This window comes from Aeromonas sp. 603757 (assembly GCF_049171255.1).
In the GTDB taxonomy this organism is placed as follows: domain Bacteria; phylum Pseudomonadota; class Gammaproteobacteria; order Enterobacterales; family Aeromonadaceae; genus Aeromonas; species Aeromonas veronii_A.
Genome location: NZ_JAAKOE010000017.1, coordinates 1 through 57,671, shown reverse-complemented (window position 1 = coordinate 57,671; position 57,671 = coordinate 1). Strand labels below are relative to the sequence as shown.

Annotated in this window: 40 protein-coding genes, 3 tRNA genes and 1 pseudogene (1 of these 44 running past the window's edge); 27 read left to right on the top strand and 17 right to left on the bottom strand. The window is 53.8% G+C overall.

What is annotated here, in order from left to right; translation table 11 throughout:
- The 4 genes from G5332_RS15785 to G5332_RS15770 all read left to right on the top strand — a co-directional run.
- Positions 1-591: the final stretch of a RecQ family ATP-dependent DNA helicase gene (locus G5332_RS15785; RefSeq protein ID WP_421259501.1), read on the top strand. It extends 1,326 nt beyond the left edge of the window; only the last 591 of its 1,917 coding nucleotides appear in the window; the start codon falls outside the window, past its left edge; the stop codon is at positions 589-591.
- 587 nt (positions 592-1,178) lie between these two features.
- On the top strand, positions 1,179-3,101 hold the full coding sequence (locus tag G5332_RS15780) for a PrkA family serine protein kinase (protein WP_005333223.1): 1,923 nt from the start codon (positions 1,179-1,181) through the stop codon (positions 3,099-3,101).
- A gap of 23 nt (positions 3,102-3,124) precedes the next feature.
- Positions 3,125-4,396, top strand: a complete 1,272-nt coding sequence (locus G5332_RS15775) for a YeaH/YhbH family protein (RefSeq protein ID WP_421249828.1) — start codon at positions 3,125-3,127, stop codon at positions 4,394-4,396.
- A gap of 9 nt (positions 4,397-4,405) precedes the next feature.
- On the top strand, positions 4,406-5,926 hold the full coding sequence (locus G5332_RS15770) for a SpoVR family protein (protein ID WP_040065652.1): 1,521 nt from the start codon (positions 4,406-4,408) through the stop codon (positions 5,924-5,926).
- A gap of 165 nt (positions 5,927-6,091) precedes the next feature.
- Here G5332_RS15770 and fadJ read toward each other — a convergent pair whose 3' ends face one another.
- Both fadJ and fadI read right to left on the bottom strand, forming a co-directional pair.
- Complete coding sequence (gene fadJ / locus G5332_RS15765; RefSeq protein ID WP_421249839.1) at positions 6,092-8,239, bottom strand: fatty acid oxidation complex subunit alpha FadJ; 2,148 nt, start codon at positions 8,237-8,239, stop codon at positions 6,092-6,094.
- Positions 8,239-9,549, bottom strand: a complete 1,311-nt coding sequence (gene fadI / locus G5332_RS15760) for an acetyl-CoA C-acyltransferase FadI (RefSeq protein WP_069526868.1) — start codon at positions 9,547-9,549, stop codon at positions 8,239-8,241. The genes fadJ and fadI overlap by 1 nt, the downstream gene beginning before the upstream one ends.
- A 182-nt stretch (positions 9,550-9,731) precedes the next feature.
- Between fadI and G5332_RS15755 the strand changes: the two genes are divergently transcribed.
- From G5332_RS15755 to G5332_RS15705, 11 genes are all read left to right on the top strand, one after another.
- Positions 9,732-10,682 carry an AAA family ATPase gene (locus G5332_RS15755; RefSeq protein ID WP_421311360.1) on the top strand — a complete coding sequence of 317 codons (951 nt, stop codon included), beginning with the start codon at positions 9,732-9,734 and terminating at the stop codon, positions 10,680-10,682.
- Positions 10,673-11,575, top strand: a complete 903-nt coding sequence (locus tag G5332_RS15750; RefSeq protein WP_257123071.1) for a DUF58 domain-containing protein — start codon at positions 10,673-10,675, stop codon at positions 11,573-11,575. Before G5332_RS15755 ends, G5332_RS15750 begins: the two co-directional genes overlap by 10 nt.
- Positions 11,560-12,099 carry a DUF4381 domain-containing protein gene (locus G5332_RS15745; protein WP_227342814.1) on the top strand — a complete coding sequence of 180 codons (540 nt, stop codon included), beginning with the start codon at positions 11,560-11,562 and terminating at the stop codon, positions 12,097-12,099. The genes G5332_RS15750 and G5332_RS15745 overlap by 16 nt, the downstream gene beginning before the upstream one ends.
- The gene (locus G5332_RS15740) at positions 12,096-13,088 is read left to right on the top strand and encodes a VWA domain-containing protein (protein ID WP_204479202.1); all 993 of its coding nucleotides are present in this window, start codon (positions 12,096-12,098) and stop codon (positions 13,086-13,088) included. The genes G5332_RS15745 and G5332_RS15740 overlap by 4 nt, the downstream gene beginning before the upstream one ends.
- The gene (locus G5332_RS15735; protein ID WP_227342812.1) at positions 13,079-14,530 is read left to right on the top strand and encodes a VWA domain-containing protein; all 1,452 of its coding nucleotides are present in this window, start codon (positions 13,079-13,081) and stop codon (positions 14,528-14,530) included. The genes G5332_RS15740 and G5332_RS15735 overlap by 10 nt, the downstream gene beginning before the upstream one ends.
- A gap of 20 nt (positions 14,531-14,550) precedes the next feature.
- A complete protein-coding gene (locus G5332_RS15730) occupies positions 14,551-16,062 on the top strand; it encodes a BatD family protein (RefSeq protein WP_204481353.1) in 1,512 nt (503 codons plus the stop codon).
- A gap of 13 nt (positions 16,063-16,075) precedes the next feature.
- Positions 16,076-16,675 carry a sigma-70 family RNA polymerase sigma factor gene (locus G5332_RS15725; RefSeq protein WP_204479196.1) on the top strand — a complete coding sequence of 200 codons (600 nt, stop codon included), beginning with the start codon at positions 16,076-16,078 and terminating at the stop codon, positions 16,673-16,675.
- The gene (locus G5332_RS15720) at positions 16,668-17,447 is read left to right on the top strand and encodes a DUF3379 domain-containing protein (protein WP_421249827.1); all 780 of its coding nucleotides are present in this window, start codon (positions 16,668-16,670) and stop codon (positions 17,445-17,447) included. Before G5332_RS15725 ends, G5332_RS15720 begins: the two co-directional genes overlap by 8 nt.
- A 402-nt stretch (positions 17,448-17,849) precedes the next feature.
- Complete coding sequence (locus tag G5332_RS15715; protein ID WP_227342806.1) at positions 17,850-19,133, top strand: outer membrane protein transport protein; 1,284 nt, start codon at positions 17,850-17,852, stop codon at positions 19,131-19,133.
- 252 nt (positions 19,134-19,385) lie between these two features.
- A complete protein-coding gene (locus G5332_RS15710; protein ID WP_227342804.1) occupies positions 19,386-20,642 on the top strand; it encodes an OmpP1/FadL family transporter in 1,257 nt (418 codons plus the stop codon).
- Between the two features lie 116 nt (positions 20,643-20,758).
- On the top strand, positions 20,759-21,982 hold the full coding sequence (locus G5332_RS15705) for an EAL and HDOD domain-containing protein (RefSeq protein WP_216953530.1): 1,224 nt from the start codon (positions 20,759-20,761) through the stop codon (positions 21,980-21,982).
- Here G5332_RS15705 and G5332_RS15700 read toward each other — a convergent pair.
- A complete protein-coding gene (locus tag G5332_RS15700) occupies positions 21,979-23,142 on the bottom strand; it encodes an acetyl-CoA C-acyltransferase (protein ID WP_227342802.1) in 1,164 nt (387 codons plus the stop codon). The two genes, G5332_RS15705 and G5332_RS15700, sit on opposite strands and share 4 nt — an antisense overlap.
- 122 nt (positions 23,143-23,264) lie before the next feature.
- Here G5332_RS15700 and G5332_RS15695 point away from each other — a divergent pair, with 122 nt between their 5' ends.
- Complete coding sequence (locus G5332_RS15695; RefSeq protein WP_216953528.1) at positions 23,265-23,663, top strand: MerR family transcriptional regulator; 399 nt, start codon at positions 23,265-23,267, stop codon at positions 23,661-23,663.
- 89 nt (positions 23,664-23,752) lie between these two features.
- Here G5332_RS15695 and rplY read toward each other — a convergent pair whose 3' ends face one another.
- From rplY to G5332_RS15670, 5 genes are all read right to left on the bottom strand, one after another.
- The gene (gene rplY, locus G5332_RS15690; protein WP_005345280.1) at positions 23,753-24,040 is read right to left on the bottom strand and encodes a 50S ribosomal protein L25; all 288 of its coding nucleotides are present in this window, start codon (positions 24,038-24,040) and stop codon (positions 23,753-23,755) included.
- 115 nt (positions 24,041-24,155) lie between these two features.
- Positions 24,156-24,989, bottom strand: coding sequence for a hypothetical protein (locus G5332_RS15685; RefSeq protein ID WP_216953527.1), 834 nt, complete (start codon positions 24,987-24,989; stop codon positions 24,156-24,158).
- Between the two features lie 95 nt (positions 24,990-25,084).
- Positions 25,085-28,984 (bottom strand): ATP-dependent RNA helicase HrpA, encoded by a 3,900-nt coding sequence (gene hrpA / locus G5332_RS15680; protein ID WP_421249826.1) that lies wholly within the window; start codon positions 28,982-28,984, stop codon positions 25,085-25,087.
- A gap of 217 nt (positions 28,985-29,201) precedes the next feature.
- Positions 29,202-29,621 carry a CBS domain-containing protein gene (locus G5332_RS15675; RefSeq protein WP_227342797.1) on the bottom strand — a complete coding sequence of 140 codons (420 nt, stop codon included), beginning with the start codon at positions 29,619-29,621 and terminating at the stop codon, positions 29,202-29,204.
- 121 nt (positions 29,622-29,742) lie between these two features.
- Entirely contained in the window at positions 29,743-31,020 is a 1,278-nt protein-coding gene (locus G5332_RS15670; protein WP_421230898.1) for an HD domain-containing phosphohydrolase, read from the bottom strand.
- A 220-nt stretch (positions 31,021-31,240) separates the two neighbouring features.
- Here G5332_RS15670 and G5332_RS15665 point away from each other — a divergent pair.
- A pseudogene (locus G5332_RS15665) lies at positions 31,241-31,512 on the top strand (hypothetical protein); the annotation flags it as partial.
- Positions 31,513-31,771: 259 nt separating this feature from the next.
- On the opposite strand, the gene G5332_RS15660 reads toward G5332_RS15665, so the two are convergent.
- Positions 31,772-32,149, bottom strand: a complete 378-nt coding sequence (locus G5332_RS15660) for a winged helix-turn-helix domain-containing protein (protein ID WP_216953524.1) — start codon at positions 32,147-32,149, stop codon at positions 31,772-31,774.
- 1,064 nt (positions 32,150-33,213) lie between these two features.
- Here G5332_RS15660 and G5332_RS15655 point away from each other — a divergent pair.
- Both G5332_RS15655 and G5332_RS15650 read left to right on the top strand, forming a co-directional pair.
- The gene (locus G5332_RS15655) at positions 33,214-33,930 is read left to right on the top strand and encodes a winged helix-turn-helix domain-containing protein (RefSeq protein WP_227342793.1); all 717 of its coding nucleotides are present in this window, start codon (positions 33,214-33,216) and stop codon (positions 33,928-33,930) included.
- A gap of 85 nt (positions 33,931-34,015) precedes the next feature.
- Positions 34,016-34,327 carry a hypothetical protein gene (locus tag G5332_RS15650; protein WP_216953522.1) on the top strand — a complete coding sequence of 104 codons (312 nt, stop codon included), beginning with the start codon at positions 34,016-34,018 and terminating at the stop codon, positions 34,325-34,327.
- A 75-nt stretch (positions 34,328-34,402) separates the two neighbouring features.
- Here the strand turns inward: G5332_RS15650 and G5332_RS15645 are convergent, their stop codons facing one another.
- The 5 genes from G5332_RS15645 to G5332_RS15625 all read right to left on the bottom strand — a co-directional run bounded on the left by G5332_RS15645 (position 34,403) and on the right by G5332_RS15625 (position 42,821).
- Complete coding sequence (locus G5332_RS15645) at positions 34,403-36,568, bottom strand: putative bifunctional diguanylate cyclase/phosphodiesterase (RefSeq protein WP_421259503.1); 2,166 nt, start codon at positions 36,566-36,568, stop codon at positions 34,403-34,405.
- A complete protein-coding gene (locus tag G5332_RS15640; protein ID WP_216953520.1) occupies positions 36,565-37,311 on the bottom strand; it encodes a hypothetical protein in 747 nt (248 codons plus the stop codon). The genes G5332_RS15645 and G5332_RS15640 overlap by 4 nt, the downstream gene beginning before the upstream one ends.
- Before the next feature lie 477 nt (positions 37,312-37,788).
- A complete protein-coding gene (locus tag G5332_RS15635) occupies positions 37,789-39,465 on the bottom strand; it encodes an Ig-like domain-containing protein (RefSeq protein WP_421249824.1) in 1,677 nt (558 codons plus the stop codon).
- Between the two features lie 243 nt (positions 39,466-39,708).
- Entirely contained in the window at positions 39,709-40,413 is a 705-nt protein-coding gene (locus G5332_RS15630) for a ZirU family protein (protein WP_421173065.1), read from the bottom strand.
- 68 nt (positions 40,414-40,481) lie between these two features.
- Positions 40,482-42,821, bottom strand: coding sequence for an inverse autotransporter beta domain-containing protein (locus tag G5332_RS15625; RefSeq protein ID WP_421311366.1), 2,340 nt, complete (start codon positions 42,819-42,821; stop codon positions 40,482-40,484).
- A 1,284-nt stretch (positions 42,822-44,105) separates the two neighbouring features.
- Between G5332_RS15625 and G5332_RS15620 the strand changes: the two genes are divergently transcribed.
- The 3 genes from G5332_RS15620 to G5332_RS15610 all read left to right on the top strand — a co-directional run bounded on the left by G5332_RS15620 (position 44,106) and on the right by G5332_RS15610 (position 49,266).
- The gene (locus G5332_RS15620) at positions 44,106-46,232 is read left to right on the top strand and encodes an alpha-galactosidase (protein WP_421173067.1); all 2,127 of its coding nucleotides are present in this window, start codon (positions 44,106-44,108) and stop codon (positions 46,230-46,232) included.
- A gap of 208 nt (positions 46,233-46,440) precedes the next feature.
- Positions 46,441-47,784 carry a melibiose:sodium transporter MelB gene (gene melB / locus G5332_RS15615; protein ID WP_421173068.1) on the top strand — a complete coding sequence of 448 codons (1,344 nt, stop codon included), beginning with the start codon at positions 46,441-46,443 and terminating at the stop codon, positions 47,782-47,784.
- A gap of 174 nt (positions 47,785-47,958) precedes the next feature.
- Complete coding sequence (locus G5332_RS15610) at positions 47,959-49,266, top strand: carbohydrate porin (protein ID WP_421173069.1); 1,308 nt, start codon at positions 47,959-47,961, stop codon at positions 49,264-49,266.
- Positions 49,267-49,845: 579 nt separating this feature from the next.
- On the opposite strand, the gene G5332_RS15605 is transcribed toward G5332_RS15610, so the two are convergent.
- The 3 genes from G5332_RS15605 to G5332_RS15595 form a co-directional block, all read right to left on the bottom strand.
- Positions 49,846-52,908, bottom strand: a complete 3,063-nt coding sequence (locus tag G5332_RS15605; RefSeq protein ID WP_421311357.1) for a beta-galactosidase — start codon at positions 52,906-52,908, stop codon at positions 49,846-49,848.
- Between the two features lie 54 nt (positions 52,909-52,962).
- Positions 52,963-54,237 carry an MFS transporter gene (locus G5332_RS15600; protein WP_421173077.1) on the bottom strand — a complete coding sequence of 425 codons (1,275 nt, stop codon included), beginning with the start codon at positions 54,235-54,237 and terminating at the stop codon, positions 52,963-52,965.
- Positions 54,238-54,765: 528 nt separating this feature from the next.
- Positions 54,766-55,383: a riboflavin synthase subunit alpha gene (locus G5332_RS15595; protein ID WP_421173071.1), complete on the bottom strand. Its 618-nt coding sequence runs from the start codon at positions 55,381-55,383 to the stop codon at positions 54,766-54,768.
- Between the two features lie 133 nt (positions 55,384-55,516).
- On the opposite strand from G5332_RS15595, the gene G5332_RS15590 reads away from it, so the two are divergent.
- From G5332_RS15590 to G5332_RS15570, 5 genes are all read left to right on the top strand, one after another.
- Complete coding sequence (locus G5332_RS15590) at positions 55,517-55,723, top strand: YaeP family protein (protein WP_113739999.1); 207 nt, start codon at positions 55,517-55,519, stop codon at positions 55,721-55,723.
- 149 nt (positions 55,724-55,872) lie between these two features.
- Positions 55,873-57,252 (top strand): MATE family efflux transporter, encoded by a 1,380-nt coding sequence (locus tag G5332_RS15585; protein ID WP_266135060.1) that lies wholly within the window; start codon positions 55,873-55,875, stop codon positions 57,250-57,252.
- A gap of 159 nt (positions 57,253-57,411) precedes the next feature.
- Positions 57,412-57,488, top strand: a tRNA-Val gene (locus G5332_RS15580).
- Between the two features lie 13 nt (positions 57,489-57,501).
- Positions 57,502-57,578 (top strand) — tRNA-Val (locus G5332_RS15575).
- Positions 57,579-57,595: 17 nt separating this feature from the next.
- Positions 57,596-57,669 (top strand) — tRNA-Val (locus G5332_RS15570).
- Positions 57,670-57,671: the final 2 nt, after the last annotated feature.

Sequence of the window (57,671 nt, the reverse complement as noted above, 5' to 3'; positions counted from 1 at the left end):
AGTTGGTGCACCATGGACTTTGACGCCCTATGGCAGGGCTATCAGGGGGAGCGGCAGCGGGCCGTTGCGGCGCTCGACTACCTGCAGCAGCAAGGCTGGATCGAGCTTGAAAGCAAACAGATGACTGAGGTCTACCGGATCACCCGTCAGGGGTGGGACAACGAGCAGGAAGCAAATGCCCTGCACGCCCTGTTCCTGCAAAAAGAGCAGAGCGAGCTGGCAAGACTGCAAGCCATGCTCGACTTTTTCACTTCGAATGAGTGCCTGAGCCACCGCCTCGCCCGCTATTTCGCCGATGAGGTGGCGCCGGTTCATTGTGGCCACTGTTCGGTTTGTCGCGGCGAGGTGGCACATCTTCCTCCCCTATCCTCACTGACCATGCCAAACGAGGCGGGGATCCGCGCCTGGTGCGATCCGCTGATTGCCAAAACCGGTTCGGTGGATGCTCGTGTTCTGGCCCGTTTCCTGTGCGGCATCACCACACCGCTGACCAGCCGGGTCAAGGCCAAATCGCTGGCGGGCGCAGGCCAGTTGGCCGCCCACCCGTTTGCCCGCGTCCTGGCGGCAGTGCAACAAGCCTACCCTTCCTAGGTGAGTGCTGGCGGCTTCAATAGCCACCAGCAGAAGCGTTTATAGACACAGAAAAAGAAGACCCTCGCGGTTGCGAGGGTCAAGCCAACGGAAACGTGCTTAAACAGAGCTTGGTGAGGCAACAGTCAACTCTCTTGCTAAAGCGTCTTGCTGCTCACACATCGCCAATCTAGGGCACTCAAAATGTAGCGTCAATGTAAAAATTAGAGTCTAAACTCCAAACAAAGCAATTTACGTTGACGTTCACGTAATGATATTTTCATTCATAACCCCGCCAACCCGCAGCCCCATTGCCTTTCGTCAAACCCCTTAATCTTTTCGCAATAAGTTCCCTGTTTCCCATAAACATTTATTTTTTATGTCTTTGACATTTACCTCACTATCGTGGCAAAAATAATTTAACAGTCAGTAACATAGCGGTGTTGTTGACTGACCCTCCCCGCACAAGGATCGGGCAGGTTTCTTCAGAATTTAACCTATCAACCGTGATGGATTACTGGAGTCTGTTGACTAGGCTTTAAAAGCGCACAACACAAAAGCAGTCATCCACATTTTTCAGGGTAAGCGACTATAACGAGGGCAAAGTTATGGGCATATTCGAGCATTACCAACAGCGATATGAAAAAGCGAGAGAAGAGGAATATACCATCCAGGAGTTCCTGGATATGTGTAAGCAGGACAAAGCCTGCTACGCCTCCGCAGCCGAACGTCTGCTGACCGCCATTGGTGAGCCGGAGATGGTAGACACCTCAGCCAACCCCAGACTGAGCCGACTCTTCTCCAACCGCGTCGTGGCACGCTATCCCGCCTTCAAGGATTTCTACGGGATGGAAGAGGCCATCGAACAGATCGTCTCCTACCTCAAACACTCCGCCCAGGGGTTGGAAGAGAAGAAACAGATCCTCTATCTGCTGGGCCCCGTTGGCGGCGGTAAATCCTCGCTGGCAGAGAAACTCAAATCCCTGATGCAGAAGGTGCCCATCTATCGCATCAAGGGCTCACCGGTCAACGATCACCCCTTCTGCCTGTTCGACATCGAAGAGGATGGGGAGATCCTGGAAAAAGAGTACGGTATCCCGCGCCGTTACCTGCGTCCCATCATGTCCCCCTGGGTGGCCAAACGCCTGCACGAGTTTGGCGGCGACATCACCAAGTTCAAGGTGGAGAAGGTCAACCCCTCCATTCTCGATCAAATTGCCATCGCCAAAACGGAACCCGGTGATGACAACAACCAGGACATCTCCTCACTGGTCGGCAAGGTCGACATCCGCATGCTGGAGCACTTCGCCCAGGATGACGCCGATGCCTACTCCTACTCAGGTGCGCTGTGTAAAGCGAACCAGGGGGTGATGGAGTTTGTGGAGATGTTCAAGGCCCCCATCAAGGTGCTGCACCCGCTGCTGACAGCAACCCAGGAGGGTAACTACAACGGCACCGAGGGGCTCTCCGCCCTCCCCTTTGACGGCATTCTGCTGGCCCACTCCAACGAATCCGAGTGGCAGCAGTTCCGCAACAACAAGAACAACGAGGCCTTCCTCGACCGCGTTTACATCGTCAAGGTCCCTTACTGCCTGCGCGTCTCCGAAGAGGTGAAGATCTACGAGAAACTGCTGATCAACAGCGAGCTGACCGAGGCCAAATGCGCTCCGGGCACCCTCGAGCTGCTGGGCCAGTTCTCGGTACTGTCACGGCTGAAAGAGCCGGAAAACTCCAGCATCTACTCCAAGATGCGGGTCTATGATGGCGAGAGCCTCAAAGACACCGATCCCAAGGCGAAGAGCTATCAGGAGTATCGCGACTACGCCGGTGTGGACGAGGGGATGAATGGTCTCTCTACTCGCTTTGCGTTCAAGATCCTCTCCCGCGTCTTCAACTTCGACCACGCGGAAGTGGCCGCCAACCCGGTGCACCTCTTCTATGTGCTGGAGCAACAGATCGAGCGCGAACAGTTCCCGCAAGAGCTGCACGATCGCTACCTTGAGTTCATCAAGGGCTATCTGACCCCGCGCTATGTGGAGTTCATCGGCAAGGAGATCCAGACCGCCTATCTCGAGTCCTACTCCGAGTACGGTCAGAACATCTTCGATCGCTACGTCACCTACGCCGACTTCTGGATCCAGGATCAGGAGTACCGTGACCCCGAAACCGGCCAGCTGTTTGACAGAGCGTCTCTCAACAGCGAGCTGGAGAAAATTGAAAAACCCGCCGGGATCAGCAACCCGAAGGATTTCCGCAACGAAATCGTCAACTTCGTGCTGCGTGCCCGGGCCAACAATGCAGGCCGTAACCCCAACTGGACCAGTTACGAGAAGTTGCGCACCGTGATCGAGAAGAAGATGTTCTCCAACACGGAAGAGCTGCTGCCGGTTATCTCCTTCAACAGCAAAACCTCGGCCGAGGAGCAGAAGAAGCACGATAACTTTGTCGAACGGATGATGGAGAAAGGCTACACCCGCAAACAGGTGCGACTGCTCTCCGAATGGTATCTCAGGGTACGCAAGTCATCCTGACCCTGACTGTTCAAGGGGGAGTTATGGCGCATTTTATCGACCGCAGGCTCAACGGCAAAAACAAAAGCGCTGTCAATCGGCAGCGCTTCATCCGCCGCTACAAGAAGCAGATAAAACAAGCGGTCTCGGATGCTGTCTCCAAGCGCAGCATTCAGGACGTAGACAAGGGCGAGAGCATCAGCATCCCGACCAAGGATATCGGCGAGCCCCATTTTCATCAGGGGCACGGCGGTAAACGGGAGATGGTGCATCCCGGCAATGATCAGTTCGTCTCCGGCGACAAGATTGACCGCCCCAAAGGAGGGGGCGGTGGACAGGGTTCCGGCGAGGGACAGGCATCCAATCAGGGAGAAGGGGCCGATGATTTCGTGTTCCAGATCTCCAAGGATGAGTATCTCGATCTGCTGTTTGAAGATCTGGAGCTGCCTAGGCTGCAGAAAACCCAGCTCAATCAGCTGATGGAGGTCAAAACCTATCGGGCGGGCTACACCTCAAACGGGGTGCCCGCCAACATCAACGTGGTGCGTTCCCTGCAAAATTCGCTGGCGCGGCGCATGGCGCTGCAAGCGGGCAAGAAACGCCAACTGCACCAACTGGAAGAGCGACTGGCTCTGCTGGCCACCGATCCCAACGAGCACTTTGCCGAAATAGCCCTGCTCGAGAAGGAGATCAGGGAGCTGAAACGACGGATAGACGCGGTGCCGTTTATTGACACCTTCGACCTCAAATTCAACAACTTCGTCAAACGGCCCGTCCCTTCCAGTCAGGCGGTGATGTTCTGTCTGATGGACGTATCGGGCTCCATGGATCAGGCCACCAAGGAGATGGCCAAGCGTTTCTATATCCTGCTCTATCTGTTCCTGAGCCGGACCTATAAGAATGTCGAGGTGGTCTATATCCGCCACCATACCCAGGCCAAGGAGGTGGACGAGCACGAGTTCTTCTACTCCCAGGAGACCGGCGGCACTATTGTCTCCAGTGCGCTCAAGATGATGAATGACATCATCAACGAGCGTTACCCCGCCAACCAGTGGAACATCTATGCGGCGCAGGCGTCGGATGGTGACAACTGGGCTGATGACTCACCGCAGTGCAGGGAGATCCTGGCGCGGGACATCATGCCAAGGGTGAGGTACTACTCCTACATCGAGATCACCACCCGTGCCCACCAGACCCTGTGGCACGAATATGAGTCGGTAGCCAGCCAGTTCCCCCACTTTGCGATGGAGCACATTCGCAAGGTCGAGGATATCTATCCGGTGTTCCGCGAGCTGTTCAAGAAACAAGCGGCGTGAGGAGGTCACATGATCGAAACAGAAAAACGTGTAGCGCCACTGGATGACGGACCAGACTGGAACTTCGATCTGCTGGAGACCTATCACCAGGAGATCGCCCGGGTCGCCCGTTTCTACAAGCTGGATACCTACCCCAACCAGATCGAGGTGATCACCGCCGAGCAGATGATGGATGCCTACTCCAGCGTCGGCATGCCCATCGGCTATCAGCACTGGTCGTTCGGCAAGCGCTTTATCCATACCGAGCGAAACTACAAGCGCGGCCAGATGGGGCTGGCCTACGAGATCGTCATCAACTCCGATCCCTGCATCGCCTACCTGATGGAGGAGAACACCATGCCGATGCAGGCGCTGGTGATGGCACACGCCTGCTACGGCCACAACTCCTTCTTCAAGAACAACTACCTGTTCAAGGCCTGGACCGATGCCTCCTCCATCATCGACTACCTGCTGTTCGCCAAGAACTACATCACCCAGTGCGAAGAGAAGCATGGCATCGAGGCGGTGGAACAGCTGCTCGACTCCTGCCATGCCCTGATGAACTTCGGGGTGGATCGCTACAAGCGTCCACAGAAGATCTCGATGGCTGAGGAGAAGCGGCGTCAGAAGGCGCGGGAAGATTATCTGCAGACTCAGGTCAACGAGCTGTGGCGAACCCTGCCCAAGCAGCATAAAGCCGCTGGTGTGGAGGACAGGCGCTACCCCGCCGAACCCCAGGAGAACATTCTCTACTTTATCGAGAAGAATGCCCCCTTGCTGGAGCCCTGGCAGCGGGAAGTGGTGCGCATCGTGCGCAAGATAAGCCAGTATTTCTATCCGCAAAAGCAGACTCAGGTGATGAATGAGGGGTGGGCAACCTTCTGGCACTACACCATCCTCAATCACCTCTATGACGAGGGCAAGCTGAGCGATCGCTTCATGATGGAGGTGCTGCATAGCCACACCAACGTGGTTTATCAACCTGCTTACAACAGCCGCTACTACTCGGGGATCAACCCTTATGCGCTGGGGTTTGCCATGTTTACCGACCTGCGCCGCATCTGCGAGAACCCGACCGAGGAAGATAGATACTGGTTCCCCGACTATGCCGGCAGCAACTGGGTCGACACCCTCCACTTTGCCATGCAGAACTTCAAGGACGAGAGCTTTATCAGCCAGTTCTTAAGCCCGAAAGTGATGCGGGATATGAAGCTGTTCGCTATTGATGACGACGATCTGAAGAACTATCTGAAGGTCTCCGCCATCCACAATGACGAGGGGTACCGTCAGGTGCGCAATACTCTGTCGGCCCAGTACAACCTCAGCAATCTGGAACCCAATATTCAGGTGTACAACGTCGCCGTGAAGGGGGATCGCTCCCTCACCCTGCGCTATGTGCCCCACAACCGCATCCCCCTTGGCGACTCTCGCCATGAGGTGCTCAAGCACCTCCATCAACTGTGGGGATTCGACGTGGTGCTGGAGCAGGACAACGGTGAACTGCCACCCGATATTATCGGCCGCTGCCCGGAGCGTAAGCCGGGTATCTGAACCATGCTACCTCGCAAATTGCCCACTTCGGTGGGCCATTTTTTCGGCCTTCGCCTCTGCCTGCATCATCGCAGCACTACCTGAATAACCCGAACAAACCACAACATAGAAAGAGGCCCGCATGGGTGCGGGCCTCGTTGTCTTGCGGTCACTCTGCAGCGATTATCAGTAGAAGGTCTGCTGCTCTGCGGCCATCGCCTTGAGACGGGCACAGGGGGCGAACCGGTCGCCGTGGCGCTTCTGGTAATACTCCAGACGGCCAACCAGATGATCGATCCCGAGCGTGTCCATATAACGGAACGGGCCGCCAAGGAAAGGCGGGAAACCGATGCCGAAGATGGCGCCGATATCGCCATCACGGGCCGAAGCCACCACACCGCTATCCAACGCCATGGCCGCTTCGTTGAGCATCAGCAACACGCAGCGCTCGGCGATTTCCTGGCGAGCCAGCTTGGCAGACGGCTTGATGCCGAGCACGCCATAGACGCTCTCGTCCACCGTCTTCTTGCCCTCTTTGCCTGTCAGCTTGTTGCGCGGTGCCGCCTTGCCATAGAGATAGAAGCCCTTGCCGTTCTTGCGCCCCTTGCGATCATTTTGCAGCAGCTTGTCGAACGCCTTGGGTGCTTGGAACTGCTCGCCGCCCAGCTCTTTTTCGAGAATAGGGGAGATCTTGGCGCCCACATCGATCCCCACCTCGTCCAGCAAGGTGATGGGGCCAACCGGGAAGCCAAAATCCAGCAGCGCGCTATCCAGCACCTCCACCGGCTCCCCTTCCAGCACCAGTCTTGCCGCCTCATTCATGTAGGGCGCCAGGATGCGGTTGACGTAGAAACCGGCTTCGTCCTTCACCACGATGGGCGTTTTGCCTTGGGCGCGGGCAAAAGCCAGGGTGGTGGCGACCGTCTCGGCACTGGTGCCAGCGTGGGGGATGATCTCCGCCAGCGGCATCTTGTCCACCGGGCTGAAGTAGTGCAGCCCCACGACCCGCTCCGGATGTGCCGCCTCTGCCGCAATCTGATTGATGGGCAGGGAGGAGGTGTTAGAGGCAAACACTGTATGCTCACCACACTCGCGCTCCACGTCTTTCACCATCTGGTGTTTGAGATTGAGATCTTCAAACACCGCCTCCACCACCATGTCGACCCGGTGAAAACCGGAGTAGTCCAGAGTACCGGTCAGCAGGCTCATCTGCTTTTCCAATTCGCTGCGCAAGATGTGACGACGCTTGAGCTTCTTGGCCAGAATGTCATAGCTGTAGCGCATGGCATTGCCGATCCCGGCGCTTGCCACATCCTTGATCCGCACCGGCACGCCCGCCTTGGTAGCGGTGACGAACGCAATGCCGCCCCCCATCAGACCACCGCCCAGCACGGCGGCATGGGCCACCTTGCGCGGCTCGGCCCCCTGATAGGTGACCTCTTTCTTCATCTCGGTGGTGGCAAAGAAGATGGAACGCAGGGCGGCAGACTCTGCAGTCATCACCAGCTCACCAAAGTGGCGGGATTCAGCAGCCAGACCAGCCTTCATCCCCTCCTCCACGCCGATGCGCACAACATCCAGGATCCGCTCCGGCGCCGGGTAGTTGCCGCGGGTCTTGGCTTTCACCCCCTTGCTGGCCTGATCGAACAGCACCTTGCGGCCCAGCTTGTTGGTCTCCAGCACCTTGCCCTGCAGATCCCGTTTCAACTGATGGCGCGGTTTACCCTTCTTGGCCAGCTTGATGGCAACATCCAGCAAGATTGACGGCGGCACCATATCGTCCACCAGCCCCAATTTCTTGGCTTGTTTGGCCCGCACCTGCTTGCCGGTCAGCATCAGATCCAGCGCCTTGGCCACCCCGATTAGGCGCGGCAGACGCTGGGTACCGCCAGAGCCGGGCAGCAGGCCCAGCTGCACTTCCGGCAATCCCAGCACAGTTTTACCGTGGTCGGTCACCACCCGACCATGGCAGGCCAGCGCCAGCTCCAGCCCGCCACCAAGGCAGGGGCCATGAATGGCGGCGATCACCGGAATGGTTAGCCCCTCGATCTCGGCAAAGATCTCCTGCCCTTCCCGTGACAGGGTCTCGGCATCCTTGGCACTGGTGCAGGCGGCCAGCATGGTGATGTCAGCGCCAGCGATGAAGGAGTCCTTTTTGCCGGAGGTGATCACCAGACCGATCAAATCCTTGTTGCGTTTCACCTCGGCCAGTACGGAGCGGATCTCCTCCACAAAAGCAGCCTTGAGGGTATTCATGCTCTCGCCCGGCACATCCATGGTGAGGATACCGATGCCATCTTTGCGAACATCCAGGGAAAAAGTCTTAGCGCTCATCATTCAACCTCCAACACCATAGCCACGCCCAATCCACCCGCCGCGCAGGCGGTGTTGAGCCCCAATCCCCCGCCGCGACGACGCAGCTCGTGCAGGGTCTGGGTGATCATCCGCGCACCGGTCGCGGCAAAGGGGTGGCCATAGGCCAGCGAACCGCCGAGGACGTTGAACTTCTCCATGTCCACCTCGCCGATGGCCTGATCGCGGCCCAGCTTGTCACGGGCAAACTCGTGGCTGGCAAACATCTTGAGGTTGGCCAGCGTCTGGGCGGCAAAGGCTTCGTGCATGTCGATCAGGGTCAGATCACTGAGCGTGATACCAGCTCTGTCCAGCGCCAGCGGCGTGGCGTAGGAGGGCCCCATCAGCATGTCTTGCCACACATCGATGGCCGAGAAGGCGAAGCTGCGGATATAACCAAGCGGCTCGAGGCCCAGCTCTTTCGCGCGACCTTCGCGCATCAGCAACACGGCAGCGGCGCCATCGGTCAGCGGCGTGGCGTTGGCAGCAGTGACTGTGCCATGAACCCGGTCAAACACCGGTTTGAGCTTGGCGTAGCTCGCGAGATCCGAGCTTTCACGGATATTGTTGTCCCGCTCCAGCGGTGACTTGTAGGGCGGTACATGGGCGGTAAACACCTCACCGCTGAGCTTGCCATCAGCCCAAGCCTGCGCGGCCAGAGTGTGGGAGCGGTGAGCCAGCGCATCTTGCGCCTCGCGGCTGATCTGGTGGCTCTTGGCCATCTGCTCAGCGGTCTGCCCCATGGAGAGGCCAGTAGAGTATTCCGCCACAGCGGGCGGCACCGGCAGCAGATCCTTGACTCGCAGCTGACGCAGAATATTGAAGCGCTGCTGCAGATTGCGCGCCTTGTTGAGATCCACCAGGGCACGGGCCAGCTTCTTGCTCACTCCGATGGGCAGCACGGAAGAGGAGTCGGCGCCGCCGGCGATGGCGATGTCTACGGTACCGGCCATTATGGATTCGGTGACGTTGGCTACCGCCTGGAAACTGGTGGCACAGGCGCGAGAGACGCTATAGGCATCGGTGTTGACGCTCATGCCGGTGCCAAGCACGATTTCACGGGCAATGTTGGGGGCTTCCGGCATCTGAACCACCTGACCAAACACCAGCTGGTCGATAAGCTTGGGATCGAGATCGGTACGGGCGAGCATCTCGCTCACCACCAGTTTGCCGAGATCGACTGCAGGCACGCCATGAAAGGCGGTGGCCTGCTTGGCAAAGGGGGTACGCAGCCCCGCCACGACGGCAATCCGTTCGCCCTGGCGAGTCGTCAGTTTCAATGGCTGTTTCATCCTGGCTCCTTGGTTTAAAAGGCAGAGGTCTGACCTCATTGCGCCACATCTTAACAATCCAATCACAAGTTTCATACAGCTGATTGAAACTAAATTAAGCACGGCAAGGCCCCTTTGCTCGCCCTTGGGGAGCAACTGGAGTATAAAAAGATCAACTTCCATAAAAACAACGGGTTTATCGCATGGCAGCGGCCGAGTTCAGAGCACTTAGGGACTATCTTGGCAGTCAGATCCTGGGGCAGGAGGAGCTAATAGAAGGGCTCCTGATTGCCCTGTTATGTGAAGGACATGTGTTAATCGAAGGGGCCCCCGGCCTTGCCAAAACCCGCGCCGTCAAGGCGCTCGCTGGCGCCGTCGAAGGGCGCTTTGCCCGTATCCAGTTTACCCCCGACCTGCTTCCTGCCGATCTCACCGGCAGCGAGGTGTTTCACCCGCAGGATGCCAGTTTTGTTTTCCAGCCAGGCCCCCTCTTCAACCATCTGGTGCTGGCAGACGAGATCAACCGGGCGCCAGCCAAGGTACAATCAGCGCTGCTGGAAGCCATGGCCGAACACCAGATCACCGTGGGCAAAAAGAGCTGGCGGCTGCCACCTCTCTTTATGGTCGCCGCCACCCAGAATCCTATCGAGCAGGAGGGAACCTATCCCCTGCCGGAGGCGCAGCTCGACCGCTTTCTGCTCAAGTTGATGGTGGATTACCCGAGCCCCACCATGGAGCTCGCCATCTTGCAGCTCAACGCCAGCGGCGAACAGCTTGGCGCGGCACCAGTGACCCTGAGTCAGACCAGCTTGCAGCGTGCCCGCAGCGAAGTGCTGGCGGTAACCATGCAAAGCCGACTGGAGCACTATCTGGTGGAGCTGGTCTGCGCCACTCGCCCGGGCAGCGGCCTTTGCCCTGCCCTTGAGCCATTGATTGCCGTGGGGGCCAGCCCTCGGGCTACGCTGGGGCTGGCTCGCTCCGCCCGCGCCCGAGCCTGGCTTTCCGGACGAGATTATGTGCTACCGGAAGATATCCAGCTGCAAGCCTATCCGGTGATGCGCCACCGCCTTATTCCCAGCTATCAGGCACTGGCCGACAATCTGGATAACGATATCCTGATCGCTCAACTGCTGGATCAGGTGCCATGCCCCTAGAACCCGGTCTGCATCCCGATATCGCCCTGTCGCTGCCACGGCTGCTCAATATCCGGCTATGGGCCAAGGCCAGGAAGCCACCTCACGCAGGCAGAAGCAGCAGCGAACGCGGCAAACCGGGCCGCTCTCCCGGACTCACGTTTCGGGAGCTGCGCGCCTATCAGGCTGGTGACGAGGTACGCCATATCGACTGGCGAGTGACCGCACGCCTCGGTCGTCCCTATACCCGCCTCTATAGCGAGGAGCTGGATCAGGCGCACTGGCTGCTGCTCGATCTCTCTCCCGCCATGTATTTCGGCTCCACACTGCAGCTCAAGGCGCGACTGGGGTGCGAGCTGGCTGCAGCCCTGATCTGGCAAGGGGAGAAGCTGCACAACACCCTGATTTGCCACGGGCTTATCCCAAATCACCAGAGCCAGCGCGGCAGCGTGCTGCCCCTGCTCGAATCCCTCTGCCATCACTATCAGCAAGGGCTGGCCCGCCGGGCGCTTTCTCACTCGCTGGGCGACACCTTGTCCGGCGTGAAGCTGCCTCACGGTGCCAAGCTGACGATCATCACCGATCACAGACCCTGCGAGTCGGCGCTCTGTCAGCAATTGCAACTGCTCTCCCGCCGCCACGATATTCACTATTGGCAGATCCGTGACCCCCTCGAGGCAGCCCTTCCCCCTGACGGCCAGCTGCCAGTGGCTATCGATCGGCCAGGGCAGCACTATCAGGGCTGGCTGGATGGGAGCCATGCCGGTTTCTCCCAGCGCTACCGGCATGCCGCCGAGCAGCAGCTGGCCCACGGCAAGCAGTTGCTGTTGCCATTGGTGCAGCGCCTCTATCTGCTCGATAACAGCCAGACGCTGCAACAGCAGTGGCAGGAGGGGCTATGTCATCAGGGATGATCTCGCCCGCCGAACTCGACAGCGCCAGTCCAGCCTCCGACGCCATCACTCCGCCGCTGGCCGCCCTGATGCGCGACATCCACCCGGGACCTGATCTGATTGAACAGAGTCTTGATCCCAGAGTGCAGGCGCTACTGTGGCTATTGATCACAGCGTTATTGCTGCTGCTGATCGTCTTGATTGCCCGGAGAGTGATACGTTACCGCCGCTGGTGTCATCAGCTGGAGGGAGATCCGGCGCTGCTGGTGGCACGCATACAGGAGGCCCTGCGTCATGAAGCACTGCAACGCTGGCCCGAGGCGCGCCAATTGCAGGGAGAGGCGTGGCTCGCCTTCGTCGATCGTCACGGCGGCAGCAATTTTAGCCAGTTTTCGTCTCACTGGAGCAGTTGGCTCTATGGCAGCCAGAACCCGACTCGCGAGCAGAGCGAACAACTGCGGCAACATTATCGCCGCTGGGGTCAGACCCTCTTCTTGCAACGCTCTCCCCGCTCGGGGCGTAAAACCGCACGGAGGCATTCATGATCCTGGCCTGGCCCTGGTTTGCGCTGGCGCTGGTACTGCCCTTGCTGGTGCGCTTCGGCTTGCCGCCCCTGCGCCGCGGCTATCTGGCTCACCCCGGGTTTGCGCTGCTGCGTCCTCAGGCCGGATTACCGCTCTGGCGCGCCATGCTGCTCTGGTGCGCCCTTATCCTCGCCCTCTGCCGCCCCCAGTGGTGGGGAGAACCGGTTATTCAATATGAAGGGAGTCGGGATCTGCTGCTGGCGGTGGATCTGTCAGACAGCATGCGCACCCCTGATATGCTCGATAACGGCGAGCAGCAAGCACGGCTAACGGCGGTGCGCCAGCAGATCAAGACGCTGATCGCCAAACGGGCCGGAGACAGGGTGGGCCTCATTGTCTTTGCCGATCACGCCTACCTGCTCTCTCCCCTCACTCAGGAGATCCCGGCGCTGTTGACCTTGAGCGACGAGCTCGATTTTGATCTTGTCGGCCGAACCACCGCCCTTGGCGAAGCCATCCAGCTGGCACGTCAGCATGGAGATCCGGGTCGCCCCACCGCCCTGCTGCTGGTCACTGATGGCCGCAATACCGCAGGCAATGCCGACCCGCTGCAGGAGGCAAAACTCGCCGCAGCGCAGGGAATACGGATCTACACGCTGGGGGTCGGGGCCGATCCCGATACCTTTATTCAACCCTACGATGAGGCGGGCAGTGGTCAGGCCGATCCCAGCAGCGAACTGGACGAGCCGCTCCTGAAAGAGCTGGCACAGACAGGCCAAGGGCGTTACTTTCGGGCACGCACCCAGAGCGATCTCGATGCCATCAACGTGACCATCAATGCCCTTGAACCTGCCCCCATGCCGATTGCCCAGTACCAGCCGGTGATCGAGCTCTACCCCTGGCCGTTGGCACTGCTTTGTGGCTTGTTGCTTCTGCCGTCAGGGCACGGCAGGCTGGAGTTTCGCATGGTGCGTAGCTGGCTGACACGAGGCGCACGCAGATGGAGTTGATCTTGCTCCGCCCCCTGTGGCTGATCGCACTCATCCCCTGGCTCTGGCAAGGGTGGCGCCGTCGTCGCAAGCCCACGCTGCTCGCACCTGCGATGCAGGCTTATCTGCTGCCAGCATCCCACCCTCAACGCCCCTGGCTTTGGTTGGCGACACTGCCCGTCATTTTGGCTCTGAGCGGACCGGCACTGCGCGGCGAGCTGCAACAGCAGCCTGCAGCGCCGCTCGATATCTGGCTGCTGGACTTGTCACGCTCGATGACCGCCACCGACCTCAAACCGGATCGGGCGACCCGGGTCAGGTGGCAGTTGCAGCAACTGCTGAGCCGTGCTCAGGGCGAGCGCATCGCGCTGATCCTCTACGCAGGCGATGCCTACCTCGCCATGCCGCCCACCCGGGATCATCAAGCCCTTTCGCTGCTGCTGCCCGACTTGCGCCCCGATATCATGCCGCTGCAGGGCAGCAACCCGGCACGGGCGGTGGAACTTGCCATGAAGCAGCTGGCCCCTGGAGAACAAGCGCGTCTGCTGCTGATCACCGACGACCTCACCCGGAATCAGATGACCCAAATCGCCGCCCTGTGGCCCTGCCAGCAACGCCTTCTTTGCCGCGACACCCAGTCGGCACGCCTCGATATTCTGCTTGCCAGCAGTGGTCAACCGGCCCCCATGCCCGCCATTCCGGCCAATGAGTTGGGGTTTGCCGCCCGCATGCCCGCGCAGTTGCCCGCCCCCGATAGTCAGGCCATTGCCGCACTGGCCAATCGCCTCGGCGGTGAGCTGCAGTGGCTTGGCAGCAACACACCCCGCTTTGCTTCCCTCCCCACCACGACCTCGGCCCTCACCCCGGCACCACTGGATCTTGGCCCCTGGCTGCTGATCCCCTTGTTACCACTGGCCTTGCTGGCCAGAGTCGGCGCCCGGTTGATGATGGCGCTGATGGTGGGTGCTCAGCTGCTTGCGCCACAAGACCTGCAAGCGGCAGAGAGGGGAGACCTGCAAGCGATGCAGGCTTATCAAGAGGGGGATTTTCAGCGGGCAGCCCGCACCTTCAACGATCCAGTCTGGCGCGGCAACGCCTGGTATCGAGCTGGTGCCTACCGGCAAGCCATCTCAGCCTATCAGGAAGCGGCGAGTGCCACCGCCCACTACAACCGCGGCAATGCCCTGCTGCAGCTGGGGGAGTTTGCCGCGGCCAAGGAGGCCTATCTGGCGGCCCTGGCACTGGAACCCGGCCATGAAGATGCGCTCTATAACCTCTCTCTGTTACAGGGCACAGCGGCGGCCGCTCCCGATACCAGTAACAGCAAGCAGCCCGAACCATCGGCAGCTCAGCAGGCGACGGCAATGCCCTTGCCCTCCTCTCCCCCGGTGTTGCTACTGGAGCAGCGACTGCGTAAAGAGGCGCTGCGCCGGGATCTTATCAAGGTGGAGGAGCCCTGGTGACGCGGGCAGGATGGGGGTTGTTGCTCGCACTGGCGAGTCCACTTTGCTGGGCCTTACCCCCCCGGGCAGAGCTGCTGCCGGGGGCTGACCCCAGCGATTGGCTGCTGATCATCGAAGCGGATGGCGAGCGCCAGAGCAACGAGCTGGAGATCTCCCCCCTACTGCGCCAATTTGCAGTGGGCAGAGTGACCATGAGCCGGGTCACGACCCCGGTACAACAACTGACTCGCTGGCAGATCCCGCTGCACCAGAGCAATTCAACCGCAAATACCGAGGTGGTGATTGCCCCGCTCAAGCTGGGAAATGAGTTCACCCCCTCGCTCACCCTGCCATTGAGAGAGGTGAAAACAGCGGCACTACCGCAACCCGCAGCCCCCTCGCCCCTCGAGATGCAGGCCAGCCTTGATCATCAGGGCCCGCTCTATCCCGGCCAGCCGGTGATCTACCGGCTGACACTGTGGCTGCCCACCAGTATGCAAAACCCGGCGCTGAGCGAACTCAGCTCTGCTAGCTTCACCATCCGTCGCCTCGGTAGCGACGAGTGGATCGCCCCCGCTCAGGCTGGTCTACCAGGCCGGCTCACCCGCAGCTGGCTCGTTCAGGCAAAAGCGCCTGGGCTATGGCTCCTCGACTCACCCCGCTTGCAGGGGCAGCTCACGCAGCAGGGGAGCAAGCCGCAAAAACTCTCGGCCCGCGCGGCACCGCTCGAGGTGAGGGTCGACAAGGCCCCCGCCACGCCGGTGGCCACCCGGCTGACCCTGAGTCAACGGCTTGAACCGGCCTCCAAGGGGGAAGTGGGTGAACCGCTGATCCGGATCCTCACCCTGACCATGGAAAATGGTGACAGCGGCCAGATCCAGCTTGCCCCCCTGATGGCCCATCAACTGCCAAGCGGCATACAGGCACATCCCGATGGCGAGCAACAGCAGGAGCGTTACCGAGATGGCAAGCTGCTGTTTGAGCGACAGTGGCGCCAGACTCTGGTCGCGGAGCAGAGCGGCGACTACCAGCTGCCCCCCATTGATCTGCCCTGGTTTAATACCCAAAGTGGCCGGATTGAGCAGGCCAGCCTGCCCGCCATCACGCTGACGTTTCAGGCAACGACAAATCGGCAACCTGATCAGCAGACATCGCAGGTGGCACTGCGAGAGAGCCTTTGGTGGGTCGTGCTGGCCATAACGCTGCGTACGCTATGGCGCAACGGGCCCCGCTGGCGCGCCTTCTATCAACTGCAACGAGCCCTTGCCCGACACCAGCCGGATGCCAGTCGCAAGACGCTGATCCGGTGGGCGACCTTGCGCTGGCAGGTCTCCTATTATCAATTAGGCCAGTTGCCTGACGCTGGGCATAATCGGCTCGGCAACGCGCTAGCCGCACTCGAGCGAGCCTGTTTTTCACGACCCTCTTCTGGCCCCCCCATCGAGTGGCGCGCTCTGGCGCGTACCCTCAGGGCAGATGAAGCTGCCGGTATTGCGCACCTGATTTACCTGCTGGCGCACGGGAGTTACCGCTTCCGCCGCCACGCCCCCTGACAAGGATTGCTCTATGGCACTGCTGTTTTTTAGAAAAAAACGTGCTCAGCAGCATATTGGTGGAAATGATCCGGCCATTTCGCCGGTCTCTGATCCCATGGCTGACAAACAAACCAAATTTGAAGCACTGGTTCATGCGCTGCACGGCGATCTATACCGGTATGCCTACTGGCTGACCCGGGATCCCAACGTAGCGGAAGATCTGGTGCAAGAGACCTTTCTGCGAGCATGGAAGGCTATCGACACCCTGCAGGATGACAAGGCAGCCAAAGGGTGGCTGATCACCATCCTCAGACGGGAAAACGCCCGCCGCTTTGAACGCAAACAGCTGGAACTGATTGATCTCGACGATCACCCTCAACCCCAGCACGATGCGCTGCACAGCGAACAGGAGATGGAGAACGAGTGGTTGCACCGTCACATCGCCCGGTTGCCCGAGGAGTATCAGGAGCCACTGCTGCTGCAAGTCGTGGGAGGATTCAGTGGTGAGGAGATTGCCGAGATGCTCGGCCTCAACAAGAACACCGTTATGACCCGACTGTTTCGCGCCCGCAACCAGATCAAGGAGGCGATGGAGCAGAAGAACCAAGCAAGAGGACACGGACATGGATGAACTCGAATTTCGCCGCAACGCCATGATCCAGCCCAACGATCAACAACCGGACTTTCTCAAAACTGCTCAAGCAAGCCAGGCCAATCGGAACTACCTCGACGAGATGAAGCAGTTCGACAGAAGCCTCAAGCGCACCATGCAGGTAGAGGTTCCCGCCGGACTGGCCGAGCGGATCCTGCTCAGGCAAGCCATGCTGCAAGACAGTGACGCGCCAGATGATATGCCGCCATCCCGCCCCCTTGGCACGGCACCGGTCAAGATCCGGACATCGACATCCTGGCGCCAGATCGCCCTGGCTGCATCGGTCGCCTTCCTGCTGGGAATGAGCACCCGCTGGATCACGCTGCCAGAAACGGCTCCTGCGGCCCTCTCCCTCGCACAGGTGGCGATGGCTCATGTCTATGGTGAAGAACCCTTTATTGAAGGTGTCGATGAGCAGGTCAATCTGCATAGCATCAATGCCAAGATGGAGAAGTATGGCGCCACCTTAAGCGGGATGGATGGGCTTAAGGTGACCTATGTCAATCACTGCTCGTTTTATCAGGGACCGGCCTTGCACATGGTGATCCAGGGAAAGATGGGGCCAGTCACTCTCTTTTTAGTGCCCAAACATGTGCCATTAACCCTGCAACAGGACACCTTTGATGATGGCACCCTCAAAGGGGAGATAGTCCAGCTCAAAGGCGCCAATATGGTACTGATTGGCGAGATGAAAGAGCCACTTGCCCCTGTTGCCAACGCCCTGCAGTCACGTCTGCAGTGGGACATTTAACATCGCTGGTTAACAACCTCAGAGCCATCCTCAATAGCAGGCGGCGGTCACGAGACGCTGCCTGTTCCCTCCCTGTTTACTCCCCTTTGTCACTCATTTGCCTCAAGATTTCGAAAAATTGACAAAATTATTTTTGTGACGGAGATCGGCAATCCAGGTCAATATTCCGCCTTTAGACCCTGAAAATGATGAATTAAACAGCAAGTTAAAACAAATGATTAACACGTCGATCACTTTTATGTATTCTGCTGTCACTGGTCTGATTTCTTACCTCCTACCAGATCCATAGAATCACGCCAGAATTGATTGGGAAGAAGCTGAAATAAAAACGGATTTTGTCGAGGTTTGCATTGAACGTGCAGCCAATATCGGCAAAAAAATCTGCCTACAAGAGAGAACACCATGACGACAACTATTTTCAAGAAGAGCCTGATTGCCGCCACCATCGCGCTGGCCACCGGTCAAGTCCATGCCGCGGCATTCCAGTTGAACGAGCACTCGGCCTCCGGTCTGGGTCGCGCCTATGCCGGTGAAGCGGCTATCGCCGACAACGCCTCCGTGCTGGCCCGTAACCCGGCTGCCATGACCACCTTCGACAAGATGGCGGTTTCTGTCTCCGGCACCTACATCAAGCCGGATGTCGATGTGAATGGCAGCGTTGCTACGCCTCTGGGTACAGTTCCTGCCAGCGAATCAGGTATTGCTCCGTCAGCATTCGTTCCTGCCGCTTATTTTATTCAGCCGCTGAATGACCAGTGGGCTTGGGGTATCGGCCTCTTCTCAAATTACGGGCTATCTACCGAGTACTCCAAAACCTTCCCGGCTGGTGCCGGTGCCGGTGATACTGAACTGATGACTCTCAATATCAACCCGAACATCGCCTATCGCATCAATGAGCACTTCAGTGTGGGTGCCGGTATCAACGCCGTTTACGGTGCTGCCGAACTCAACCGCTATGCTGGTCTGCTGGGTCCGCTGAACCCACCGAGCCAGGGTGGCCCGCTGGCAACAGATACTCGCTTGGCTCACCTGAAAGGCGATACCTGGGGCTTTGGCTGGAACGTTGGCACTCTGTACGAAGTCAATGAGAACCATCGCTTTGCTCTGACCTACCGTTCACAGGTCGATATGAGCTTTGATGGTGACTTCCAGGGGCTCACTTCAGGGAACCGCACTGTTGATGGCAATCTGAAACTGGATCTCCCTGCTCAGGCCGAGTTTGCCGGTTATCACCGTTTGAATCAGCAATTCGCCGTTCACTACTCTGTCAACTGGACTGACTGGAGTGCCTTCCAGGAGCTGAAAGCAACCAGCGGCCAATGCGCTGGCGGCGTATGTCTGCAAAAGGATGAGAAGTTTAAAGACTCTACTCGTTACTCAATCGGCGGTACCTGGTATATCAACCCGGCTTGGGAAGCGCGTATTGGCTTTGCTTATGACAACAGCCCAATCGAGCCCGAATACCGCAGCCTGAGCATCCCGGATTCTGACCGTGTCTGGTATAGCGCTGGCGCGACCTACCATATCAATACTGATATGAGCATTGACTTTGGTATGGCCTATCTGGACGGTAAAGAGGTTGATGTCAACGAAGGTCTGCGTAACCACTCAGACCCTCTGCGTTGGAAAGGCTCCTCCCACGGCAATGCCTTCCTGGCCTCTGCCCAGTTCAATATGAAGTTCTGATTAGAACGCCACCGAAAAGAGCGCCGACAGGCGCTCTTTTTTTATCCGAAAAAACAGTTTCAGCGCACAGCTGTAGCACACACGTGTTTATTTTTCTTTTTCAATCAAGCTATTAGACTACATCATCCCAGCATTAAATCTTGTTTTCTCCGGATAACCACCATGAGCGTTGCCTTACTGGTCATACCATATAAAATCCTGCCTCCATCCATATGACCTATTGAAACCTCGGGTAACAGCAAGGATTTTCCCATGCATTCCATCATCAAACCGTCCGCCATCGCCCTGCTGGTGATCGCGGGTCAAACCCATGCCGCCGGGTTCCAGCTGGCTGAACAATCCGCCACGGGCCTGGGACGCGCTTTTGCCGGTGAAGCCGCCATTGCGGATAACGCCAGCGTACTCTCCCGCAATGCCGCAGCCATGACCCGTTTCGATCAGATGGCGCTGTCTGGCGGAGCTATCTATGTCAGCCCTGACGTCAATATCGAAGGCCACACACGTTTGCCGACGCAAGCCGGCATCGTCACCTCCGATGCGAGTGCACACGATATCGCGGCCTCGGCCTGGGTGCCCAACGCCTATCTCATCATCCCGCTGAATGAGCAGTGGCGCCTCGGCTTCTCGGCCACCTCTTACTATGGTCTTGGCATCAAGATGCCGGATAACTACAGTGCCGGCCACTTTGGCAATGTTTCCGATATCAAGACCATGGATTTGGGAACCTCTCTTGCCTATCGCATCAATGAGATGTGGTCAATTGGCGCAGGGATCTCTGCTATTCAGGGCGAGGGCGAAGTCGGTGGCACCTTCCCCTCTCGCAATCTGATAGCAAAACATCTGCAAGGGGATGGCTGGGCATGGGGCTGGAATGTCGGCACCTTGCTGGAGTTGTCGGAGCAAACCCGGATTGGGCTCTCATACCGCCACGATGTCAATTTGACACTCTCGGGTGATGCCATTCTTGGCCTGCCCAACGGCAAGGAGCTAAAAGACACAGGTTCTCTGGATCTTCCGCTACCCGCAACGGCAGAGCTTGCTGCATTTCACCAGCTGACCGAAAAACTGGCGATCCATGGCAGCCTGAACTGGACCAACTGGAGCAAATTTGTCCAGCTGGAAGCCGATCTGGATACACTGCCCAACATGCATATCAAGGATGAACACTGGGAAGATAGCTGGCGCTATGCGATCGGGATGACCTATCAACTGACTCCCCAGTGGCAGCTGCGCTCGGGAGTTGCTTACGATGCGAGCCCGGTACCAGCGGATCGCCGTACTATCTCCATTCCTGATGCCGACCGGATCTGGTACAGCCTGGGGATGGGTTATCAGTTCACCCCCAACCTGACCATGGATCTGGGGTTAACCCTGATCGATGGCAAGAAGGTTGATGTTACTGAAAAAATGGAGTTGCAACCGGGCAACCCGCAGAGCACCTCCACCTTCCAGGGCACCTCCGAGGGAGATGCCTGGCTGGCTGGCGCCCAAATGAGTTATCTCTTCTAAGTTCCCTCCCTGCAGAAAAACACTATGCCAATTATTGCCTTACCGAACAGGGTCAAAACTGGCATAGTGTTCTGCAACACCATAAAATCAACCCAGTACCCATACTGGAGCAAGGCATGTATTCCTACGTAGCCAGACAGCCGATCCTCGACAGAGACCTCAATACCCATGCCTATGAGCTGCTCTTTCGCGATAGCCTGAATAATGTCTTCCCGAGCATCTCCTCACAACAAGCCACCTCCCGGTTGGTGGTCGAGCAGTTTCTGCAACAGAATATCGATCAGCTGTTGGGTGGCCGCCCCTGCTTTATCAATTTTCCCCACTCACTGTTACTGGAAGGACTGGCCGAGTGCCTGCCACCCGAAAAGGTGGTGATCGAAATTCTGGAGGATGCCCCTCCGGATGATGCCCTGCTGGAAAAGGTGAAGCAGTTGCACAAACTGGGCTATCAGCTGGCACTCGATGACTTCACCATGTCGCCGGATTGGGAGCGCTTCCTCCCGTTTATCCACATCATCAAGTTTGATCTGCGTGACACGCCCCTGTTGCAGATCAGGGTGTTCATCAAGCGCCATCAGGCGCTGGGACTCACCTATCTGGCAGAAAAAGTTGAGGACAAGGCTGAGTTCGAACGAGCCAAAAAGCTGGGGATCCAGCTGTTTCAGGGCTTTTTCTTCAGCCGCCCCGAGATGGTCAAACAAGCCACTATGGAGCCCGCCCAGGTCGTGGTCATGCAGTTGCTCAATGTGGTCAACGAGACAGAACCCGATATCAACAAGATCGAGCAACTGCTCAGCCAGGATATCTCTCTGTCACTCAAGTTGCTGCGCTATGTCAATCATCTCAAAGGCCATGCCAACCCCATCTCCTCGTTTCGCCAGGCTGCGATATACTTGGGCAATACCCAGCTAAAGCGTTTTGTTTCACTGGTGGCTGCGACCAGTGCAGGCAAGGGGAAAAGTGCCGAGCTCTACCAGATGTCGATGATCCGTGCCCGTTTCTGCGAGTTGCTGGCGCATACCCATGCGCCGACCCTGCAGGCTCAGCAAGCGTTTATCACCGGTCTCTTTTCGCTACTGGATGTGCTTATGGAGCAGCCGATGGACAAGCTGCTGGGGACTATCCCCCTGATCGAGGATATCCGGCTGGCGCTGCTCGAGCGCAAAGGCACTCTCGGTTTCTATCTCGCATTTTGTGAAGACTACGAGAATGCCAACTGGCCCAAAGTCACGGCCCGAACAGCCCGCCTGGGGTTGAATGAAGATAAGGTAAGCCACCTTTATCTCGCGGCAACGACCTGGGTGAACGAGCAACTGCAAGCGATGGATACCGGCGATTAAGGGATCTCTACCGCAATAGCGGTCGCCTCTCCGCCACCGATACAAAGAGACGCAATGCCTCGTCTCCCTCTCCGCAACCTCAATGCCGAGATCAGCGTCACCAGAATACGTGCTCCACTCGCGCCAAGCGGGTGACCCAATGCGCAGGCGCCACCATGAACATTCACCTTGTGATGGGGGATCCCGCACCCGCTCATGGCCAGCATGGTGACCATGGCAAAGGCTTCGTTGACTTCGAACAGGTCAACCTCATCCACTGACCAGTCGAGACGAGCCAGCAGTCTGGATATTGCGCCAACGGGAGCGGAAGTGAACTCGGCCGGCAATGCCGCATGGCTCTGATAACCGACGATCCGCGCCAGTACAGGTACCTGCCAAGCTTGCGCAGTGGCACCATCCATCAATATCAGCGCCGCCGCGCCGTCCGAGATGGAGCTCGAATTGGCCGCCGTAATGGTGCCATCTTTACCAAATGCAGGCTTCAGGGTCGGGATCTTCTCCGGCCTCCCTTTGCCCGGTTGTTCGTCTTCGGCCAGCAACAAGCGATCACCGCGATAGACACTTGCCAGCTCGGATGCAAACGCGCCGGCTTGCTGCGCAGCGCGGGCACGCTGCAACGACGCAAGGGCAAACTCATCCATGGCAATGCGGGTCAAACTGGCATGATCGGCGCTGCGCTGGGCGTGTATTCCCATCAACTGGCCATCATAGGCATCCTGCAATCCGTCGAGGAAAAGGTGATCAAACAGCTGTTGATGGCCCATCCGAAAACCATTGCGGGCATTATCCAGCAGATAGGGGGCCCTGCTCATGCTCTCCATCCCCCCAGCCACCACAACCTTGTTATCGCCCAGACGAAGGGAATCTGCCGCCAGCATCACCGCCTTCATGCCGGAGCCACACACCTTGTTGACCGTGGTAGCAGGCACACTCTCTGGCAATCCCGCTTTTAACATCGCCTGCCTTGCCGGCGCTTGTCCCACACCTGCCGAGAGCACATTGCCCATAAACACTTCATCGATCTGCTCGGGAACAAGCCCGCCCTGTACCAACGCAGCGGCAATGGCACAGGCCCCCAGCTCCGGGGCCGCCACCTCTGCCAGTGCCCCTTGAAACGCCCCCATTGGCGTACGTTTTGCCGCCACAATTGCAATATCCATTTGCCCGCCTCTTTTAGTTACCTGGTCATAACATAGGTTTTCTATGCCATGGGAACAAGAGTTGCAGTGCAGTTTACGTTTAGGTAAGGTGCCAGCAGGATTTAGCTCGCCAAGAAGTTTATATGAACAAAAACAAGGATGAAGCCCGGAGCTACAGCATCAGTGAACTGGCTCGGGAATTTGATATTACGACGCGTAGCATCCGTTTCTATGAGGATCAAGGGTTACTCAATCCCGCCAGAGAAGGGCAGACCCGCATCTACAGCAAGCAGGATCGGGTTCGTCTCAAGTTGACCCTGCGTGGTAAGCGGCTCGGTTTCAGTCTGGCCGAGATCCGGGAGTTGTTTGATCTTTATGATGCCGACAAGAGCAGCCGCACCCAGCTGCAAACCATGCTCGGGCTGGTTACCGAGAAGCGGGAGACGCTGCAGCAGCAGATGGAAGATATCAGGATGGTGCTGCTGGAGCTGGATGCCGCGGAGCGGCGCTGTCAACAGGCATTGCAGCAACTGGGTCGTTAAAGAAGGGGGCCGTGAGATCCCCTTCTCATGCTTCAGATAACAAAAAGCCACTCCTGAGAGTGGCTTTTCTGCTACCTGACGGTTCGTGATTAAACGCGAACGAAGTCCAGGTGAACCAGCTTGTAACGTACCGGGTGACGCTGGATAGCTTTCACTTTCACGTTAACTTCTTCGCCGTTGATAACCAGAGTCAGTACGGACTCATAGAATTCCGGCTTTTCTTGGGCCAGGATGAATTTCTTGTGGTCAACAGTGATGGACTGGGCTTCTTTGCCTGCACCGTAAACGATGGCAGGAACTTGGTCAGCTTGACGCAGGCGGCGGCTCGCACCTTTCCCCAGGTCAGAACGGACTTCAGCTTGGAATACGAAAGACATAGTATGTATCTCTTTTAAAGGAATGTATGGTGCAAACTGCGACCGGTCAGCACCTCGCAAAACGAGCGCGAATACTACCATGGGCCAATAGCGGATACAAGGCTCATCCCGCGCTTTAACGCCCCTGCTCAAGACGAGCAAATTGCTGTTGCCGCTGGGCCGGACTCAACGCATCAAACTGCGCAAGCGTCTCGGCGCGAGGACAGTAGAGCCCCTCCCCGGTTTTGACCCGGATACTGTTACCGAGGCCCGCCCTGTTTTCTGCGGCCAAGGCCAGCAGATAGCTGTAAGTATCTGCCCCCACCCTGCTGGATAGCTGATTGGCGATGCGCCACAGCGTCTCACCCGCCGCGACCCGATGGCACACTGAGCGCCCCTCGCCAACCGCCGGCGCAGAGAGTGTCAGTGTGGTGCTATCAGATGACACGCTGGCCGCCAGCAGACCATCACTGCGACTCCCCCTCTCGCCAACTGCGGCACCAAGCAACGCCAGCAATGGCTCTGCTTCGTAGCGGGGGGCGACCGCCAACTGAACCGGCATGGCACGAGGAACGTTGAACTCGGCGATAAAGGGCGCTATGGGTTGCGATGGCTCAAAAGGTGAAACACTGCCATGCTGCACGGTTGCAGCGACCTGGCCGGGGGCGACCCCGTAAGCCATCTCGTCGATGCGCCGCAGTCTTGCCAGATAGGTTTTGGAGAGCTGCGCCTCCCCCTCGAACAGATCGAAAGGGGGGACCAGCCGAGCGGGAAAGAGGATCTGCCAGCGACCATGCTTCTGCTTTTGGGCCAGCGGCGGAAACTGATTGCCACGCCAGGCCACAAACATCGCTGGTGGCGTGCGCGCCAGCGGGTAATATTCCGGGTTCAACTGCACCCAGGTTTGTTCCGCAATGGGTTGATAACCGCTGATCACCACCTGCGCCACACTCAACCAGACCCCCAGCATCCTTGCCTCCCTGACTTGCGGTTTGAAGGGGCTACCTGACCGGCAACCCCTTCTTATCACGCGCTATCATGCTGTTAAAACAGTTAGATAGCAGCTTAGCACTGAGCGATGGCGTTAAGCACCCGTTTATCGGAGACCGGATAAGGGGTGCCCAGATTCTGGGCGAAGAACGACACCCGCAGCTCCTCGATCATCCAGCGGATATTGGCCACCTCGGTGGGCACCAGCTGGGATTTGGGGATCTTGGCCAGCAGCGCCTTGTACTCCGACTCCACACTGTGCACCTTGAGCATGTAGACCCGATCCCGGTTGGAATCGATGGCCAGCTTCTCCAGACGTCGCTCGATGGCCCGCAGGTAACGCAGCAAATCAGGCAACCGCTGCCAGCCGGTCTCGGTGACAAAGCCTTTGTGGATAAGGTTGCCGAGCTGCTGCTGGATATCCGACATGGCAAAAGCGGTGTCGAGCTGCATCTTCCCCTTGAGCCGCTTCTTGATCTCATGGGAGAGCGTCAGCACGGCTTCCACCTGCTTGGCCACCTCCACTACCGCATCGTTGAGCTCGGCGCGGACAAACTCCTTGAGCGCCTCGAAACCGGCCTCGTCCCAAGCCAGCCCGCCATGCTGTTCGATCAGCTTGTCGCAGCCACAGGCGATACAGTCATCAATCAGCTCCGCCACCTTGCCAAACGGGTTGAAATAGAGCCCGAGCTTGGCCTTGTTGGGCAGCTTCTCCTGCAGATACTTGATGGGAGATGGCACGTTGAGCAGCACCAGCCGGCGCTGGCCCGCCCACATCAGCTGCTGCTGCACCACCGGACTCTCCACCAGCTGGATGGCGACCGAATCCTTCTCGTCTACCAACGCCGGATAGGCTTTCACCTCGAAGCCACCGCGCTTCTGGCTGTACTCCTGAGGCAATTCACCAAAGCTCCACAGAGTGAGGCCGGACTGCTCGATGTCATCGTCCGCCACTTGTGACAGGGTCTCCTGCACCTTGCCGCGCAGCGACTCCTTTAAGGCCTCCAGATCTTTCCCTTCCGCCACCTTCTTGTGTTTATCGTCCACCACCCGGAAGGTGAGTTTCAGGTGATCGGGCACCGCAGCCCAGTCCCAGGATTCACGGGGCACGGTCACACCAGTCATTCGGCGCAGCTGGCGCTCCATCTCGTCCAAGAGCGGCCCCTGCTCGGGGTTGATACTGGCGAGCAGTGCATCGGCATAGTTGGGCGCCGGCACGAAGTTCTTGCGCATCGGCTTTGGCATCGACTTGATGAGGGCCACCAACAGCTCGTGGCGCAGCCCGGGGATCAGCCACTCGAACCCCTTTACCTCTACCTGATTCAGGAGCGGCAGCGGAATATGCAGGGTCACACCATCTGCCGCCTCCCCCGGCTCGAACTGATAGGTCAACTTGAGCTTGAGGCGCCCCTGCTGCCAGAAGTTGGGGTAGTCGAGATCGCTGATGTGGGCCGCATCCCCCTTCATCAACATCTCTTTCTCGAAGTTGAGCAGCTCGGCGTCCTGCTTTTGCACCTCTTTCCACCACTTGTCGAAATGGCGAGCAGAGATCACCTCCTCTGGCAAGCGGGCATCGTAGAAGCGGAACAGATCCTCGTCATCCACCAGGATGTCGCGCCGACGGGACTTGTGCTCCAGCGCCTCCACCTCGGCCAAGAGCTTGCGGTTGTCGCTGAAGAAGCGGTGACGGGTCTCGAAATCCCCCTCCACCAGGGCGCGGCGGATAAACAGCTCACGGCACAGCGCCGGGTCGATACGGCTGAAGTTAATAGTGCGCTCGTTGACCAGGGTCAGGCCATAAAGCGTCACCTTCTCCTTGGCCATCACGGCGCCATTTTTCTTCGACCAGTGGGGGTCGCTGTGGTGCAGCTTGATGAGGTGACCTGCCAGCGGCTCCACCCACTCGGGTTCAATCTTGGCGTTGATGCGAGCGTAGAGGCGCGAGGTCTCCACCAATTCTGCAGCCATCACCCACTTGGGCGGCTTCTTGAACAGACCCGAGGCCGGGAACAGGTGGAAACGGCCGTTGCGGGCGCCGAGGAATTCGGGCTTTTCCAGATCCTTGTTGCCGATATGGCTCAAGAGGCCGGTCAGCAGGGCGCAGTGCACCGTCTTGAAATCCGCCGGTTCATGGTTGGCTTTAAAACCAAGCTCCTTGACCGTCTGACGCAGCTGGAAGTGGATGTCCTGCCATTCGCGCACCCGCAGGTAGGAGAGAAACTCCTTCTGGCACATGCGGCGGAACGGATTGCTGCCAAGGGCATCCTGCTGCTCTTTCAGGTAATTCCACAGATTGACGAAGGCGAGGAAGTCGGACTCCTTGTCCTCAAAGCGTCTGTGCTGCTCGTCGGCGGCCTGCTTCTTCTCCATGGGCCGCTCGCGAGGATCCTGAATGCTGAGAGCGGCCGTGATCACCATCACCTCGCTCAGGCAGCCGGTCTGCGCCGCGCTGATCACCATCTTCGCCAAACGCGGATCAAGGGGGATGCGCGAGAGCTGGCGACCGATATCGGTCAGCTGCAGTTTGGCTTCACGATCGCCGGTGGCGGGCAGCTCGCGCACCGCCTCCAGCTCTTTCAATAGGGTCAGGCCGTCCTTGATATGGCGTGACTCCGGCGGCTCGACGAAGGGGAAGGCCTCCATATTGCCAAGGCCGAGCGCCAGCATCTGCAGGATGACGGAGGCCAGGTTAGTGCGCAGGATCTCGGGGTCGGTAAAGGCCGGACGGCCGTTGAAATCCTCCTCGGAGTAGAGACGGATACAGATACCGTCCGCCACCCGACCGCAACGACCCTTACGCTGGTTGGCACTGGCCTGGGAAACCGGCTCGATGGGCAGGCGCTGCACCTTGGTGCGCCAGGAGTAGCGACTGATACGGGCAGTGCCCGGGTCAATGACGTAACGAATGCCTGGCACCGTCAACGAGGTCTCCGCCACGTTGGTAGCCAGCACGATCCGCCGTCCGGCGTGTTGCTGGAACACCTTGTTCTGCTCTGCGTTGGAGAGGCGGGCGTAGAGCGGCAGCACCTCAGTATCGCGCAGGTTGAGCTTGCGCAAGGCATCGGCGGTATCGCGGATCTCCCGCTCACCGTTCATGAAGATGAGGATGTCTCCTAAACCTTCTCTAGCCAGCTCTTCCACCGCATCGAAAATCCCCTGCAGCTCATCGCGCTCTTCCAGCCCTTCACTTTTATCACTGGTGAGCGGGCGGTAGCGCACCTCTACCGGATAGGTGCGGCCAGAGACCTCTATCACCGGCGCCTTGTTGAAATGGCGGGAGAAGCGTTGCGGGTCGATAGTGGCCGAGGTGATGATCACCTTGAGATCCGGGCGCTTGGGCAGCAGTTGCTTGAGATAGCCCAGGATGAAGTCGATATTGAGGCTGCGCTCGTGGGCCTCATCGATGATGATGGTGTCGTACTGGGTGAGCATCCGGTCGTTCTGGATCTCGGCCAGCAGGATACCGTCGGTCATCAGCTTGATATGGGTCTGCTCGCTAACCTGATCGGTAAAGCGCACCTTGTAACCCACGTAGTGACCGAGTTCGGACTCCATCTCCTCGGCAATACGGGCCGCCACAGTGCGGGCCGCCAGACGACGCGGCTGGGTGTGGCCGATGAAGCCCTTCACCCCGCGCCCCAGCGCCAGACAGATCTTGGGGATCTGGGTGGTTTTGCCCGAGCCGGTTTCGCCGGCGATGATCACCACTTGATGCTCTTCAATGGCTTTGGCGATCTCCGCCTGCTTCTGACTGACCGGCAAGTTGTCCGGATAGGTGACCTTGGGTACGCCCGCCAAACGGGACTGGTAACGCGCCTGCGCCGCATCCAGATCGGCGGCAATGGTCTCGAGTACCGCAGCCTGTTTGCCCTCGGGCAACTTCTTGGCACCGTGCAGACGGCTGGAGAGACGGCGGGCGTCGAGGTTCATGCAGGCAGAGAGACGGCGGCGCAGCGCCTCGATAGAGAGAGACAAGGTACGAATTCCTTAAAAGAGTGCCCGACAAGGGGGCCATATCGATAGCTGGGGGAGATCCTAAAGAGCACAGACAGCAGGTGCAAGCCTTAACATGAGACACTGGAGAGGCAAATTAGCCTCCATACCAGGCTACGGATGGGTGAACGCACCATCTCCCAAAACAATGAAGCAGGCCATTGGCCTGCTTCTGTTGCATGTTGCATCCGGTCAGCCCTTAGCCGTGATTGTGTACAAAACAGGTGGTCAACTGGGCATGGATAGCCTGCATCACATTATGGCGATTGATTACCCCGAGCAGCCTGCCCTCCTCCACCACCGGATAGATCTTGGGTTTCTGTCCCATCATCATCTCCGCCAGGGTGAGGATGCTGGTATCTGGCTCAACAGTCAGTACCTCCTTGCGCATCACATCCTTGACCTGAGCGACCTGCTCACAGTGATAAGCTTCCTTGAGCATCACTGCAATGCAATCCTGCTCGGAGATCCAGCCGATCAAGTGTCCCTGCCCATCCACCACTGGCCCTCCCAACTGATGACTGTTCAAAAATTTCTCGACCGCAGCCTGCACCATCATGTCTGCAGTGAAGGTTATAGGTCTGCTCTGCATATAATCCCTGGCTTTTAGCGATTCCATATCAATTCCCCTATCCATAGTCCAATCAGGCTGGCGTCTTGCGCGTCAGTACCGGCACCACGCACGGCTTGCTCCAAGCATAGCTGGCTCACTGCCGGATGGGTCAGCCTCTCCTCCCCCATCAACCGATTGCATATCTGTTTTCATTGGCCGGCATGGCCGCAGCCATCATCTGTGGCAGATAATCCGCCAACGTCGCCACCACGACAGGATCTACCCGACCCTGAGCCGCCAGTTGATGCATAAAAGCCAGAGCATCACGAGCAGGCAGCCCACGTCGATAAGGTCTGTCCTGCACCATGGCCTGGAAAATATCGGCCACCCGCAGGATGCGCGCTTCGAGCGCCATGGCGGATGCCGGCAGATGGAACGGATAGCCCTCCCCGTCAGGCTCCTCATGGTGATAGGCCGCCCAGCAGGCTATCTCCTCAAACCCTTCGATATGACGCAGGATCTGGTAGGTTTCGAAACTGTGGGTATTGATGATTGCCCGCTCCTCCGGCGTCAAGCCGGCAGGTTTGTCCAATATTTCATCAGGAACCCTCAACTTGCCGAGATCATGCAACAGCCCTGCAATTTCGAGCATGTCACAATGGACACTACTAACCCCCAGCCGCTCGGCCAGGGCACGCGAAAGACGGCTCACTCCGAGGGAGTGCGTCATAGTGAATGGACTTTTGGCATCAACGATACCCGAGAAGATCCTGGCCAACGCTTTTAGCTCACCATTATCGGTGATGCAGGACTCCCGCTGCCTCAGCATCTCGTGCATGTAATCATTGATGGCTCGCGCCTCCAGTTGCAACCAGAACGCCTCCGAGCGGGAGGCTTGGAGAAAACCATCCAACAGATCGGTGGCAAAGAATTCGTCACGGCAATCCTGCAGGCGAGCACGGATCTCGTGTGTATGCATTAACAATGAGCCATCGCCATAGAATGGGGCAGCCAGCGCATCGCAACGATCCACCAGAAAGATAAGGTTGGCCTGACGAGCAACCTGGGGGTCCACATCGGCCATCTCGCGCAAGAGATGCCAGTGGGTATGATGATAACGGATAGGCAGTGCCAACGGGGCCAGCAAGCGGAAATCCTTGAGCAGCTGATATCCTACCTCGCAGTGACGCTGGGAGGACTCCCAATCGAACTCACTAACCAGATGGTGATGGGTGATGGTCGAGGAGACACCAATATCGTGCAGCACGCCGAGCTCAAACAACAAACAACATTCAGCTGTATCCAGCCCCAATACCCGACCACACTCGGCCGCCATGATCCCGACCCGTTTACCATGGGCCACATCGCCAATTCCTACCAGATCCAGTGACGCAGACAAGGCATAAACGACCTGTCTGAGATCCACCTGAAGCGAGCACGAACCGGCTTCCTGCGCTCTGTTCATGATCCCTGTCCCATGCTGTTTTGTGATGATGCAAGGGTGTCGTTTTACTCCTTGCTACTGATAAATCTAGTCATTAATCCCATGGTTTACCTCATCACGGTTTTGCAAAAAGCAGTGCAAAGAGGCTTATAGAGCCCTTGTATCCCTACTACCGCTCAACCGGGCCTCTTTCACGCGAACAAGACCTGCTGCTCGATGGGATTGCCGGGATACACCCAACCGGCGTAGAAGGATAAAAGCGGTCATCGCACAGCATGTGCGAGCAGTCGCGACACCATAAGGTTCCGCACACTGGTGTTAAACAAAGCTCGTTATTGCAGCTAAATGCAGTCGCGCGGTGCTTCGGATGGCTGAAGAGGTTTCAGATATGAAAAGCAGGCGAGAGGTTATGCTGTCTTCATCAATCTGGTTTTCTGTCTTGGTGACCAGCGAGAACAAATAGAGATCGTGCATGTTGATATCACATCTTTGAGCTGTACAACCAGGCATTAATTTTCTGCAGTTATCCATAGATAAAAACAATAATATTCCACGCTCCACAAACCGAAAAATATAATTCCTGATTGGCAAGATAGTTAAAATAAGGCTTGACAGCGTATTCATACCTGAACTTTATCATGCTTCAGTATTTTTCGTGAAATGGCGTTGGGCTACTGTAGCTTGCCACGACTATTTCATACTAACAGTAACCCTTACAGCAATGGCCTCACCAATATAATTAATAACCAGCACCGACAATAAATATCAATAATCAAACAGCAAACTCATTTACTTTCAGTTGTTTTTCTAATCTAAATCCCGATTTGGCTGGATTGAATATATAACCAGACCCAGAGACATTTGTCAGGCATGAGCAATCTTCATCTGCTTTCCTCAAGAACTTTCTAATATTTGACAATGAAACCGAAACGGTATTGTCGCAGACAATACGATTAGTCCATACACTATGTAAAATTTCATCTTTTGAGATCAATCGCCCTACGTTATTTATCAAATAAATCAATACATCCCTGTCTTTTTTACCCAGCCTAGACTGTACCAACAATCCCCCCAATGCTTTGTATTCGACAATACCATTTTGAAGATCAAAGGTAACTCCCTTATCTCTATTTACCATTTTTATATACATATCATTTCACCTCGACCAATACAGATTCACATATGCCTGATAACTAAGCAGCAATAATCCTATGTTTTAATCAAAATGTAGTGATGCTAAAATAATAAATTTATAAAAATAAAAAATCCTTTCTTTTCAATTAGTTACACCAACATCATCTCATCTGTCATAGTAATTTCATTGTTCATTCATCACTCCGAATGCTCAGTAACAGGCAACCTTTTCAAAGGCCATCTCCTGTATTATTCAATACTCAAAACCATGAAATAACGACTTAATTAATCTTATATCACTGATATATAAAAAGAGTTCATGAGTATCCTCACATGACATAAAGAATACAATGCTGGTTAAATATAATGCTGATTCGACGCAAATTTACATGAAAAGATATGATTTAATAGGGAGTTAATTTAGATCTATCTATTATCCGATAGCTATGTAGCTATTTGCCAGATCATCGCAGAGAGTTGTCACCAGCTTTGATAACTGTATTTTTACGTTACCGCCTCTGATTATCTCAGGAACCGACATTAGATATGTCTACCAGTCACTTGATAGCTTTATTTACCATAACGTATCAAGCCAGATTTAAACTAGACATGATTTAATATTTATTGTCAAGCTGGCATATATTTAACAGCATTATCAACAACCACTAACAAGTTAATATAACACCAAGAAATTTACCACAACAATAAATATTCAGATGACAATCAAAGCAACTTCTCACATCCTGCTTATTTTTCTTTATAAACATCTCCATCTGTTGTAAAACTACGCAACAAATAAACGGTTAAGATTTGTGTCAAGGTTTATAGTGAGACACCTCACTTAAAATTTTTATAATTAATGGATTAGATAAACTAATTAATACTGAAACTATGATGAGCGATGTCTCACTATTGAGAACGAATAATATACAGGGTGCTTGAATAAGAGTATTGCAACTATAGTAATGTTACTTATAGAATCACTAAAAGTAAGGCTATCGTAGATAGAGGTCTAAGGATTAGCTTTCACTGGATGAGAGCCTTGTTTATAACGTAAAATTTAATCATTGGTGGTTTTGCATGCTGGACTACAACCCCGTCTCAGGTGACGTCACATGGAACTCAGAAGTGATTGCTCGATTAAGCAAAAGCGAGACACTGATTTTTACCGCTTTACTAAAAAAATTAAATCAGTTTTCCAGTAAAGAGGAACTGATTGAAGAAGGGTGGCCTAACAAGTTCGTCTCTCCCAATTCATTGGCAGTTGCTATAAAAAACATCAGAAAAGTACTACAAGAAACTGACGGGGCTTTTAAGATAGAAACCGTTCACCGGAGAGGTTATATACTTCATGGCGCAGCAGACAAGATCCAATCTAGCATGATTGCTCTGCAACCTCCTTGTGACTCGTCAAAAAATAAAAATGAGATAAATACAGAGAATAAAACAACCGAATCAAGTTCAGATGAAGTAGATGAGGCCATTATTGATATGGCCAAAATTAACGCAAAGATCATAGCGCAAGAAAATCATGCCAGTTATTTTAAAAAAATATTTGTCAAAACACTATTCTCGCTGTATTGCGTAGCGATCCTGTCATTAGGTATCATATATTTCTTTTCTTCAGGTGAACTTTACTGCTATCAGTTAAGTGAAAAAACAAAGATATGTGGCGTTTTTGAGCTAAATAAAAGCAAGCAAAAGTCAATATCTGACAATATACAAAAGAAATCTGGTCTTTATCTTTATGGATATGACAACAATGATCAAGACATTAAAGTTCATAGCGTTGACTAGTTTCATAGTCCTCCATACTTATATTATTATTCCGGTTATCAATGGTATGGGGTGCAATTATAACTCAGAGGCAAATGATGTAAAGATGAAATATATAAGCACATGTCGATTCGGCATTGTAGAAACAATCGCATGGAACAAGATTAGTGGAGAGAAAAAACTTTTTAAAGGAATCTTGGCAAAAAAGAAAGACGATTTGTTTTTTTTTGTAGTTTATTCAAAAGAACTATCCAAACCTATATTCGATTTTGATGATGGTCTAAATGTAAGGTTTACCGATGCTCATATATACTCGGCGAAGCAAATTCATGCGGGGCAATACGATTGGGTTCTTCTAAGAAACCCATCGTATCGTGTTTACAAGGTAAATATGGCTGGCAAGTTGGGATTTTGGTAATGCTATTCTTGCTAGCCAATGATATTAAGTAGCATAGCTTTTAATTTTATATCGATTGACGCCTTCTTTATCGGCTTAGAGCCAATCTTTTATGTAGCTTAACATGGCCTCTTCTTTCATTGGTTTTGAGAAATAGTACCCTTGCACATATTTTACCCCCAAGTTTTTCAACACCCAAAGCTCGTCTTCTTCTTCAACACCCTCAGCGATAACGTACATACCCGCTTCGTTCGCATAAGTTAATATGGAGTTCAAAAGGCGCTGCATGGATAGTGAGTTATTAATGCCAGACACTAGATTCCTATCAATCTTGATTGCATCAAAAGCCCCCATACTTAGTGTAGAAAAAAAGGCATAGCCAGTACCAAAGTCATCAAGGTAAACTTCTACTCCGAGTTCTTTTATTTGGCCAACCGCATTAATGAACACTGCCTGCTCAACGATTGGTACCGACTCAGTAACTTCTAAATTTAATGAACCTCGTGGCAATTTACATTCTATGATCACCTTTTCCATTAAGTTTCTAATTATCCCACAATTGAAGATGATCTGAGAGGGAGATATGTTGACTGTAACGGGATAACCTGACTTTAGAATAAAATTTACTGCGCATTGTACCATAAGTTCAAACAGTGCATTCATATGGCCATATTCTTCAGCCCACTGAATTATATCAACCGTGCTAAAATTAGGATGTCGCAGTAATGCTTCAAATGACTTTATTCTCCCCTGCTCAATATCGTGTAGCGGCTGGAATACCGCATAACATTCCCCCAACATTAACTCTATATTAAATGTTCTTTGCAAATAAAATGTCTCATGATTTTTTCGGTAGTCCATCTTTTCTTCAAAATACACTGGCGCACGATCATGGGAGCATTTGGCTGCATACATGGCCATATCCGCTTTATCAAGCAACTCTTCTACTGTAACTGCTTGATGAGGATAAGCGCTAACTCCAATAGAAATACCAATTGAAAATGTGCGCTCTCCTATTGCGATGGGCTGCGTTATTTTTTCGATTAGTTCCTGACAACGCTGCAGGGCTACACTTTTCTCACCAGGAATAACAAAAGCAAACTCATCACCACCAAGGCGTGCGACAGAGCTATTCATACCTAAGATTGATGACATTCTTGCTGAAGATATCTTTAATACAAGGTCACCGGCAGCGTGTCCCATAAAATCATTAATTTCTTTAAATTTATCAAGGTCTGCATATGCGACCAGAAACTCTTCATTGGTGTTACATTTTTCACTTAATACGCTCCTGAATCCCTCTCTGTTAAGCAAGCCAGTCAAAGGGTCTATTAGTTTACTTTTTCTAAGCTCATCTACCGTTTTCTGCAGCGCATGTATAATGTGTGTTTCTTTCTTCCGCATTATCAAGATAATGCTGGTACTAATGCATATACTGTAAAATAAAATAAAATCATAAAGAGATAAATCCAAAGCTACATTTACAGCAGCGCAAAAAGCTGAGACCAACGCCGCAATAACAATTCTCACATAGGGTCTGGATTTAATAAAAAGACAAATAAATGATGCCATCAAGATTAATGCAAACGTTTCCTTTGATAAGGTATGAAAAAACTCATTTACTATAAAAAAAACAATTGATGACAGTGACACCAATAAACAAAAGTTCATCATCTTCAGGTTTTTGTTGTCAGGAATGAATTGCTCTGACAAAAAAAGATATGATGTAAAAAAGGTAAATGCCATTAGGTTTGCGGAAAACAGCTGATATACCAATTTTTCTGAGGAACTAGGGAAAACCAGGACAGATACACTTGCAATAAGAGTACATAAGGCTCCACCAAAATGGAGCCATAAAAATGATAGCACTTCATTGTCTTTTGAAAGAAAAGATATTGATGATTGCCAAAAATTCAACACAAATAGAAAGCCAATGATAAATACAGTGTTATTGACAGCATACATTATCAATGATGACCAATAAGACCCCATTCCCATAGGATAATTTTGGCTACTAAAATAGAGTAAGTTGAACCCTATTACTGTCATGAAAATTGATATTAGTGATATTGTCTTATCTATGCAGCGACCAAATGCCCATAGAAAAAATACCAGATAAGCATTAGGTGCCCAGATAATGCTGTATTCAGAATGATGATGCCCATCATTTTTCAATGTATGGAATACATCTTGATAAATCATATTACAGAGTGTTAATGTACACAATGCAATAACAAGTGTAGTATTCTTGATGGCACTCATAACATGACCTTATAGGAGACATCATCCAGATTTTTTGCTAAATGAGCAGTTGAAATATAATCGCCCATCAATGCAAAAAATGGTGTCCGACAAGCTATATCCAGATCTGTCTGACTTTGCACTCTATCTAATATGAGTTGCATTGCCAGTTTTTCTTTAACATAGAAGCAGGTATCAATAAAGTGATTAACTTCCGCCAAATTAGACGGAGGCGGTCCTAATCTGACATATTTAAATAGTTCTTTAACCACCTGGAAATCTCTGGGTTCGTTATCTTTCCAGTTATACCCTCCCAGACAAACCATATGGCCACTATCGACTATTTTAAATAGTGACTTTTGCCACTCCTTATCATTTTTATGATATGGTAAATTCAAGTCAAGAATCAACTCTATCTTTTGAGAGCGCAGACTATCCATCAATGCTATTAGCTGGCTAGATATTTTTGATAATACTCGTGGTTCAGCCTTAAAAAATAACTGACATGGCCGACGTCCAGCTTGATGATATGCCTTGCAACACTCTTCAAGAAGTGACATTTGTACACAGGTGATCATCAAAAGCAAATCGTGATCACAGGAATGATAGAATGAAGCCGCCTCCATACTGAGTGGTCTAAAATAGAAACCAGCCATTCTTTTTTTAGGGTCTTTGCTATAAATATCCTGTACAAATAATCGAGTGTAGCTATTCCACCACTCAATATCATCCTCACCGATGTTCCAACTGTTATCCTGTTCCATTTCATCCCCAATCTGACCGGTCTATGATGTTTCAAATTTGGCAGATTGAGATTTTAAGTTGAGCCATCAAAAAGATGATGATTAATAAAATAATAAAAACCACTCACCAAGACAGATGATGGCAACATAACGCATTGATTTAATGCGATTTTATGGATAACCATACAAATGATTGAATCTCCAAGAATGATCTTTTTACAACGTGAAGTTTAATTCTTCAGGCTCTATTTTTTGAGCCACATATATTAAAACTCGACAACCGTCCTCTGATAGCTTTCATATTTGTACTTCTGCATGGGGTTGGTTTTATAACCATTCCAAGCTCAACGAGCTGTAGTATATGGATATCACCCTTGTTGTTCAGTAGTGATGGCGTGAATAACCGCAGTGCAAAATTGAGGGGATAATGGTGATCACATCACCACTATCCCCGGTTAGTTCCATTCAATCGGTATCGTTCCGGGAAACAAGGCCTCCTCAACGACGTATGCACGCTACCTGGCTAGGCTGTGTGTCACCGAATCCACCAACGAGACCTGTGTGCATATAGACGGCGGCATGTGCACTAACAGCAAGAGGGTCGTACGTCTCACTCGTCCAATAGTCATCGAAAGAGCCACCACACTTGTTAGCCAGTGGCCATCCATGAACATGACACAAGGCATAATTCTCACCAGAAGAAGGAGATATCTCGACAAACAATGCCTGCAATTCAGCTACCGTCGGTAGACGGCGTCCGATGCTATTGCAGTAGTTGTCGGCATCCAGCCAATTCATGGTTGCCGGATCCGGCTTGAGGAATCTTGTTATCATCAATTCTGTAAAGCTGACCGTTGCCGCTTTTTGCACGGTATCGCTATTTTTCGCATATAGCGTCACCTCCACATCCTCAACCACGCTGCTGCGCAGTGACACGATCACCTCACCAACGTCATTGGTAGTGGTCGTCCATGGCGACTCGTTATCGAACGTGGCGGTGCCCTTGTCAGCACTGAACTGCACAGTGATCGGCACATTTGCCAGAACCGACCCAGCAAGGTCTTTGAATTTGGCCACTATTGTGTTCAAGGCCTTATTATTGGCGGGCTGATTATTGGTGCCCACGGCTAATCTATCGAGCACCGGGTAGAGTGCGAAGTTGGCATCACTGGTCATGCCCGTGTCACCGGAATTGGCTTCAGCCCTTGCCGTCACGGCGACCGTCTCAGCCTGGGTGTTGATGAGGGTCACTGTTGCCAGACCATTACTGTCGGTCACACTTGTCGCTGCGCCCAAGGTTGCCGTGGTGCTGCCATGCGACCATATCACGCTAGCGCCCTGCATGGGGTTCCCCTCGATATCATGCACAGTCGCAGTCAGCAGGTCAGCGCTGACGTTATCCGCAGGCTGATTGTCAGTGGTGGTCACCAGCTGGGCCACTCTCGCGGTGGCAGGGTTGGCGGCCAGAGTCACCTGCAGTGATGGAGGAAGTGTGGTCAAGGGAGCGCCATCCAGCTGTGGCATCAGGGTGACAACGCCAGACTTGGTCCCCGTCAGGATGTACTCATAGATGCCATTGCCCCGGTCGTTTTCCATCAGGGAGATAACATCTGTATCCACACCGCTATAACCTAGCTCCACCCGATCACTGATGCCGATTACCGGTGTTTGATTGTCGTCTTTGAGGGTCAGCGTCAAAACTGCGTTATCAACCCCATCCGCCACTATGGTGGACTTGTCGACACTGAAGGTGGATTTGGCGGGGTCTGGCCGCCCCTGCACCACCGCAGAGAGCGAACTGCTTGTCTCGACCCCCTCGGACGGATCGGTCACCGCCGGATTGGTGGCCGGGATGACCGCAAAGCGAAGCTGTTTGCCACGCTCGGCATCGGTCAAAAGATAGCGATCACCTCTGGCGAGTTCGATGTCACTATTATTCAGCCAGCGCAATACACTGCCCTGTTCCTCATCAGTATCCTGGTCATTAAAGGTATATGTTCCCAGCAGGGTATCCCCCACCAAGGGCGCCGCCGGGCCAGTCAGTGTCACGCCAGATGCCACTGGCGCACGCCCCTGCACCGACAGGGTGTTGGCACTTTCGGCCATTGCTCCTGTCGTTTGCCCCAGCACCAGCCACAGTGCCAGATATGACAAATAACGAGATATCACCTTCATTCAAACACTCTCCGGTTTACGACAGCACCATCACCTGCTGTAACTAGCCAGCCTCGCCATTTTTACAGGCCAAGCTGATTAAAATGGTGGGCGCCCGCGGGCGCCCTGTATTACTGATTGATGTGCCCACCTCACCTTCCCTGGCAAGGCAGGACAACCCGTTATCCATCCGATAACCATCAACCTCTTGCTGCGGGCGATGGTCCGAATATCATGCCCATCCAGCCGGGGCTGGTGATGGCTTTACTTCTTGGTGACATCAACCCGCAGCTTGCGCTTCTGATCATCCTTGCTTGGGGTGTAGGTTTCACTGACAGCCCCAGGAATGTTGATGTAGTTGCCACCTGCACCATCCTCAATTTGCCATGTGTAGTTGTAATCACTCGCAACCCCAACCCCACCGGCACTGGTAGTGACCTTGGCCCTGAGTTCGGTCGAGACAATCGGATTGCCACCAAGCGCAGCGTCAGTGGCCGCAATGACGATCTCGACGGCATCCACCTCATTGGGATCAACCACATCAACAGAACCATCGCCATCAGGAGAGCCCCCCGCCGCCGCAACTTCATTCCCCTGATAAGGGTCTGTCGTGGTTGCATCGGTTTGCGGAATCACTCCTGCTGTGATTTGGGTACCAAGATCTGCCAAAGTCAGGGTATAACTATCACCGGTTACCCCCATATCAATGCCATCGCGATACCACTTGTACTCACTCGGTGCTTGAACATCCATATCCGGATCATCAAAACCTTGTTCTTCAATTTTGAGGCTGTCACCTACATCCACTCGACCGTTGTTGTTGACATCGACATAGTTGAATGACACTCCAGTCAACGTTGGGGGTCGCCCCTTCACAGTATCGGTTGGAGCCGATGTCAGCGCGCTGGCGCCACTGGCTACCCCCCACATTACCATTGCGATCGATACCGCGATTTTTTGCTTTCTCATCACTTGCTCTCTTCCTTTTGGCTACAAAAAATGACTTACATGGCGTCGATAAACGCCACTCCGGATGCTCACAGCGCCGCAACAATGACGCGCACCCGTTTCTTCTGATCCTCTCGCACGGGTAAATAGGTCACACTGGTCGCCCCAGCGATATCCACAAAACGTCCAGTACCGACCCCCTCCTCGACCTGCCACTGCCAGGTCAGTCCTGCACGGCACGCGCTCGAGCCGCAGTCAGGCACGGCCGTCAGTACAGAGCCCACCTGAGGGAAGCCGTTAACCAGCCCGGTAATCGTCACTCCCATCAAGCTCGTGAGGTAATTCACACTGCTAGCCGGCCCCGTGTTGCCGCTCTTGTCGGTAGCCGTGGCGGTAATGGTGCCACTCCCCTGCACCGTCGGAGCTTCCAGGGTGTAGTTGCCATCCACGTCCGCGGTCGTGGTGCTGGTCGTGCCATCCGGCCAGGTAATGGTCACCGTGCTCTCCGGCTCTGCCTTGCCACTGACCTCCGGCTTGTTGTCGCTGTTGCGATCTGTCGCAGCCAACGTCGGGGCCCCCGGCGCCGTTGAGTCGGTGTAGTTCACGCTGGTAGCCGGCCCCGTATTGCCGCGCTTGTCGGTAGCCGTGGCGGTAATGGTGCCACTCCCCTGCACCGTCGGGGCTTCCAGGCTGTAGTTGCCATCCTCATCTGCAGTTGTGGTGCTGGTCGTGCCATCCGGCCAGGTAATGGTCACCGTACATTCCGGTTCCGCTTTACCAGTGACCTCTGGCTTGTCGTCACCATTGCTGTCGGTCACTGTCAACGTCGGGGCCCCCGGCACAGTTGCATCATCAATAAACTCAAACTCCATGCTGTCACTCGCCACATGCCCACTCGGGAAGGTGACCTCTACATCCAGACGATACCGAGTGCCGGGGTTGGGTTGCCCAGGCGCAACCAGCTCACGCCCCGTCAGTACCTGTGCAGGCCCCTGAAATGTCAGGCGATAGCGGTACTGGTAACCATCGCGGTCCGCTTCTACATCCCCCTCAATACTCTCAATCGGGATCCCATTTCGCGCTTTGGCAGGCTTCTGACGGGGGTCAACCACCCCCCAGTCAACGTGGTAGTGAGCACCGGGGCGAAGTTGAACAAAGTGTTCTGCCAACTGAATAGCGGGTTGCAGCCCAGAGTCTTCCGAGACGACAACAACCCCTTCCGCGATGGCTTCATGGCCATCAATGTCGGTGACGATGGCAACGATCGGATATTGATTGGATTGGCCAATGCGATAGATGGGCAAGACCGGAAGTGTAAGGGAACGTTTGTCCTGCCCAACCGTATCGGCAGGGCCAAGTCCACTGAGCCCCAGGATCTCGCCAAACCACTGGATGGAGGCTATCTGGCGGGAATGCTGAATGTTGAGCGTCAAGGTCAGGGCTTGCCCCTCTCCCGCAGAATACTGGTCGTTGAGAGAGGCCTTGAGGAGTACCTTGTCGCGATACTCGAGCACCATGTCATTGTTACGCTCAACCAGATCGTGGCGCATACCTGCCAGCGACTTGTCGACACGGGACGGATTCAGCATGTCCGAGAGCGTAGCCCCCAGCTTCCACTCCAGCCCCAGCGTAAAACGGGTGTCATGTTGCCTGCCGCTCGCTTCAACTTGCTCGACATCCATCTTGAGTAACGGGAAGGGGTTATAGTGCAGACCGGCAGTGATGGCATGCGGATCGCGCTCAAGCTGATCTGCGCCCAGCAAGTCAACCCGCTCCCCCAAATACTGCTCGGCAGTGAGCGATGCGCTCCATTGCGGATAGGCCGGCAGATAGGCCTCAAGACGCACATCCATACCGCGTGCTGCGCGCTCTTCCATACCCTCAAACCGTGGGGAGTCACGCCAACTGCTCAGTGGTGTATAAAAGTTGGCACCCAACTTGAGATAGTCACGCCACGCCTCAGCCCCGACTCCCGCACGCCAGTGCCGATTGGTCAGGTCATAATCAGCAAACAGGTTGTAGCCCAGCATCCAGCGGTCGAGGAAATGACGCTGGCCCACCCCCAGGTTGGCAATGGTGCGCACCTGCCCATTTCGGCGTAGACCAAACTGGGTAAACAGCAGGGTCTGCTGCTCTTCCGCAAGCGGCAACAAGAGATCCGCCTCGGCAGTGACCATATTGAAATCGTCATCCAGTGTCACCCGGGTTCTGGCTGTGCCCATCGTCCCCAGCAAGGATGCTGCATAGGCATTGGCCTCCTCTTCAAAATGGGTGACCAGTTGCTGACGCCAATACTGCTTCTCTTGTTCTGGCCCATGATGCGGTGCAGTCGCATCCTGTGTAACGCTCTGCGCGGAAGGCGGTAGATGCCGCAGACTTCGTTTAAACCCCTTAACCAATTCACTGTGGTTTTCCTGACCTGACGGCATCTCTGACTCGGCAGGTGAAAACAGCTGCCCCAAGCGGGCAGCCTGCTCGGCAACCTTCTGCTCGACATCCACAGGGGTTGGCGTAGGCGCCGTCAAATGCAGTGGATTGGCGCCTGACAGCGCAGGTAAAACGGACGCACGCGGTAAATTGATAGTGTCACCTACCGGCAAATGAGGGGCGTTTAGCGCCAGGTTGCCATTTAATGCCAACAGTTGGTGAGGTGTTGTGCCAAACTGGCGTGAGACAGAACCAAGCGTATCTCCCTTTGCGATCTGATAGCGGATAAGTTCAGGTTGCTTGGCTGCGGGCATGGAGAGTTGCCCAGCCGCATAAGCCACAGGAAATAATGCCTGCTGTCCTAAAAAGAGATAAGTCCAGACGCTTTGATGGACTTTACTTGGTGTGAAACTCATAAATAGACCCTTGAGTATATCTTTAGCGGCAGGACTATATATGAGGGGCTGCATTTGAGATCTATATATTAAATTTTAAAGTCACAATAAATAAATAATAAATGTAATTAATTTAAATAACCCACCTTGGTATCAGCTTGATACATATAGCATTTCTCTTTATATCAGCCATAAACACAAACAAAACAGACCTCATTGAGCCCTATTGCATCAGGCATGCTCATTTAACTGGAATTCAGAAAACGTGACAAGCATCACAATTAAATCTATTTATAATACAGCTTGAGTTCAGGTTTGCTGCGATGTCAGTCCATGAGCACCCCTGTTCCCCTAATACATTTTAAAGTTCAAAAAACATCCACCAACAAAGAATCTTAATTTTTATCAGCATCCTACTTCACCTTGGTATATTTCTGTGTCACCACCGCTCGAACATTGATCCACTCTGGCAAACGTTTCCGATTAAACAGTACATCAGCTGTGATTTACTCGCGGAACAGAAACTTCATAAGCAAAGCACGAGTAATTTTCGTGCCTCCTATGAAAAGAGAGTGCATCGCCATAAATAGAAACGAGGTCGACACCTCTTCATATTAAAATAATAAATTAATGTTATGCCAATTGGTTATTTTCTTTCTTCATTTACGACATCAGTGCTAAAAAAAACAGTACCACTCCTCCATAAAATTCAATTAAGGCTAAAAAAAAGCCATTTTTGTGAGTCAGGTAGCGCTATTGATTTTTTTTAGTCACACCAGTGGAATCGTTTACACTACTGTTGCGCCAACCACATTAATTAATCGGCATTTTATTGTTCTGTCTGCCGTCAGCATTAATTACTCCCCTCTTTCAGAGGCCAAAGGTAGAGAAATGGAAAAGATCTGCAAGATAAGTGGTCGACGCACGGAAATGCTCGTTAACCTGACGCAAGGAGCTGAAATTATCTATTGGGGCAACAAGTTAACATTGACGCCCCCGGAGCGCTGCCTATCCCTTGATCGGCCAGTGCCTTTTGGCCGACTGGATTGCGATGTCCCGTTAACTTTGTTTCCGGACTCCGGTTCGGGCGTCTTTAGCTCCCCTGCATTGGAAGGGCATAGAAATGGTCAGGATTGGTCTCCGGTCTTCACTATTCAGTCTGTCGAGCACGACGAACATTCCCTACGCCTTGTCAGTCATGATCCTGTCGCTCGCCTGTGTCTCATGACTGAACTCACCATAGATCCTCTTTCTGACATTGTCGCCGTGCGCCATACCCTGAACAATGAAAGCGAGGAGCCCTTCACGGTAAACAGGCTCGCGACAACATTGCCATTACCCATGCGCGCCATTGAGTGTTTGTCATTCTACGGGCGTTGGGTTAATGAGTTCCAACAGCATCGACATATCCTGATGCACGGTGGATTCCAGCAAGAGAACCGCCGTGGTCGTACGTCTCACGAACATTACCCGGCGCTCATCATCGGCACCAAAGGATTTGATGAACAGCACGGAGAAGTATGGGGAGCTCATCTGGCCTGGAGCGGTAATCATCGAATGCGAGTTGATGTAAAGGCTGATGGTCGTCGTTTCTTGCAGGCCGAAGCACTCTACTACCCGGGGGAAATTTGCCTGCAAAAAGATGAACGCATCACGACCCCCTGGCTCTATGCAACCTATTGTGCTGATGGCCTGAATGGCATGAGCCATCAATTTCACCAGTTTGTGCGTGAGCACATCCTGACCTTTCCGCAGCGACGCAACTATCAGACATGCCGACCGGTACATCTCAACACATGGGAAGGTATCTACTTTGAGCATGATCCAGACTACATCATGTGTATGGCCACTGAGGCAGCCAAGATGGGTGTGGAGCGCTTCATCATTGATGATGGCTGGTTCAAGGGCCGCTGCAATGATAGGGCGGCACTGGGTGACTGGTACCTGGATAAGCAGAAATATCCTGATGGTTTGCAGCCGGTTATCGAACATGTCAAAGCCATGGGCATGGAATTTGGCATCTGGGTTGAACCAGAAATGATCAGCAAAGATTCTGATCTATATCGCCAACACCCCGACTGGCTGATGGAACTCGATGGCTATGAGCAACCAACAGGTCGCAACCAATATCTGATCGACCTGCAGAATCCTGATGCCTTTGCCTACTTGTTGGAACGTCTTGATGACCTGCTGAGCCGCTATGATATTGCCTATCTCAAGTGGGACATGAACCGTGAAACGGTCCAGCCTGCTCACCACGGACAAGCTTGCCAAACACGCCAGGTACAAAATGTCTATCGACTGATGGACGAGCTTAAAACAAGGCATCCACATATCGAGATTGAATCATGTGCTGCCGGTGGTGGCCGTATCGATTATGAGATCCTAAAGCGAGTGCAACGTTTCTGGCCATCTGATAACAATGACGCACTCAAACGTCAGGAGATCCAGAGCGGGTTTAGCTATTTTTTCCCGCCTGAAGTGATGGGCTCTCATATTGGCGCTCGACATTGCCATGCCACTCGCAGAGTATCCGACATCGACTTCCGCGGGATCACAGCCTTGTTTGGACATATGGGAATAGAGCTCGATCCGGTCAAAGAGTCGGACGAAGAGAAAGCTGGCTTTGCAAAATACATCGCATTGCATAAGCAGTATAGAAACCTGCTTCATAGCGGAATCACCTACCGTATTGAAAGCGACGATCAACAAGCTCAAAAAATCCATGCCGTCATAACTCCTGATGCCAAGCATGCATTAGTGATGGTTGCACAGCTAGATATGCCTACATATGCCCACAGCGGCACTTTACGGATACCGGGATTAATCGCGCAAACACAATATCGCGTCAACGTCATCGCGCATCCGAATAACTTTCATAATGGCCTGGTTAACAAGCAACCCGTCTGGAGCCTTGCTGGTATCGTATCAAGCGGCGAATGGCTGCGCCAAGTAGGTCTGGCAATGCCAATTCTTGATCCAACTACGGCCATCTTGATCGATATATCAGCGTTATAAATTGACAGTTTAATTATCTCGATTCACAAATAATCAGAGCGAAACGGCCATTGAATTATGGCCGTCCTCGATGTTATCGACATGATTAAAAACCGGCCAAGATAACCCTTTGGGTTTTCATTATATTTAGACTAAATCTTCATTATTTCACGTTATTGTATTAATCAAGAAAAATCACACATGACACTCACAATAAGGATGAAACTTTATGAGTATAAGCAATGTCGCCAAACTTTCCTATGGTATAGGAGCCCTTGGTAAAGATTTGGCATGTTCGATAATTTACATTTATTTAATGTATTACTATACCGATGTCGTTGGCCTTGAAGCTGCATTCGTAGGCACTTTATTTTTAGTCGCCAGAATTTGGGATACGTTCAACGACCCCATCATGGGTATGATTGTTGATAATACTCGCAGTCGCTATGGTAAGTTCAGACCATGGATCGTTATTGGTACCCTGATAAATTCAGTCGTGATGGTAGCTGTTTTCTTCACCCATAAGTTTGAAGGAACCGCACTATACATTTATACAGCTATCAGTTATATCCTCTGGGGAATGACATATACAATCATGGATATTCCCTACTGGTCGTTCATTCCCGCGCTAACCAGCAATAAGAAAGAGCGAGAGCAGATTGTGGTGATCCCTCGCCTGTTTGCAAGCTTTGCCTGGTTTGTTATGGGAGCCTTTGGCATGAAAGCTATCGATATTTTGGGTGATGGCGATAGTGGTGCCGGCTTCGCCAAGGTATCGATGATTATTGCGCTAATATTCATTTTGAGTGCTTTGCTGACCGTATGGAAAGTAAAAGAAGATAGCGCTATTGCGACCAAGGTGTCTGAGAAGATCAACTTTAAAGATGTAAAAGCGATTATCTTCCAAAATGATCAACTAAAGGCTTTGATAGGTATTGTGTTGTGCTTTAACTTGGCAATGCAGTTAGCCGGTAGTTTTGCTATCTACTACTTCACTTATGCGATGGGCGATAAAGATATGTTCGCCGTCTTCATGGGATTTGCGGGCTCTGCCGAGATCATCGGACTGGTGTTATTCCCACTGATCGTCAGCAAACTATCTCGCCCCATGATTTGGCGCCTTGCTTGTGTTTTCCCACTGATGAGTTATGTCATCTTGCTGCTTACCGGTCATTTTATGCCAGAGAATACACTACTGATCGGAATGGCAGGAGCCGCAATGAAGTTGGGCTCAGGCTTTGCCTTGGCGATGTCAACTCTTATGCTGGCAGATGTGGTTGATTACGGTGAATACAAGATGGGCATGCGCAGTGAAAGTGTCGTCTTCTCGGTGCAAACCATGCTGGTGAAAGCTGCCAGTGCATTTGCCGGCTTCCTGACTGGTATTGGGCTAACAATAGTTGGCTATGTCCCAAATACTTTGCAAAGCGAAGGCACTGTGCTGGGAATGCAGGTCTTGATGTTAGGCATTCCGAGTCTGCTAATTTTTCTGAGCTATCTGATTTATAAATCAAGTTATAAGCTCAATGGTAAATTTCACGATGAGATACTGGCCGCACTGGGTCGAGTTTGAATATAGAGAAAAACAAGTTGCAAGAAATAAGTGAGTTCGTCATTTAGGTTCTCACTGATAGTCGCATCATTTTCACATTAATAGCTCTAGGTTACCTGGTGAAATAGGTCGTGCCTTTTATTCTCTTAACGATGCAAAGAAAATCCATTTAATATTGACAAGTAAGGAAAATACATGAAACTAAAAAAATCAAACTGCTTCAGTCTGCTTTTATTAGCGATGCAGCCTTTGTCTTCTCAGGCTGCATTTGAAAATTTCACAACTATGGGATATGCCAAGTGGGGCAATATAAACACGAATAACGATGAACGTAATGGGGGTAAAGGAGAACTGGATGCTGTACTACGAGCCCAGGAGGGGTATGGCAACTATCGTCTTGGTAATGAGATGAACTGGTGGGAGTTGGGTTTCAAGGCTGACTTGTGGCGGCAAGAGGAGGCTTACTTCGATTTCACATATTATATTGGCAGTGGCGACAAGTGGAGCGATGTCGGTACATTACAGGTCTGGTCTTCTGCTCATAATATATTGCCAAGTTTGCCTGGCGCGGTAGTCTGGGCCGGGGAGCGATTCTATCAGCGCCATGAAGTTCACATGATCGATGTCAAGTATTGGGATGTCTCTAACAAGGGCTTTGGTATTGAAAATATTGACGTTAGCGGCACCAAGCTTCATCTCGCCTATTTCACCCCGGAGAGCAGTTATAATGCCCTTGGTGAAAATGGGGCCTATCATGACGAGATCCGTTCGTTACACCATTTTGATGTTCGACTATCCGATATAAATATAAGTAGTGGTGCTCATATAACGCTCGGTTTGAACTATGTATTCGCCCAGAATGATCATTTCGAACAGTTTGATAACAAAGGTTATCCAAATCAGGATATCACGGATAGCGGTGCAATGCTGAGCATGCTATACCAGCAGAAGTGGGCTCTAGGTAGTAATACGCTCGCTATGCAGTATGGTATCGATGGATTGGCTGGCGGTTTGATGAGTGCCGAGGGAGCCTCAGCAGTAAAATATGCGATTGGAGTCGACCATGATGGCAGTAGTTTCCGCGTTATAAACCATGGCGATCTCTTTTTTAATGACAAGTGGAGTGCTCTTTATTCAATAGCTTATCAAAGCCTGGAGCTTGATAATGAGTACGGCAGTGACTGGTTCAGTGCTGGTATGCGTCCGCAATATAGTTGGAATGACTTTACAGCAACGGCTCTTGAAATTGGTTACGAGCGCGTCAAGGCTCAAAATGGTTCAGGTGTGAACAACTTCTCCAAGGTAACGTTGGCACAAATGTTCCAAGCTGGCCGCTCTGTCTGGGCTCGACCAACCCTGCGTTTATTTGCCACCTACGCCGAACTGGATAATGAGTGGAGTCGTCAAGGCGATGTGTATGGCAAACCTGTTAAGTTGACTGGCGATAAAGCCGGTAGTCAAAACGAAGCGACTTTCGGCTTTAATATCGAAGTATGGTGGTAAATATATTGACTAAAAAATGTCGCCATACTAAATACTAGTATTGCGTTATCTATGCACAATGCCAGTCAGTTATATATGACTGGCATTGTTATTAGTTGGCTGTATGTGACACGACATATACCTGAGTCGTGTTTACAATGATTCATTACGAAAACTCTGTGCCTCTAGGCTATATCTCATACTGATGTTATTGATAGGCATGGTTGCACGATAGTGACAGTTCTATATAAATATCTTTAATAAAGAGCGTGATAAATATTTCTCTGTGAGGAAGCCTGCAATATTTTTTGGTAACCTCCGATAAAAATATAGCAAAACCGTTCTGATGAGGTTAAGTAATCAACACTTCCCTAAGGGAAACATCATGGCTCATTTTTTACAAACTTGATTTTTATGAGATAGCTTCTACACCAGAAAATAACGAGTTTGTTATCTCCATCAGATGAGATATCCAGCTTGGTGAACTCGAATCTTCTCCATGAATCTAACCTGGTGTAGAAAGTATGTTTATAACACGCCATAAAATAGAAGCGCCGGATGATACCCGGCGCTTCATCATGATGGTCTGGCAGGCTTCACTTAATAAAGGGTGCAGCCCCAACGGTAACGACGCTCAAGCAGTTGATACTCGGGACGCACGCTCTGGCTCCAAGAGTCATCCCCGCCCACCCCCATGTGGGCGCCATCGAGACAGACCCACAACCCCTCTTCGGCCACCAGATCGCTCTGGTGACGAGCAGCGGCGAGCTGTTGCTGACTGAAGCGGCTGGCACTGAAATGGAAGCAGCCGTTTACTGTCGTGCTACCCAGCTGCAACTGGCGGGTATCGCAGCGCAAGCCGTTGTCGCTCGGGAAGATGTAAGGGGTGTGCATGGCCTCCAGCGGCAAACTCCAGCGCCCCAGATCGGCGCCCAGCAGGCGATCCGGATAGTTTTCGTGCGGGCCACGCCCCAGCCATTCGGCTCGCGCCGGGACCTCGGCCAGATGGAGCAACAGACCGATCCGCGGCAGCGAAGGCAGCGCTTGCGCCAGCTCGGTCTCTATCTCCAGGCTCATGGCGCCATTGTCGGTAAAGCGGTGATGCCAGTGACTCACCAGCAGCAGCTCATCGTGATGGAAGTAGCCATGGCTGACCCGGATATCCCCTCCAGCGACCGCAATCCCCAAACAGCGATGTTGCCACTGACCGAGACCACAGCCCTGCCAGCGGGCAATCCAGGAGTTGGGGTCAGCGTGATCCGCTTCGCTGGTGCCGATGTCGTTGTCGAGCGGAGCCCGGTAGAAATGATCCATGATCGGCGCCAGCAACTGCTCCTGCCCCGATTTTTGCCAACTGGTGATGCGGCCGCTCTGCTTGTCGAGCCGCCACAGACTGTTTGCGGTGGTGACCCGCCAGCTATCCGGCTGCTCGCTCAGGGTGGCGGCAGCGGCGGGAGCAGGCAGAGCAAGGGGGGTCGGCAGGGTGAACTGCTGACGGGCGACCTTGTGATCCGCCTGCGACCAGGGGGTAGCCTGCGGCTGAACGATGGCCAGATCGAGCCAGGCCAGTGAGCCTGCCGCAAAGGCGGGCAGTGTCTCGCTCAGGGTCAACTCGACCACCCCCTGTGGCGCCAGATCAAGGGAGAACTCCCCCTGCTGCTGCACATGGCCGTTCTCACACAACAGCCAGCAAAGCCGCTCGTTGTCGGTTTCCCGAAACAGGTATTCGCTCTCGATCCGCACCCGCAGCGGGGTGTGCTCGAGCAGGGCAAAGCGGAACGGCTGTTGGGCGCGCTTAGCCTCGCACAGGGCGGGATGGGGGGTGCGATCCGGGAACAGCAGACCGTTGCAGCAGAACTGGCGATCGTTTTGCACATCACCAAAATCGCCGCCATAGCCCCAGTAGTGGCGGCCATCTGCGGTGTATTTGTCGAGCCCCTGATCGACCCAATCCCAGACAAACCCGCCTTGCAGACGTGGATGATCGCGAAACGCCTGCCAATAGTGGGCATAACCCCCCAGACTGTTGCCCATGGCGTGGGCATATTCGCAGAGGATCAACGGCCGGTGCTCGCCGGGCAGGCCGATCCACTTGGCCAGCGCCCACTTTGGCACCGCCGGGAAGGGTTGATCCTGATGGGTTCTGGCATACATGGGGCAGATGATGTCGGTGGCCGGGGTATCGGCCCCGCCCCCCTCGTACTGCACCGGACGGCTCGGGTCGCTGCGCTTGATCCAGCCATACATGGCATCGTGGGCCGGGCCGTAACCCGACTCGTTGCCCAGCGACCAGATGATGATGGAGGGGTGGTTGAAATCCCGCGCCACCATGCGGGTCGCCCGCTCCAGAAAGGCGTTGCTCCAGGCAGGATCCCGCGCCAGCCGCCCCATGGGGGTCATGCCGTGAGTCTCCAGATTCGCCTCGTCCACCACATAGAGACCGAGCCGATCGCAGAGGCGATAGAAGTCGGGGTGGTTGGGATAGTGGGAGCAGCGCACCGCATTGAAGTTGTGCCGCTTCATCAGCAGCAGATCCCGCTCCATGGTGGCACGATCGATGGCATAACCCCTGGCGGGGTGGTGTTCATGGCGGTTGGCACCACGGATCAGCAGCGGCTGACCGTTGACCCGCAGCAGGCCGCCACAGATCTCCACCACCCTAAAGCCCACATCGCACGCCTCGCTCTCGATGGCCTGACCCTGTTCGTCCAGCAGGGTCAGGGTCAGGCGATAGAGATGGGGCGTCTCGGCGCTCCACTTGCGCGGCGCAGCCACATCGAGCCAGAACTCGGCGCGATCGTCATACGCCCCTTTTTCATCAATGGCTTGGGTGCCGATCGGCTGGCGCAGGGTCGCGACCCGCTCGCCACCGTCATAGAGATTGGCCTCCACCGACAGACCGGCCCCATTAGCCACTTGCAGGGCAATCTTGAGACGACCATCCCGATAGCAGGCATCCAGCTCGGGGGTCACCCGCATATCCATCAGATGGCGGGACGGTTTGTGCAACAGGCTGACGGAGCGGAAGATCCCCGACAGCCACCACATATCCTGATCTTCCAGATAGGATCCGTCGGACCAGCGCAGCACCAGCACCGCCAGCCGGTTGCGACCGCTCTGCAGATATGGGGTCAGATCGAATTCGGCGGGCAGGCGGCTGTCCTGGGAATAACCGACCCAGCGACCGTTGCAGAAGAGGTGGAAGGCACTGCTCACCCCGTCGAAGATGATCCGGCTCTGTCCGCTTGCCAGCCAGTTGGCGGGCAGTTCGAACTCGCGGGAGTAGCAGCCAGTAGGATTCTCTGCTGGCACTCGGGGCGGATCGCAGGGAAAGGGGTACTTGATATTGGTGTAGATGGGGCCATCGGTGAGCGGCCGCGCAGCTGGATAGGCGGCATCCAGCTGCCAGTTGCCCGGCACTGTAATGGGGCAAGCATCCACCAGATCCTGCGACAGCCAGCTCTCGGGCACCAATTCGGGAGCGGCAAAGAAGGAGAAGCGCCACTCGCCATCGAGCAAGAGACGGGAGGAAGAGGCCAGATCCCCCCTGGCATCCGCTTCGCTGCGCCAGCTGAACATGGGGGTATGAGTGGGTAAACGATTAACACTGGTCACAGCCTGTGTTTGCCAATCGGCACGACAAATGATTTGGTGTAACGCCATACTGTTATTCATCTTTTATAACCTTTTTCAAATCTCTGATTACAAAATGGTCGGTTAGTAACTAGCGGCTTTTTTTAAAACCATCGTTCTACCCTTTAACAGCCCAAGTGTTCCCATTCCCGAGAGGGTAAAGACAGAAATAAAGGTGAAAGTTGCGGCAATAATGCCCAATACCAAGTAGGTTTCACGAAAGCCCATCACCTCATACATAGATCCAGCCCACACAGACATAAACATGGTTGCTAGCTGCTTGAAGAACTGATAGCCAATCAACCAGATAGTCGCACTAAAGCGAACATCAAATTCACTAGTGATGTACTTGAATGTACCGACCAACAGGAATGGAACTTCCAACATATGTAGAGTTTTCAGCAAAATGACATGGCTAACTGTCTCGGCGAATGAGGAGCCGATGATTCGAATAGACATGATGGCCCCAGCGATTAGCAGGGCATTTTTTCCGCCAATTCGATTCACAATCAGTGGGGCAAAAAACATGATGCTGGCGTTCAGTAACTCCCCCATCGTAGTGACATAACCAAAGTAACGAGTACCTTCTTCTTTTGTATCAAAGAATGCGGTAAAAAAATTCGCGAATTGCTGATCAAATACGTCATAGGTACATGCCACCCCGACGACATAGAGGGTGAAGAACCAGAATTTTGGTTGTTTTAACAATCCCATTGCCAGTTTTACGCTAAACCCTTTCTGATTGGCGCCAATACTATCTAGCACTTCACTGGTGCTACCACGACCAGGGTTGATAAAATAGAATAAAACCGCCATTACAACAGCAAAAGCAGACCCCACCCAGAACACGAACTCATTGTTGATGGTAAACATGATCCCTACAATAGAGGCACAAAGGGCCCAGCCTATTGCGCCAAACATCCTTGCTCGGCCAAACTCGAACTGACTGGAGCGACTCACCTTCTCAACATAAGCCTCTATGGCTGGAGCCCCGCCTGCAAATACAAAACCGATGTACATGCCCCCTACGATAGAACCGAGATAGATGTTCAATTTCAGCAATGGTGCCAATACATAAAGAAAGAAGGGCGCGAAGAATACCAGTAGTCCAATGATTATCCAGAGCAAATGCTTTTTCAGCCCTAACTTGTCAGAAATCAGCCCAAATACTGGCTGAAATAGAAGTGCAAATAAAGAAATAGTGCCGAAGACAATTCCAGTTTCAGCCTTGCTGATATCATTGACATCATGCAGCCAAATCGGGAAAAATGGAAAATAAGCTCCCATTATAAAAAAGTAAAGAAAAAATATGGCACCGAACATTACCATATTCCTATTCAATCCAAACAATCTTTCCATACTCATCAAATATCCATCCATTGTCCATAATAAACCATTGACTTGAGAGAATGTCCTCAGACTGCCCTCGCCTCATGACAAGATTACGAACTAATTACGATGGATATTGTGACGTAACACACATCGATGTAAACGATTACACCAGCACCATATGGAAGTATATAAAAAAGAGACCCCACTAGCACAATCAAATAATAAATTTCTGATTATAAAAATAATAAAATATGGAAAATTAAAGCAGCTTCATTAATAGAATCGAAATTATGTAGATGGAGGTTATAGAGATAGCGACCTGATCTCATCAGGTCATTAAGCAGACCATGGTGATAACTGCTCCCCCTACGATGGTGGCCAAGATGATTAGACCACTACAAACCCGTTGGTGATGGGGGGGCAGGGACGCTCCCATGATGCAGACTTGATAGAGGGTAGTGGTGATCAGATCACCGAGTCCTCAGTTAGTTTCATTCAAGCTGCATCAATTTGGGCAACAATGCTCCCTTTCAACATATAACTAGGACAGTGCCTTCAGTTACCCGCGCGCGCCGCCAGTACCCGCTCCACCGTATCGACGATGGCCTGAGTCTGGGGATCGATCTCGATATTGGTCGGCCAGCCGGCCTTGACCCAACCCAGGTTGGTGCGAGCCAGGGTCTCGGGGATCAAGTGAACGCAAAACTCCCGCTCGCGCACCTCACCTATGGTCAGGCTGATGCCGTCGATGCCGATGTATCCCTTGGTCAGCACATATTTCATCAGCTCGGGAGCGAGGCGATACCACACCTGACGGTTATTGGGTGTGTCGATCACCGAGGTAACCTCTGCCATGCCGATGATATGGCCAGACATGGCATGACCGCCGATCTCGTCGCCAAAGCGGGCAGCCCGCTCCACATTGACCTTGTCCCCCACCTGCAGCTTGCCGAGGTTGGTGAGGCGCAGGGTCTCCTGCATCAGATCGAAGCTGATCAGCTCCCCCTCGACACGGGTGACGGTCAAACAGCAGCCGTTGTGAGCCACCGAAGCGCCGAGGGCCAGCCCTTCCCCCCACTCCCGGCTGGGCATGCGGATCACGTGGGTACGGAAGTTGGGTTGCTCTTCGATGGCCACCAGTTCGGCCGTCCCCTGTACTATGCCAGTGAACATCTCTCGTCTCCTGCTACGGCAAAAAGGGCAGGTTAACCTCGGGCAGAGGGTGAGACAAGGGTACAGGCTGACAAGCTTGCGCCCGATCGCTATAGTGACGCCGTTCACATCCGGGTAAACAAGGAAAAAAGAAATGCAGGTATATCAATGTTGTGAAGCGATCCGTATCGCCTATAACCAGATTGGCTCCGGCGAGCAGGGCTATGTGCCGAAGGCCATCGCCGCCACTATCCGCGCCCTCAACGCGGTCGCCGCCGATGAGCGGGTGCCCGCCGAACTGCGTGAACAGGCCGCCTATGCCGCTGCCAACCTGCTGATCAGCGATCACGAAGACGCCTGATCCTGCCCCTCGGGGCGGCAACTATTTCGTCCTGGCTGAATTTCAGGCTAGAATGCCTCCCCCACCCTTTGCACTTTCGTCCGAAAGTGCAAAGGCTCTTCCCGATTTCCGCTCTTTTTTACTCTTATCTGATCCACTCGGAGGTGTCAGTGCAACGTTATTGGTCCGAGGCGAAGCAGCTCGTCCGTCTAGCCAGCCCCATACTGGTCGCCCAGGTCGCCCAGGTCGCCATGAACTTCGTCGATACCGTGATGGCGGGACAGGTGAGTGCAGTCGATCTGGCCGCCGTGTCGGTGGCGTCCAGCTTCTGGCTACCGGTGATCCTGCTGGTGCAGGGGATCATCATGGCGCTCACCCCCATCGTCTCCCAGCTCAATGGCGCCCGTAAACGCGAAGCCATTCGCCCGGCCGTCCATCAGGGTTTCTGGCTGGCACTGATCGTCACCCCGCTGGCGATGATCGCCCTCTATTACAGCCCGCTGGCGTTGCAGTTTATGGATGTGGAATCGGTGATGGCTGCCAAGACCACTGGTTATCTGCACGCCATCCTGTGGGGCCTGCCTGCCTTCGTGATGTTCCAGGTGCTGCGCAACTTCAGTGAGGGGCTCTCCCACACCATGCCTACCATGGTGATCGGCTTTGTCGGGCTGGCGGTCAATATTCCCGCCAACTACATCTTCATTCACGGCCACTTCGGCATGCCGAAACTGGGCGGTGTGGGTTGTGGCGTGGCTACTGCCATCGTGCTGTGGGCCATGCTGCTGGCGATGATCCTCTATGTGAAGCTCTCCCGTCACTTCACCGAGATCCGGCTTTTCTCCCAGCTGGCTCGCCCCAACGGCAGCCGGATCTGGCGACTGTTTCGCTTGGGCTTCCCCATCGCCATGGCGATCTTCTGCGAAGTGACCCTGTTTACCGTGGTAGCCCTGATGCTGGCTCCTTTCGGTGCCGAGACGGTGGCGAGCCACCAGATTGCGCTCAACTTCTCCAGCCTGGTCTTTATGCTACCCCTCTCCATCGGGGTGGGTGTCACCATCCGGGTTGGCCACAGCATAGGTGAAGGGCAGCCCCATCACGCTCGGGTAGCGGCTCGCACCGGCTTGATGCTGGGGATGGCCATTGCCGCGGCCACTGCCGCCATGACGGTGCTACTGCGCGAGCAGATCGCCTCGATCTATACCGATGATCAGCAGGTGATCGTCCTGGCGGCCATTTTGCTGTTCTTCGCCGCCATTTATCAAATCTCCGACTCGGTGCAGGTGGTCGCGGCCGCCGCACTACGCGGTTACAAGGATACCCAGGCGATTTTCTACGTCACCATCGTCGCCTACTGGGGACTGGGGCTGCCCACCGGCATGATCCTGGGTCTGACCGACTGGCTGGTGCCGCGGATGGGGCCGCAGGGCTTCTGGATCGGCTTTATCGTCGGCCTCACCAGTGCGGCCCTGATGCTGGGGGCGAGATTGCGCTACATCTATGGCCGTTTTGCCACTCCGGAAGCCTGCACTACCCTGTCGCGATCTCAGTAACAGGGCTTGGCGAGCGACAACTCGCCTGCAAAATCAACAGGCTGCGCAAGAACTGGGCAAACAGTCTCCTTTGTGCATATGGCCTGTTGACAGCCTTGGGGGGCATGGGTAGTATGCCGACCACGTCAGCAGCGCTGGCGTAGTGAAGTAAGAGAAAGTGGGTTTATAGCTCAGTTGGTTAGAGCACTACCTTGACATGGTAGGGGTCGTTGGTTCGAATCCAATTAAACCCACCACTTTTTCTGTGATGCGTCCTTAGCTCAGCTGGTTAGAGCACCACCTTGACATGGTGGGGGTCGGTGGTTCGAATCCACTAGGACGCACCATCACAGATTGCTGTTATGCGTCCTTAGCTCAGCTGGTTAGAGCATCACCTTGACATGGTGGGGGTCGGTGGTTCGAATCCACTAGGACGCACC

Coding starts and splice junctions, on each gene's coding strand:
- G5332_RS15590 (WP_113739999.1), top strand. CDS start 55,517: ATGCAGGTATATCAATGTTGTGAAGCGATCCGTATCGCCTATAACCAG.
- G5332_RS15720 (WP_421249827.1), top strand. CDS start 16,668: ATGGATGAACTCGAATTTCGCCGCAACGCCATGATCCAGCCCAACGAT.
- G5332_RS15775 (WP_421249828.1), top strand. CDS start 3,125: ATGGCGCATTTTATCGACCGCAGGCTCAACGGCAAAAACAAAAGCGCT.
- G5332_RS15655 (WP_227342793.1), top strand. CDS start 33,214: ATGCTGGACTACAACCCCGTCTCAGGTGACGTCACATGGAACTCAGAA.
- G5332_RS15715 (WP_227342806.1), top strand. CDS start 17,850: ATGACGACAACTATTTTCAAGAAGAGCCTGATTGCCGCCACCATCGCG.
- G5332_RS15695 (WP_216953528.1), top strand. CDS start 23,265: ATGAACAAAAACAAGGATGAAGCCCGGAGCTACAGCATCAGTGAACTG.
- G5332_RS15630 (WP_421173065.1), bottom strand. CDS start 40,413: ATGAGAAAGCAAAAAATCGCGGTATCGATCGCAATGGTAATGTGGGGG.
- G5332_RS15755 (WP_421311360.1), top strand. CDS start 9,732: ATGGCAGCGGCCGAGTTCAGAGCACTTAGGGACTATCTTGGCAGTCAG.
- melB (WP_421173068.1), top strand. CDS start 46,441: ATGAGTATAAGCAATGTCGCCAAACTTTCCTATGGTATAGGAGCCCTT.
- G5332_RS15705 (WP_216953530.1), top strand. CDS start 20,759: ATGTATTCCTACGTAGCCAGACAGCCGATCCTCGACAGAGACCTCAAT.
- G5332_RS15605 (WP_421311357.1), bottom strand. CDS start 52,908: ATGGCGTTACACCAAATCATTTGTCGTGCCGATTGGCAAACACAGGCT.
- G5332_RS15780 (WP_005333223.1), top strand. CDS start 1,179: ATGGGCATATTCGAGCATTACCAACAGCGATATGAAAAAGCGAGAGAA.
- G5332_RS15710 (WP_227342804.1), top strand. CDS start 19,386: ATGCATTCCATCATCAAACCGTCCGCCATCGCCCTGCTGGTGATCGCG.
- G5332_RS15610 (WP_421173069.1), top strand. CDS start 47,959: ATGAAACTAAAAAAATCAAACTGCTTCAGTCTGCTTTTATTAGCGATG.
- G5332_RS15750 (WP_257123071.1), top strand. CDS start 10,673: ATGCCCCTAGAACCCGGTCTGCATCCCGATATCGCCCTGTCGCTGCCA.
- G5332_RS15620 (WP_421173067.1), top strand. CDS start 44,106: ATGGAAAAGATCTGCAAGATAAGTGGTCGACGCACGGAAATGCTCGTT.
- fadI (WP_069526868.1), bottom strand. CDS start 9,549: ATGAAACAGCCATTGAAACTGACGACTCGCCAGGGCGAACGGATTGCC.
- G5332_RS15725 (WP_204479196.1), top strand. CDS start 16,076: ATGGCACTGCTGTTTTTTAGAAAAAAACGTGCTCAGCAGCATATTGGT.
- rplY (WP_005345280.1), bottom strand. CDS start 24,040: ATGTCTTTCGTATTCCAAGCTGAAGTCCGTTCTGACCTGGGGAAAGGT.
- G5332_RS15600 (WP_421173077.1), bottom strand. CDS start 54,237: ATGGAAAGATTGTTTGGATTGAATAGGAATATGGTAATGTTCGGTGCC.
- G5332_RS15770 (WP_040065652.1), top strand. CDS start 4,406: ATGATCGAAACAGAAAAACGTGTAGCGCCACTGGATGACGGACCAGAC.
- G5332_RS15670 (WP_421230898.1), bottom strand. CDS start 31,020: ATGAACAGAGCGCAGGAAGCCGGTTCGTGCTCGCTTCAGGTGGATCTC.
- G5332_RS15700 (WP_227342802.1), bottom strand. CDS start 23,142: ATGGATATTGCAATTGTGGCGGCAAAACGTACGCCAATGGGGGCGTTT.
- G5332_RS15660 (WP_216953524.1), bottom strand. CDS start 32,149: ATGTATATAAAAATGGTAAATAGAGATAAGGGAGTTACCTTTGATCTT.
- G5332_RS15735 (WP_227342812.1), top strand. CDS start 13,079: ATGGAGTTGATCTTGCTCCGCCCCCTGTGGCTGATCGCACTCATCCCC.
- G5332_RS15685 (WP_216953527.1), bottom strand. CDS start 24,989: ATGCTGGGGGTCTGGTTGAGTGTGGCGCAGGTGGTGATCAGCGGTTAT.
- fadJ (WP_421249839.1), bottom strand. CDS start 8,239: ATGAGCGCTAAGACTTTTTCCCTGGATGTTCGCAAAGATGGCATCGGT.
- G5332_RS15635 (WP_421249824.1), bottom strand. CDS start 39,465: ATGAAGGTGATATCTCGTTATTTGTCATATCTGGCACTGTGGCTGGTG.
- G5332_RS15740 (WP_204479202.1), top strand. CDS start 12,096: ATGATCCTGGCCTGGCCCTGGTTTGCGCTGGCGCTGGTACTGCCCTTG.
- G5332_RS15745 (WP_227342814.1), top strand. CDS start 11,560: ATGTCATCAGGGATGATCTCGCCCGCCGAACTCGACAGCGCCAGTCCA.
- G5332_RS15640 (WP_216953520.1), bottom strand. CDS start 37,311: ATGGAACAGGATAACAGTTGGAACATCGGTGAGGATGATATTGAGTGG.
- G5332_RS15645 (WP_421259503.1), bottom strand. CDS start 36,568: ATGAGTGCCATCAAGAATACTACACTTGTTATTGCATTGTGTACATTA.
- G5332_RS15625 (WP_421311366.1), bottom strand. CDS start 42,821: ATGCCGTCAGGTCAGGAAAACCACAGTGAATTGGTTAAGGGGTTTAAA.
- G5332_RS15595 (WP_421173071.1), bottom strand. CDS start 55,383: ATGTTCACTGGCATAGTACAGGGGACGGCCGAACTGGTGGCCATCGAA.
- G5332_RS15650 (WP_216953522.1), top strand. CDS start 34,016: ATGAAATATATAAGCACATGTCGATTCGGCATTGTAGAAACAATCGCA.
- G5332_RS15675 (WP_227342797.1), bottom strand. CDS start 29,621: ATGGAATCGCTAAAAGCCAGGGATTATATGCAGAGCAGACCTATAACC.